The sequence below is a fragment of the Aeromonas sp. QDB25 genome, from assembly GCF_027707725.1.
In the GTDB taxonomy this organism is placed as follows: domain Bacteria; phylum Pseudomonadota; class Gammaproteobacteria; order Enterobacterales; family Aeromonadaceae; genus Aeromonas; species Aeromonas caviae.
Map to the genome: position 1 here is coordinate 1 of NZ_JAPCIZ010000003.1, position 57,671 is coordinate 57,671.

The 57,671-nt window shown below is 63.5% G+C and carries 50 protein-coding genes, 1 tRNA gene and 1 riboswitch (1 of these 52 running past the window's edge); of the genes, 15 read left to right on the forward strand and 36 right to left on the reverse strand.

All coding sequences use genetic code 11. The features are described from left to right. The 7 genes from PG883_RS01555 to PG883_RS01585 all read right to left on the reverse strand — a co-directional run. A partial coding sequence (locus tag PG883_RS01555) for a helix-turn-helix domain-containing protein (protein WP_270806885.1) occupies positions 1-327 on the reverse strand: 327 nt, incomplete at its 3' end. A gap of 240 nt (positions 328-567) precedes the next feature. Further along, complete coding sequence (locus PG883_RS01560) at positions 568-1,125, reverse strand: hypothetical protein (RefSeq protein ID WP_270806886.1); 558 nt, start codon at positions 1,123-1,125, stop codon at positions 568-570. A 133-nt stretch (positions 1,126-1,258) separates the two neighbouring features. Further along, entirely contained in the window at positions 1,259-4,051 is a 2,793-nt protein-coding gene (locus PG883_RS01565; RefSeq protein ID WP_270806887.1) for an FAD-binding and (Fe-S)-binding domain-containing protein, read from the reverse strand. Beyond that, complete coding sequence (locus PG883_RS01570; protein ID WP_270806888.1) at positions 4,051-4,695, reverse strand: LutC/YkgG family protein; 645 nt, start codon at positions 4,693-4,695, stop codon at positions 4,051-4,053. Before PG883_RS01570 ends, PG883_RS01565 begins: the two co-directional genes overlap by 1 nt. A 1-nt stretch (position 4,696) precedes the next feature. Further along, a complete protein-coding gene (locus tag PG883_RS01575; RefSeq protein ID WP_270806889.1) occupies positions 4,697-6,133 on the reverse strand; it encodes a LutB/LldF family L-lactate oxidation iron-sulfur protein in 1,437 nt (478 codons plus the stop codon). Next, positions 6,126-6,947: a (Fe-S)-binding protein gene (locus PG883_RS01580; RefSeq protein ID WP_201927089.1), complete on the reverse strand. Its 822-nt coding sequence runs from the start codon at positions 6,945-6,947 to the stop codon at positions 6,126-6,128. Before PG883_RS01580 ends, PG883_RS01575 begins: the two co-directional genes overlap by 8 nt. Before the next feature lie 12 nt (positions 6,948-6,959). After that, complete coding sequence (locus PG883_RS01585; protein ID WP_270806916.1) at positions 6,960-8,657, reverse strand: L-lactate permease; 1,698 nt, start codon at positions 8,655-8,657, stop codon at positions 6,960-6,962. Between the two features lie 61 nt (positions 8,658-8,718). Here PG883_RS01585 and PG883_RS01590 point away from each other — a divergent pair, with 61 nt between their 5' ends. Next, positions 8,719-9,696 (forward strand): LysR family transcriptional regulator, encoded by a 978-nt coding sequence (locus PG883_RS01590; RefSeq protein ID WP_270806890.1) that lies wholly within the window; start codon positions 8,719-8,721, stop codon positions 9,694-9,696. Positions 9,697-9,711: 15 nt separating this feature from the next. On the opposite strand, the gene PG883_RS01595 is transcribed toward PG883_RS01590, so the two are convergent. Continuing rightward, positions 9,712-10,506 (reverse strand): alpha/beta fold hydrolase, encoded by a 795-nt coding sequence (locus PG883_RS01595; RefSeq protein WP_010674369.1) that lies wholly within the window; start codon positions 10,504-10,506, stop codon positions 9,712-9,714. 106 nt (positions 10,507-10,612) lie between these two features. Between PG883_RS01595 and PG883_RS01600 the strand changes: the two genes are divergently transcribed. Genes PG883_RS01600 through PG883_RS01610 form a run of 3 tightly spaced genes read left to right on the forward strand, consistent with a single transcriptional unit; the run spans position 10,613 to position 11,863 of the window. Further along, a complete protein-coding gene (locus tag PG883_RS01600) occupies positions 10,613-10,984 on the forward strand; it encodes an MmcQ/YjbR family DNA-binding protein (protein ID WP_039038958.1) in 372 nt (123 codons plus the stop codon). A gap of 3 nt (positions 10,985-10,987) precedes the next feature. Next, complete coding sequence (locus PG883_RS01605) at positions 10,988-11,467, forward strand: GNAT family N-acetyltransferase (RefSeq protein ID WP_029314371.1); 480 nt, start codon at positions 10,988-10,990, stop codon at positions 11,465-11,467. Between the two features lie 60 nt (positions 11,468-11,527). Then, positions 11,528-11,863, forward strand: a complete 336-nt coding sequence (locus tag PG883_RS01610) for a DUF3802 family protein (protein WP_010674366.1) — start codon at positions 11,528-11,530, stop codon at positions 11,861-11,863. 302 nt (positions 11,864-12,165) lie between these two features. Here the strand turns inward: PG883_RS01610 and msrA are convergent, their stop codons facing one another. Beyond that, a complete protein-coding gene (msrA, locus tag PG883_RS01615) occupies positions 12,166-12,798 on the reverse strand; it encodes a peptide-methionine (S)-S-oxide reductase MsrA (protein ID WP_270806891.1) in 633 nt (210 codons plus the stop codon). A 253-nt stretch (positions 12,799-13,051) separates the two neighbouring features. On the opposite strand from msrA, the gene argA reads away from it, so the two are divergent. Then, positions 13,052-14,380 carry an amino-acid N-acetyltransferase gene (gene argA / locus PG883_RS01620; RefSeq protein WP_041215931.1) on the forward strand — a complete coding sequence of 443 codons (1,329 nt, stop codon included), beginning with the start codon at positions 13,052-13,054 and terminating at the stop codon, positions 14,378-14,380. Between the two features lie 109 nt (positions 14,381-14,489). Beyond that, positions 14,490-14,715, forward strand: a riboswitch (Lysine riboswitch). An 87-nt stretch (positions 14,716-14,802) separates the two neighbouring features. After that, complete coding sequence (gene lysC, locus PG883_RS01625; RefSeq protein ID WP_010674363.1) at positions 14,803-16,155, forward strand: lysine-sensitive aspartokinase 3; 1,353 nt, start codon at positions 14,803-14,805, stop codon at positions 16,153-16,155. Between the two features lie 116 nt (positions 16,156-16,271). Here lysC and PG883_RS01630 read toward each other — a convergent pair whose 3' ends face one another. Continuing rightward, the gene (locus PG883_RS01630) at positions 16,272-17,366 is read right to left on the reverse strand and encodes a hypothetical protein (RefSeq protein ID WP_270806892.1); all 1,095 of its coding nucleotides are present in this window, start codon (positions 17,364-17,366) and stop codon (positions 16,272-16,274) included. Positions 17,367-17,617: 251 nt separating this feature from the next. Between PG883_RS01630 and PG883_RS01635 the strand changes: the two genes are divergently transcribed. After that, complete coding sequence (locus tag PG883_RS01635; RefSeq protein WP_270806893.1) at positions 17,618-19,888, forward strand: LTA synthase family protein; 2,271 nt, start codon at positions 17,618-17,620, stop codon at positions 19,886-19,888. 480 nt (positions 19,889-20,368) lie between these two features. Here PG883_RS01635 and PG883_RS01640 read toward each other — a convergent pair whose 3' ends face one another. From PG883_RS01640 to PG883_RS01665, 6 genes are all read right to left on the reverse strand, one after another. Next, a complete protein-coding gene (locus PG883_RS01640) occupies positions 20,369-20,686 on the reverse strand; it encodes a heavy metal-binding domain-containing protein (protein WP_010674360.1) in 318 nt (105 codons plus the stop codon). 378 nt (positions 20,687-21,064) lie between these two features. After that, a complete protein-coding gene (locus tag PG883_RS01645) occupies positions 21,065-22,357 on the reverse strand; it encodes an NAD(P)/FAD-dependent oxidoreductase (RefSeq protein WP_041212859.1) in 1,293 nt (430 codons plus the stop codon). 74 nt (positions 22,358-22,431) lie between these two features. Continuing rightward, positions 22,432-22,971 (reverse strand): alpha/beta hydrolase YcfP, encoded by a 540-nt coding sequence (ycfP, locus tag PG883_RS01650; RefSeq protein WP_005331594.1) that lies wholly within the window; start codon positions 22,969-22,971, stop codon positions 22,432-22,434. Between the two features lie 184 nt (positions 22,972-23,155). Further along, positions 23,156-24,964, reverse strand: a complete 1,809-nt coding sequence (locus tag PG883_RS01655) for a M3 family oligoendopeptidase (RefSeq protein WP_270806894.1) — start codon at positions 24,962-24,964, stop codon at positions 23,156-23,158. Positions 24,965-25,042: 78 nt separating this feature from the next. After that, positions 25,043-26,833 carry a M3 family oligoendopeptidase gene (locus tag PG883_RS01660; protein WP_270806895.1) on the reverse strand — a complete coding sequence of 597 codons (1,791 nt, stop codon included), beginning with the start codon at positions 26,831-26,833 and terminating at the stop codon, positions 25,043-25,045. 169 nt (positions 26,834-27,002) lie between these two features. Beyond that, positions 27,003-27,914 carry a DUF808 domain-containing protein gene (locus tag PG883_RS01665; RefSeq protein WP_041212856.1) on the reverse strand — a complete coding sequence of 304 codons (912 nt, stop codon included), beginning with the start codon at positions 27,912-27,914 and terminating at the stop codon, positions 27,003-27,005. Positions 27,915-28,120: 206 nt separating this feature from the next. Here PG883_RS01665 and PG883_RS01670 point away from each other — a divergent pair, with 206 nt between their 5' ends. Further along, the gene (locus PG883_RS01670; protein WP_210556716.1) at positions 28,121-28,723 is read left to right on the forward strand and encodes a DUF924 family protein; all 603 of its coding nucleotides are present in this window, start codon (positions 28,121-28,123) and stop codon (positions 28,721-28,723) included. 54 nt (positions 28,724-28,777) lie between these two features. On the opposite strand, the gene PG883_RS01675 is transcribed toward PG883_RS01670, so the two are convergent. From PG883_RS01675 to hinT, 10 genes are all read right to left on the reverse strand, one after another. Beyond that, positions 28,778-30,397: a methyl-accepting chemotaxis protein gene (locus tag PG883_RS01675; protein WP_134996571.1), complete on the reverse strand. Its 1,620-nt coding sequence runs from the start codon at positions 30,395-30,397 to the stop codon at positions 28,778-28,780. Between the two features lie 249 nt (positions 30,398-30,646). Further along, positions 30,647-31,561, reverse strand: coding sequence for a protein translocase subunit SecF (gene secF / locus PG883_RS01680; RefSeq protein WP_029314368.1), 915 nt, complete (start codon positions 31,559-31,561; stop codon positions 30,647-30,649). Positions 31,562-31,670: 109 nt separating this feature from the next. Beyond that, entirely contained in the window at positions 31,671-33,473 is a 1,803-nt protein-coding gene (gene secD / locus PG883_RS01685) for a protein translocase subunit SecD (RefSeq protein WP_029314367.1), read from the reverse strand. Positions 33,474-33,621: 148 nt separating this feature from the next. Beyond that, entirely contained in the window at positions 33,622-34,089 is a 468-nt protein-coding gene (locus PG883_RS01690; RefSeq protein ID WP_041212852.1) for a hypothetical protein, read from the reverse strand. A 106-nt stretch (positions 34,090-34,195) separates the two neighbouring features. Beyond that, positions 34,196-35,056 carry a DUF6279 family lipoprotein gene (locus tag PG883_RS01695; protein ID WP_113070433.1) on the reverse strand — a complete coding sequence of 287 codons (861 nt, stop codon included), beginning with the start codon at positions 35,054-35,056 and terminating at the stop codon, positions 34,196-34,198. Positions 35,057-35,107: 51 nt separating this feature from the next. After that, positions 35,108-35,971, reverse strand: a complete 864-nt coding sequence (locus PG883_RS01700) for a phosphotransferase (RefSeq protein ID WP_270806896.1) — start codon at positions 35,969-35,971, stop codon at positions 35,108-35,110. Then, positions 35,961-36,557 (reverse strand): penicillin-binding protein activator LpoB, encoded by a 597-nt coding sequence (gene lpoB / locus PG883_RS01705; RefSeq protein ID WP_010674346.1) that lies wholly within the window; start codon positions 36,555-36,557, stop codon positions 35,961-35,963. Before lpoB ends, PG883_RS01700 begins: the two co-directional genes overlap by 11 nt. Next, the gene (locus PG883_RS01710) at positions 36,557-36,955 is read right to left on the reverse strand and encodes a YcfL family protein (protein WP_270806897.1); all 399 of its coding nucleotides are present in this window, start codon (positions 36,953-36,955) and stop codon (positions 36,557-36,559) included. Before PG883_RS01710 ends, lpoB begins: the two co-directional genes overlap by 1 nt. Positions 36,956-37,023: 68 nt before the next feature. Beyond that, the gene (locus tag PG883_RS01715) at positions 37,024-38,445 is read right to left on the reverse strand and encodes a COG3014 family protein (RefSeq protein ID WP_270806898.1); all 1,422 of its coding nucleotides are present in this window, start codon (positions 38,443-38,445) and stop codon (positions 37,024-37,026) included. After that, on the reverse strand, positions 38,445-38,795 hold the full coding sequence (gene hinT, locus PG883_RS01720; protein ID WP_010674343.1) for a purine nucleoside phosphoramidase: 351 nt from the start codon (positions 38,793-38,795) through the stop codon (positions 38,445-38,447). The genes PG883_RS01715 and hinT overlap by 1 nt, the downstream gene beginning before the upstream one ends. Positions 38,796-39,051: 256 nt before the next feature. Here hinT and PG883_RS01725 point away from each other — a divergent pair, with 256 nt between their 5' ends. Next, the gene (locus PG883_RS01725; protein WP_041215416.1) at positions 39,052-41,064 is read left to right on the forward strand and encodes a methyl-accepting chemotaxis protein; all 2,013 of its coding nucleotides are present in this window, start codon (positions 39,052-39,054) and stop codon (positions 41,062-41,064) included. A gap of 70 nt (positions 41,065-41,134) precedes the next feature. Here the strand turns inward: PG883_RS01725 and PG883_RS01730 are convergent, their stop codons facing one another. Continuing rightward, the gene (locus PG883_RS01730; RefSeq protein WP_162540564.1) at positions 41,135-42,019 is read right to left on the reverse strand and encodes a 6-carboxytetrahydropterin synthase; all 885 of its coding nucleotides are present in this window, start codon (positions 42,017-42,019) and stop codon (positions 41,135-41,137) included. A gap of 79 nt (positions 42,020-42,098) precedes the next feature. On the opposite strand from PG883_RS01730, the gene PG883_RS01735 reads away from it, so the two are divergent. Then, the gene (locus PG883_RS01735; RefSeq protein ID WP_102948302.1) at positions 42,099-43,442 is read left to right on the forward strand and encodes a dihydroorotase; all 1,344 of its coding nucleotides are present in this window, start codon (positions 42,099-42,101) and stop codon (positions 43,440-43,442) included. Here PG883_RS01735 and PG883_RS01740 read toward each other — a convergent pair. Beyond that, on the reverse strand, positions 43,432-43,746 hold the full coding sequence (locus PG883_RS01740) for a hypothetical protein (RefSeq protein WP_103858525.1): 315 nt from the start codon (positions 43,744-43,746) through the stop codon (positions 43,432-43,434). The genes PG883_RS01735 and PG883_RS01740 overlap by 11 nt on opposite strands. A gap of 33 nt (positions 43,747-43,779) precedes the next feature. Between PG883_RS01740 and PG883_RS01745 the strand changes: the two genes are divergently transcribed. The 3 genes from PG883_RS01745 to PG883_RS01755 all read left to right on the forward strand — a co-directional run bounded on the left by PG883_RS01745 (position 43,780) and on the right by PG883_RS01755 (position 45,916). Further along, a tRNA-Pro gene (locus PG883_RS01745) sits at positions 43,780-43,856 on the forward strand. Between the two features lie 120 nt (positions 43,857-43,976). Then, the gene (locus tag PG883_RS01750) at positions 43,977-44,453 is read left to right on the forward strand and encodes a CC0125/CC1285 family lipoprotein (RefSeq protein ID WP_223919521.1); all 477 of its coding nucleotides are present in this window, start codon (positions 43,977-43,979) and stop codon (positions 44,451-44,453) included. 203 nt (positions 44,454-44,656) lie between these two features. Beyond that, on the forward strand, positions 44,657-45,916 hold the full coding sequence (locus PG883_RS01755) for a dicarboxylate/amino acid:cation symporter (protein ID WP_045525467.1): 1,260 nt from the start codon (positions 44,657-44,659) through the stop codon (positions 45,914-45,916). Positions 45,917-45,987: 71 nt separating this feature from the next. Here the strand turns inward: PG883_RS01755 and PG883_RS01760 are convergent, their stop codons facing one another. Next, complete coding sequence (locus PG883_RS01760; RefSeq protein ID WP_223919523.1) at positions 45,988-46,434, reverse strand: methyltransferase family protein; 447 nt, start codon at positions 46,432-46,434, stop codon at positions 45,988-45,990. Positions 46,435-46,613: 179 nt separating this feature from the next. Between PG883_RS01760 and alr the strand changes: the two genes are divergently transcribed. Then, positions 46,614-47,840, forward strand: coding sequence for an alanine racemase (gene alr / locus PG883_RS01765; RefSeq protein WP_244081905.1), 1,227 nt, complete (start codon positions 46,614-46,616; stop codon positions 47,838-47,840). A 53-nt stretch (positions 47,841-47,893) separates the two neighbouring features. On the opposite strand, the gene PG883_RS01770 is transcribed toward alr, so the two are convergent. From PG883_RS01770 to PG883_RS01800, 7 genes are all read right to left on the reverse strand, one after another. Next, positions 47,894-48,838, reverse strand: a complete 945-nt coding sequence (locus PG883_RS01770) for a TerC family protein (protein ID WP_029314355.1) — start codon at positions 48,836-48,838, stop codon at positions 47,894-47,896. A 292-nt stretch (positions 48,839-49,130) separates the two neighbouring features. Then, entirely contained in the window at positions 49,131-50,126 is a 996-nt protein-coding gene (oppF, locus tag PG883_RS01775) for a murein tripeptide/oligopeptide ABC transporter ATP binding protein OppF (RefSeq protein WP_010674333.1), read from the reverse strand. Next, a complete protein-coding gene (locus PG883_RS01780) occupies positions 50,127-51,107 on the reverse strand; it encodes an ABC transporter ATP-binding protein (RefSeq protein WP_039038983.1) in 981 nt (326 codons plus the stop codon). 108 nt (positions 51,108-51,215) lie between these two features. Continuing rightward, positions 51,216-52,127, reverse strand: coding sequence for an oligopeptide ABC transporter permease OppC (gene oppC / locus PG883_RS01785; protein ID WP_010674331.1), 912 nt, complete (start codon positions 52,125-52,127; stop codon positions 51,216-51,218). 14 nt (positions 52,128-52,141) lie between these two features. Beyond that, a complete protein-coding gene (gene oppB, locus PG883_RS01790) occupies positions 52,142-53,062 on the reverse strand; it encodes an oligopeptide ABC transporter permease OppB (protein ID WP_010674330.1) in 921 nt (306 codons plus the stop codon). A 97-nt stretch (positions 53,063-53,159) separates the two neighbouring features. Further along, positions 53,160-54,779 carry an ABC transporter substrate-binding protein gene (locus tag PG883_RS01795; RefSeq protein WP_270806899.1) on the reverse strand — a complete coding sequence of 540 codons (1,620 nt, stop codon included), beginning with the start codon at positions 54,777-54,779 and terminating at the stop codon, positions 53,160-53,162. A gap of 280 nt (positions 54,780-55,059) precedes the next feature. Continuing rightward, positions 55,060-55,695 carry a YchE family NAAT transporter gene (locus tag PG883_RS01800; protein WP_010674328.1) on the reverse strand — a complete coding sequence of 212 codons (636 nt, stop codon included), beginning with the start codon at positions 55,693-55,695 and terminating at the stop codon, positions 55,060-55,062. A gap of 832 nt (positions 55,696-56,527) precedes the next feature. Between PG883_RS01800 and adhE the strand changes: the two genes are divergently transcribed. Then, positions 56,528-57,671, forward strand: partial view of a bifunctional acetaldehyde-CoA/alcohol dehydrogenase gene (adhE, locus tag PG883_RS01805; protein WP_244081935.1) — the start only. The gene runs 1,532 nt beyond the window's last position; the window shows 1,144 of its 2,676 coding nt (coding positions 1-1,144); it begins with the start codon at positions 56,528-56,530; the stop codon falls past the right edge of the window.

Below are 57,671 nucleotides of genomic sequence, written 5' to 3' on the forward strand. Positions count from 1 at the left end.
GATCCACTCATGACTGACAGGGCAACCAATGCGCCTGCAGACCGAGCTTATCTGCTCCGGACTCCAGTCTGCGGCCAACGCCATGGTCACGAAAATAAGGGTATCTTCCGGGACACGATATTTGCTGCTGGAACATCGTCGCAGGGTGGCCGATTGATGAGCCTCTGCTGGTTGATAACCTTGCGCACACCGGTTGCGACGGAGTTCGCGACTAATGGTGGATGGATGCACACCCACCTTGCGGGCAATCATTGCTTGGCTCAAGCCATGGTCATGAAGGCAGGCGATCTGGTATCGTTGTCCTTCGGTCAACTGATGGTATCTCATGGTGTTCCGCTTTGTTTCTTTGGCGAGAAGAAGCGTACCAGAACCGGCAGTTGGCCTCTTCTCTCCTATGCACCATGGGTGTTGCAGTTATTATCTGAATTCGCGGCCCCATTTCGCAGGTACGGCTGTTGCTGATTCCATGGTGGCAAGCACGGCAGCATGGAACTCAGGCGTCATTAATCCCTCATCTTCTGTTTGGGCCAAAAAGTGAAAGTACAGGTGAATGCTCCGACATAACGACTACAACCTCCTTTCACTCTCTGCATTGATGGCGCCCAGAATCCGGCGCCGGATCAGGCCGCTGACGGGGCGGATCAGATACCAGTAAGGTGCGAATTTGAGGCGGCAGGCCAGATCCGGGCAGAACACCCTTGTCTGGGTGGTCAACCGGGTGGTGCCGTTTGGCTGGCGGCTGGCCGAAAACCCCAGGGCGAGCTTGGCAACGCCTGGCGCCGCAAAGTCCAGATACGCCTGACTGTCTGCCATGGTCACCAGACCAAAGTCCGGCCGCCAGAACCGGCCGACAAGGCCGTAGAGCAGCGTGTTGTCGTCCTGGCTGTCGAGCGGCACGAATCTGTCCAAGCCAAAGGGAGGCGGGCTGGCGCTCTGTTGGCGGCCAAGAAGATGCCCGAGGCGCATCGGCACTTCCCGCAAGCCGATCAGGTGGCGAAAGGCCGGATCCGCTTCCGGTCGATAGTTGGCCGCCGCCTGGATGACGGTGTGCGGGTCGGCGGCAATGTCGCGAGCGTGCTCTTCACAGAAGTGATAGGCAGGCAGATAGTGGTTCAGCGGCGTCATCCATTCTTCCTTGCCATCGTTCGTATCAGCATCGGCCCCTTTCATAGCACGTAGCACCAGACAAGTCCCGTTTTTAAGCCACCTTGTTCACCCCATTGAAAACGGCAGGATAGTTATCCTGCCGTTTTTTTCCCTATCTCGCCGCCTGATCCACCAGATAGAGGATGCTGTGATAGGGAATACCGGCGTGCTGGCTGAGCCCCATTTCGCAGGTGCGGCTGTTGCTGAATCCCTGTCGACAATCCCTGGGTACCTGGGCTGGTAGGCTGGCGAGGGCGGCGGCGTTGAGCTCAGGGGTCATCAATCCCTTGTCGCCGGCAAAGCCGCAGCACTGGATATGCTCAGGCACGATCACCTCCCGGGCGCAGGCGCGGGCCACCGCCAGCATGCTCTCCCCCAACCCCATACGCCGGCTGCTGCAAGTGATATGGAGCATGACGGTCTCATCAATGGGGGTCAGCTCAAGGTGGGGCAGCAGGTATTCGAGCACAAAGGTAGCGGGCTCGAACACCCGAAGGCCCTTGCCGAGCGCCCCCGAGAGCAGTCGCTGCACACAGGGGCTGGTGTCGAGCAGCACGGGCCAGCGGCCCTGCTCGCTTGCCTGCCACAGCGCATCGGCCAGCTCAGTACGCTTGGCTGCTGCCACCTCGGCCATCCCCTTGCTGTCATAGGGCATGCCGCAGCAAAGCCCCTCAACTCTCGCCGGCACTATGACCCGGCAGCCCGCTTTATTGAGCAGGGATAACACCACGTCCGGCAGTGACGGGGCATCCTCCTGCTGGCCGAATACCCGGCTGGCGCAGGATGGCAGATAAACCAGGGCGCGCTCGCGTGAACCGTCATTGTGCCCCTTCCCTGGCGGCCATTGGTAGCGGCTCGGCCCCGGCAGGGTCGGCAGCCAGGCGGGCGTGCGCTGGCCGCTCAGATGGCGAACCCCGTTCACCAGCCCTGCCAGCGCTTTCTCCCCCAACAGCTTACCGGCAATTCCTTTGAGACCCAGCGCACTGCGGGCCGTGCGGGTGACGCCGGCGAAATGATCGGCGCTCCAGCGGGCAATGGGCACGAAGCGCCGGTACTTGTCAGTGCGCAGCTTCTTGATGAGCGCGCCGGTGTTGATGCCGACCGGGCAGCGATCGGCACAGAGCCCGGTGGCGGCGCAGGTCTCAATCCCCTGATAGTCAAACAGCCGGGCAAGATCCCCTGCCACTTCACCGCTGCGACCACGGCGTGACAGCTCCCGATAGAGCACGATGCGCTGCCGTGGCGACAGTGACAGGGTGCGCGAGGGGCAGACCGCCTCGCAAAAGCCGCACTCGATACACGGATCCACGATGGCATCGCTCGCCGGCATGGGCTTGAGGTGGGCCAGGTGGGCGTTGGGGTCATCGTTGATGATGACGCCGGGATTGAGCAGGCTATCGGGGTCCAGCAGCGCCTTGATGCGGCGCATCAGCGCCATCCCCTCCGGCCCCCATTCCAGCTCCACATAGGGGGCCATGTTGCGGCCGGTGCCGTGTTCGGCCTTGAGGGACCCGCCAAAGCGCACCGCGACGAGTTCGGCCACCGCATCCATAAAGGCGCCGTAGCGGGCCACCTGCGCCGGAGCATCGAACCCCTGGGTAAAGACGAAGTGCAGGTTCCCCTCCAGCGCGTGGCCGAAGATGATGGCTTCACCGTATTCGAAGCGATCGAACAGGGCTTGCAGCCCCGCCACCCCTTCGGCCAGGCGCTCGATGGGAAAGGCGACATCCTCGATGATGACGGTGGTGCCGGTGGTGCGCACCGCCCCCACCGCCGGGAAGAGCCCCTTGCGAATGGCCCAGAGCCCTGCGCTGTCGCTGGTAAAAGGCACAGAGGCGACCTGAACGAACTCGGCGGCCATGACCGTCACCTGCTCGCAGTGATCCACCAACTCCTCTTTCGATTCCCCATGCACTTCGATCAGCAAGGCGCAGGCGGCCAGGTCCAGGGTCTTGATAAAGTCCGGCAGGCCGGGTTTGCCCGCCACCGAGCGCAGGGATCGCCCATCCATCAGCTCCACCGCCGCCACCGGGGCAGCTTTGAGCCGCGAGGTGGCCAGACAGGCCTGCTCGGCGTCCCGAAACACCAGCAGGGCCGAGGCCTTGTGGGGGTATTCCGGCACGGTGTCGAGCACCACCTCGGCAATAAAGCCGAGAGTCCCCTCCGAGCCGATCATCAGGTGGGTGAGGATATCGACGGGGTCCTCATGGTCGAGCAGGGCATTGATGGCGTAACCGGTGGTGTTCTTGAGCCGGTACTTGTGGCGAATTTTGGCGGCAAGCTCGGCATTCGCCAGCACCTCGGCACGCAGGGCCGCGAGCCCGGCCAGCAGCTCCGGGCGCCTGGCCGCAAAGGCGGCGCGGCTGTGGGGATCGCCGCTCTCCAGCACGGTGCCATCGGCCAGCAGCAGGGTCATGGCGTGCAATGTGTGATAGCTGTTGTGGGCGGTGCCGCAGCACATGCCGCTCGCGTTGTTGGCGGCGATGCCGCCGAGCTTGCAAGCGTTGATGGAGGCCGGATCCGGTCCAATCTTGCGCCCCAGAGGCGCCAGATAACGGTTGGCATCGGCGCCGATCACCCCGGGTTGCAGGGCGATGCGCTCGCCCTCGTCCAGAATGCGGTGGCCGCGCCAGCTGTCGGTCAGGGTGATGAGCACCGAATCGCTCAGGGCCTGGCCCGAGAGGCTGGTGCCGGCGGCGCGAAAGGTGCACGGCAGGCCCAATTCGCGGCACACCCCCAGCACGAAGCGCACTTCATCCAAAGAGTCGAGGCGCACGATGCGCTCGGGCACCAGGCGGTAGAAGCTCGCGTCCGTGCCATGGGCCAATCGCAAGTCCGGGTCGCTCACCAGCCGCTCCGGCGCAATGCGCGAGAGCACGGCAGCGTCAAATTCATTCCAGCGCATCAGCAATCCTCCACCAGCACGACCAAGAGGCGGCTCGGGCCATGGGCGCCGTAGGCCAGGGTCTGCTGGATGTCGGCGGTCTTGGAGGGGCCGGAGACCAGCAGCAGATTGGTGGGCATGGCCTGCTGCCAGCGCCCGGCCGCCACCAGCCCCGCCAGGTTGTCGGCGATGGTGGAAGCCGCCAGCAGGGCGATATGGCAGGGGGGCACCAAGGACAAGGTGCGCGGCTCACTGCCATCGGGCAGCAATACGAGCGTGCCGGTATCGGCGATGGCCCCCGCGCAGTGGGTGATGCCCGCCTGACAGACGTCAAACAGATCGTCTTTCCAGCTCGCGAACTCGCCAGAGGGGGTCAACACAGATCGCCCGGCGCAAGCCGCCGCGACCGCCGCCTGCCAGCGACCGCCCTGGCCACAGGCCAGATGCGTCACGCCTTCTTGATCCAGCCAGGCGGCCAGATCCCGGGCCAGGGTTGCCTGTTGGACTGTGAGGATCTCGGCGTGGCTGGCGCTGATCCCGGCAACAAAGCGCTCACGCCGCGCGCTGTCGTCTGCCCCGCGCCAAGGCTGCCAGCCATGGGGGGCATGTGCCATGGGGGTGGCGGCGCCGCGCAGGCGGCTTAATATGGCCTCTTTGCTCGACATCTCAGGACTCCTTCTTCTTCTGGCGCAGCAGGGCGTGCAGGCTCTGGGGGGCGGGTTGGGGGGCTTCGCGGCACTGGGTCCAGGGGCCCAGGTGTTTGGGCATCAAGCCCCGCAAGCGACCGGCGACACCGGTTGCGGCGTGATAGAGGCGCGGGTGGGTGGCGGCAAAGGCAAAGCCCTGCATGGCAAGGGTCTCGAGTCGGCTCCTGGCCGCCCCCTGCCCCGCCAGCGGTTCGTGACCGGGCTGTGCGTCGTGCTTGGCCTCCCGGCGCAGGCGCTGCAACATGTCGGGAATGGGGATGCGCACCGGGCACACCTCGCCGCAGGCACCGCACAGGCTCGAGGCCGTCACCAGATCCTGCGTGCTCTCCAACCCCAGCAGATGGGGGGAGATGATTTTGCCGATGGGGCCCGGGTAGATGGTGCCGTAGGCGTGGCCGCCGATGCGGGTGTAGACCGGGCAGTGGTTCATGCAGGCGCCGCAGCGGATGCACTGCAATGTCTTGCGCAGCTCCTCATCCCGGTAAGCCTGGCTGCGGCCGTTGTCGAGCAATACCAGGTGCACCTCGTCCGGGCCGTCCAGCTCCCCTGCCCGGCGCGGGCCGCTGATGACGTTGAAGTAGGTGGTGATGGCCTGACCGGTGGCCGAGCGGGTCAGGGCGCTGTAAAGGGGCGGCACGTCGGAGAAGAACTCCACCACCTTCTCGATGCCGGTGATGGCCACGTGGACCTTGGGCACAGTGGTGCACATGCGCCCGTTGCCCTCGTTCTCGACGAGGCACAGGCTGCCGGTCTCGGCCACCGCAAAGTTGACGCCGGAGAGCCCCATGCCGGCGCGGCGAAACTCTTCACGCAGGGCCCGCCGCCCGGTCTGGATCAGGGCGTCCACGTCCGTGGTGGGGGTGAAGCCTTCCAGGTTGCCGGCGAAGGTGTCGCTCACCTCCTGCTTGTTCTTGTGGATGGCGGGCATGATGATGTGGGACGGGGTGTCGCCGTCGAGCTGGACGATAAACTCCCCCATGTCGCTCTCAAGGCAGCGGATGCCGTGGCGCGCCATCTCGTGGTTGAACCCCACCTCCTCGCTCACCATGGACTTGCCCTTGACGATGCTGCTCACCCCGTGTTGTTGGGCGATCCCAAGGATGATGGCGTTGGCCTCGGCCGGTGTCTGGGCCCAGTGCACCTTTATGCCGTTGCGCTCGCAGTTGGCTTCGAGCTGCACCAAAAGGTCCGGCAGACGCGAGAGACAGCGCTGGCGAATTTGCTCCGCCGCATCGCGCACCGCCGCTTCTTCCTGCGGGTCGGCGAAGGCATCCCGGCGCTTGGCGCGCAGGTAATCCATGGCGCCGCGAAAATTCTGGCGCAGCACGGGGTCGGCCAGGGCCGCCTCGGCCTGGGGATGGAAGCGGCGCGGCGAATACTTGGCGTGATCAGACATGGGGCAGGGCCTCTTTGGTATGAGCCAAATCGCTAACAGCGGCGCCGTTATGAGCTATTTCGTCACTGTCGGGGCGGCTGTGGGCGAGCAGGAAGCTCGCCAGGTGGGTGGCAGGCAAGATCCTGCCCTGATAGGCCAGGGATCCCTTGATGTTCAAGAGGCACCCCCAGTCGGCGCTCACCAGGGTGTCGGCGCCGGTGGCCAGCAGGTGGCGGGTCTTGTCCTCCACCATGGCCTGGCTGATGTGGGGGTGGCGCACCGAGAAGGTGCCGCCAAAGCCGCAGCACTCGCTCTCGTAGGCCTGTTCATGCAAGGTGACGCCATCGAGCTGCCCCAGCAGGCTGCGGGCCGTGGTGTGTACCTGCATCTCGCGCCGGGCCGAGCAGGAGGTGTGCATGACGATGCTCGCCTCCCCCACCCCGTGCCAGCGCACCCGGCAGATCCGAGCCAGAAACTCGGTGAGCTCGAACACCCGATCGCAAAAATCGGCCACCTCAGGGCTCTCGGGGAAGAGTCGGCGGTAGTGGTGGTGCATCATGCCGCCGCAGGAGCCCGACAGCACCACCACCGGCCAGGGCTCGGGGAAGAGCGCCATCTGGCTTTGCGCCACCTTGCGCGCCTCCTCCTCGTGACCCGAGGTGTAGGCCGGCTGCCCGCAGCAGGTCTGTTTCTCGACAAAGTGCACCCTTATCCCTTCCCGCTCGATCAGGGCGATGGCATCGAGCCCCGCCACCGGGTCGAACAGGTCCACCAGGCAGGTGGCGTAGAGATAGACATCGGCCGGCTTGGCCGGGTAGACCCGCATTACCTTCATCGCTTGCTCTCCTTACTTGAGCTGCAGCAGTGCGTCCGAGATGTGGAAGCTGTACATGAGCGCCAGCCCGATAAGGCCGGTGACCAGCAGGTAGTAGAGGGTCGGCAGCGCCGTCTTGCGCAGCGTCGCCCCCTCACGGCCGAGCAGCCCCACGGTGGCCGAGGCCGCCACCACGTTGTGAATGGCGATCATGTTGCCCGCGGCGGCGCCGACTGCCTGCAGGGCCAGCATGGCGGCGGTGGAGACCCCCAGGGTCTGGGCCACTTCAAACTGGAACTGGCTGAACATCATGTTCGATACCGTGTTGGATCCGGCGATGAAGGCCCCCAGCGCGCCGATGGTGGCGCTGAGGGCCGGGAAGAACTCCCCCACCAGCCCGGCGGCAAAATTGGCGGTGGTCACCGGCATGCTGGCGAGATCCGCCCCGTTGACCCCGGAGTTGATGAAGATGCGCACCATGGGCACGGTGAAAATCAGCACGAAGCCGGCGCCGATCAGGGTGCGGCTGGACTCCCCCAGCGCCCGACCGAAGGGGGCGAGGGAGCGCGATTGCAGCCAGGTGGCGAGCAGGGCGCAGAGCACCAGCAGGCCACCCGGCAGGTAGAGCGGCTCAATGGAGGAGCTGACCCCCTTCTCACCCAGCAGATCCGTGAAGGCGAGGCTCACCGACAGGAGGCTTGCCTTGAACTCCGGGCTCACCCGGCTCGCCACCAGCAGGAGCGCCAGCGCCACATAGGGGAGCCAGGCCAGCATGAGCGACATGGGGCGACCGGCGGCCTCTTTGAGATCGAGCTTCAAGGAGCCCAGCCACTCGGCGGGCCACTCGTTCTCGGAGGCGAAATCCCAGGAGTTCTTGGGCACCAGAAAACCGGCTCGCGCCGCCGTCACCACCAGGGCCAGCCCCACCAGGCCGCCGATGAGGGACGGGAACTCGGGGCCGAGCAGCATGCCGGTGAGGGCATAGGGGACGGTGAAGGCGAGCCCGGCGAAAATCGCGAAGGGCAGGATGGAGAGCCCCTCTGTCCAGCTGCGGTTGCGGCCGAAGAAGCGGGTCAGCATCATCACCATCAGTACCGGCATCAGGGTGCCGACGGTGGCGTGAATGAGGGCCACGTTGGTGGTCACCTGTTGCAGGTAGATGTCCCAGCTGCTGCCACCGGCGCTCAGGGTCTGGCCGATGGCCTGGTTATCCAGCCCCTTGTTGATGCCCACCAGGATGGGGGTGCCCACCGCGCCAAACGACACCGGGGTGGACTGGATCATCATGCCGAGCAGCACGGCGGCGAGCGCCGGAAAGCCGATGGCCACCAGCAGCGGCGCGGCGATGGCGGCCGGAGTGCCAAAGCCCGAGGCCCCTTCGATAAAGGCGCCGAAGCACCAGGCGATGATGATGGCCTGGATGCGCCTGTCCGGCGAGATGTTGGTGAAACCGCCACGAATGGCGGTGATGGCACCGGTGTGTTTGAGGGTGTTGAGCATCAGGATGGCGCCGAACACGATCCAGAGCACGGTCACCGTGATCACCAGCCCCTGCAGGGTGGAGGCGAAGACCCGGGTTGGGCTCATCTGCCAGCCCCAGAGGGCGATGAACACGGTCAACAGGAAGGCGACGGGCATGGCGCGCTTGGCGGGCCAGTTGAGGCCGACCAGCAGCACGGCGGCCACCAGGATCGGCGAGAAGGCCACCAGGGCCAGCAGGGTGTCTGTCATCATTGCGTCCTTGTCCAGAGGGGTGCAGAGGCGCACCTTGTTGTTGTTTTGTTAAGCGGACGTGACCTTACTCTGTTCCTTTTTCGCGATATATGGAAATAATGAACAACATTCGTTCCAAAAGTTGATCAATATGGCCAGTACCGACGACCTCATCCTCTTCGCCCAGGTGGTGGAGGCCGGATCCTTCAGCAAGGTAGCGGAACAAAATTCCCTGACAAATTCAGTGGTTAGCAAGCGGATCGGGCGTCTTGAAGAGGAGCTCGGGGTCCAGCTCCTCTATCGCACCACCCGCCGGCTCACCCTGAGCGAGGCGGGCAAGGCGCTCTATCAAGGTGCCAAAAATGTGAAGGCCGCCGCACTGGACGCCTTCGACGCGGTGGCGGGATTTGGTGAAAAGGTGAGCGGTCATGTGCGGATGTCGGTGCCCACCATCTCGGGGGAGCTCTTGCTCGCCGATGCGGTGGCCGATTTTTGCCAGCAGCACCCGGGGCTCACGGTGGAGATGTCCCTGGACAACCGCTTCGTCAACCTGGTGGAAGAGGGGTTCGATCTGGTCATTCGCACCGGCTATCTGGATGACTCGAGCCTGATTGCCCGCCACATTCTCGACTCCCAGTGGGTCATCTGCGCCGCCCCCGCCTATGTGCGCCGCTTCGGGGCGCCGCGGGAGCCGTCAGACTTGCTCGCCCACAACTGCCTGCGCTACGCCTACCAGAGCACGGGGGCCTCGGAGTGGGCCTTCAAGGGGGAAGAGGGCAACTATCTGGTGTCGGTGTCGGGGAGCTTTTCAACCGACAACGCCGGCGCCCTGCGCAAGGCGGCGCTGGGGGGGCGCGGCATCGTCTATGTGCCGCGCTGTCTGGTCTATCACGACCTGATGCAGGGGGATCTGGTGGACTTGTTTCCCGACCGGGTGGGCAAGAAGCTCGGCATCTACGCCGTCTACCCCTTCACCCGCCAGCCGCCGCGCAAGATAAGGCTGCTCATCGAGCACATCCGCCAGCGCTATCTGGAGATTGGCCACTACTTCCTCTGAGGCCCTTGTCGGGCCTCAGAGGGCGGATGACGCCGCCTGACGGGAGAGAAACGCCAGGGACTGGCGGTTGAAGTGATCCGGCTGCTCCACGTTGCAGACGTGGCCGCACTTTTCGATGATTTCGAGGCGGCTGTAAGGGTCGCGGGCCACCTGCTCGCGCACCGGGGCGAGGAACATGTGATCCTCCTCCCCCATCACGTAGAGGGTGGGAATGGGCAGGGCCCGCTCGCGAAAGTAGCGCATCAGGGGGTTCACCTCGGTGGCGAGACGGAACCAGCGCTTGAACTCCTTCTGGCACAGCTTTCTGGCCTCGCGCACGAAGAGGTTGCGGGACTCCTGATGGTGCTGGCGCGGCATGATGATGAAGGCGAACAGGCGGTAGAGCCACATGTAGGGCAGGAAGTGCTGGCCGAGGCGACCAAGCTGCACCAGCACCCGGGAGCGGATGTCGAGACGCAGGATGGCGCCGCCGAGCACCATGCTCTTGACCCGCTCGGGGCGAAGCTCCGCCAGGTGGCGGATGAGGATGGTGCCAAGAGAGATGCCGACAAAATGGGCGTGGGGGATGCGCAGGTGATCCAGCAGGCGCAGGATATCCTCGGTCACGGCCCGAAAGCTGTAGTGCCCCTTTACCACCTGCTGCAGCTGGTTGGACTGGCCGTGACCGCGAAGGTCCAGCAGCAGCACGTTGAAGTGCTCCCGGTAGGCCCGCAACTGCTTGAACCAGATGGAGGAGCTGCCGCCCGCACCGTGCACGAACACCACCCAATCCCGATCGGGACCCAGTTCAAAGGTCTTGTGGTACAACATCTCATGGGCTCCCGGGGTGATGGGGGGTATACTCGGCGCGCATATTAACAGAAGGCTCACCCCGGTGAACATGCTTCCACCATGATCGGACCAGCCTGGAGTCCCCATGACCCTCGTTCAATTGCGTGAATTTTTGCTCAGCCAGCCCGGCGCCACCGAGGACACCCCCTTCGGCCCGGAGATCCTGGTCTACCGCATCGCCGGCAAGATGTTTGCCCTGGTGGACTGGCAGGCGGAGCCCCTCTCCATCAACCTGAAGTGCGAACCCGAGCTCGCCCTGCTGCTGCGGGAGATCCACCCCGAGGTGAAACCGGGCTGGCACATGAACAAGCAGCACTGGAACACGGTGACCCTGAGTGAAGGCCTGTCTGACGATCTCTGGCAGGGCTGGATAGTCCACTCCTATGAGCGGGTGGTGGCGGGTCTGCCCAGGGCGAAGCGGCCCCAGGCCCCCCGCGCGACCATCAGGGAGGGTTGATCCATGCCGTCTCTTTCTTCTCCTCGCATCGTCCCCCTCGAGGAGGCGCACATACCAAGGCTTTTGGATCTGTTCGAGCAGTCGGTACGCCGCCTGGGGCCTGCACACTATAGCCCGGAGCAGGTGGAGCAGTGGGCCAGGGGCGCCCATCACCCGGGGCTTGCCAGCCAGTTGCGCGAGCACCATGGCTGGGTCATCGAGCAAGACGATGTGCCCCTTGGCTTTGCCACCCTGAGCGATGACGGTCATCTCAGCCTGCTCTACGTGAGCGCGGATCATCCGCGCCAGGGGCTCGGCACCCTGCTGCTGGAGCGGGTGCTGGCAGCCGCCAGCCAGATGGGACTTGGCAGCCTCACCACGGAGGCGAGCGCCTTCAGCCTCGCTCTCTTCCTGCGTCACGGCTTCCTGCTGACCGGATTGGAGACGGTGGAGCGCGGCGGTGTCCAATTTATCCGCCATCGGCTCCACTGCCGCTTGCCATGACGGGTTCAGCCACTAAAATACGCACCATTTCCCCAAGGCAATGAAGAAAGGGCAGCCATCATGGTGGTAGAGAGCGACGGTTACATTGCGCTGATCGAGTATCTGGTAGAGAGTCTGGGTCTGTTCGAGAGCCAGCAACAAGGCGGCGGCGCCCAGACCATCGAGGATCTGGTGAGCAGCCGGGTGGCCGACAACCTGATGGCCATCTGCGAGCAGAACCCCCAGCTCGACCCCAAGGTGCGCTTCCTGATCATGCAGGAGGCCGATGCCGTGGTCGCCGACCTGGAAGAGGTGCTCTCCGCCGTCTGGTTGTCCGCCCCCAGCGAAGCCCAGCAAGCCTTCCTCATCGAGTTCATCGACCTCATCAAGAACCTGTTCGACAGCACCATCAGCTGACCCCCCCCTGCCGTGACGGCAAGGGGACGAGATGCAATGAGGCGAGGAGTGAGGCGGGACGCCCAATGAAAAGGGCCGCCTCATCGGGCAGCCCTGCTTGCTAGCATTGTCAATTCATCGCGCTTGTCAGAGTAATGAATTTCGGGGCAAAAAAATGAGTCTGGTCTTGGCAACCGTCCGTGGTCGCTACCCTGTTGGTCAGCCAGGGTTCAGTTTAGTTCCCCACCTGACGCATTTTTTTCAATTATTTTTCATCACAATAACACGGGGGCCTGATGGCCCCCGTGGTATGCAATGACGCCTCAGCGATTCAGGCTGGGAGGCAGGCAGACGCCAATGCCCCCCAGGCCGCAATACCCCTCGGGATTCTTCTCCAGATATTGCTGGTGATAATCCTCGGCATAGTAGAAGGGGGCCAGCGGCAGGATGCGGGTGGTGATGGTGCGCCCGTCACCGCTCGCCGTCATGGCCTGCTGGTAGGCGGCCAGGCTCTGCTGGGCAATCGCCTCCTGGGTGTCGTCCCCGACGAAGATGACGGAGCGATACTGGGTGCCGATGTCGCCACCCTGGCGCATCCCCTGGGCCGGATCATGGTGTTCCCAGAACAGCTTGACGAGATCCCCATAGCTGATGACCTTGGGATCGAACACCACCTGCACCGTCTCGGCGTGGCCGGTCAGGCCGCTGCACACCTCCTTGTAGGTGGGATTGGGGGTCAGCCCCCCCTGATACCCGGCGGCGGTGGAATAGACCCCGGGCTGCTGCCAGAACAGACGCTCCACACCCCAGAAACAGCCCATGCCGAACCAGGCAAGCGCCATCCCCTCGGGCCAGGGCCCCTGGGTCGGGTGGCCGTTTACTGCATGCACCAGGCCAATCTCCAGCGCTTCCCGCCGTCCCGGCAGCGCCTCTGCCGGTGAAATAATCTGCTCCATATGCCCTGTCCTTGTATAAAACCCCGCGCAATGCGGCTGACGAAAAGGAACACCGAAGATATCAGGTTATTAGCCCGGATCAACCAGGGAGCGGCCCCCGGGGCGCCCCTCCCGCCCTCGCCTGCGTCTTCCCCTCCCCGCCCGCACTGGTCAAAATGGCGACAAAAAAAACACCAAGTCGATATTTAGTCTTGATTTGTGAATTTATTTTCATATATTGGGCGAATTGCTGCTTTTTTATGGAATGAAATACGTGCGTGAACGCGAACCCAGCCTGGTCCATGCCTTTCGGCAATCCACCCCCTATGTCAATGTGCACCGGGGTGCCACCTTCGTCCTGATGATCGGCGGGGAAGCCATTTGTCACCCCAATTTCGCCAACATCGTCAGCGACATCGCCCTGCTGCAGACCTTGGGGATCCGCCTGGTACTGGTGTTTGGTTCGCGTCCGCAAAATGACGAGGCCCTGGCCCGTGCCGGCATCCAGGCCCAGTATCACAAGCGGATCCGGGTCACCGACGATGCCAGTTTCGCCATCATCAAGCAGGTGTGCGGCGGTCTGCAATACGACATCACCGCCCAACTCTCCATGGGCCTCGCCAACACCCCCATGCAGGGGGCCCGCATCAGTGTGGTGAGCGGCAACTTCGTCACAGCCCAGCCGCTGGGTGTGGATGACGGCATCGACTTCTGCCACAGCGGCCGGGTGCGTCGCATCGATGTGGAGGGGATCACCCGCCAGCTGGATCAGCACGGCCTGGTGCTCATCTCCCCCATCGGCTGCTCGGTCACCGGCGAGAGTTTCAACCTGAGCTCGGAAGAGGTGGCCCGCCGGGTGGCGGTGGATCTCAAAGCCGACAAGCTCATCTGCTTCAGCAGCACCCAGGGGGTCATGGACAGGCACGGGGAAGCCATCTCCGAGCTCTTCCCCGAGCAGGCCGAAGAGCTGCTGGTGGCGCTGGAGCAGGCGGGGGAAGAGATGTCAGGCACCGCCCGCTACCTGCGCGCGGCCATCGCCTCCTGCCGGGGTGGCGTGCCCCGCTCCCACCTGGTGAGCTATCAGGACGACGGCGCCATGCTGCAGGAGCTGTTCAGCCGCGAGGGGCTGGGAACCCAGATCGTGCGCGAAAGCGCCGAGCGGGCCCGGGCCGCCACCATTGAGGACATCGGCGGCATCCTGGATCTCATCCGTCCGCTGGAGGAGGAAGGGATCCTGGTGCGCCGCTCCCGGGAGCAGCTGGAGATGGAGATAGACAAGTTCACCATCATCGAGCGGGACGGCCTCATCATCGGCTGCGCAGCGCTCTACTGCTTCATGGAAGAAGCCATGGCCGAGATGGCCTGCGTCGCCATCCACCCGGAGTATCGCAACTCCAACCGGGGGGACACCCTGATCGCCAAGGTGGCCGAGCGGGCCAAGCGGCTCGGCATCCGTCGCCTGTTCGTGCTCACCACCCGCTCCATCCACTGGTTCCGGGAGCGGGGCTTCGATCCCCTGGAAGTCGAAGATCTGCCGGTGGAGCGCCAGCGCTTCTACAACTGGCAGCGTCGCTCCAAGGTTTTGTCCAAGACCATTTCGTAACTGATTGATCTTGTGCCTGGTTACCGTCAATTTTGTTCTTTTTTACGAACTCGATTGACAGTGCAATCCAGACCAAGGTATTTGTACATGCACGCCACCTGTCACAGGTGGCACCAGAAGAGGAGCGCTGCCCAGGCAGCCCAGGGGAGGACACCAGTGTCCGGTGAACTTGGGTCAGGGGGAGCAGCGCCGAGACGAGGCGAGTGACTGGACACCGCCACGTCGGCTGCGGGGGCTGAATCCCCCGGGTTGTCATCGGTAGTGGTCATCCCACACCGCGCCCCACCTTGGGGCCGGTACGGGATGGGCTCTGCAGGTGGAGTGCTTCTGGCCGGGATCCTCGCGTTTTCCTGCCATTTTTTGCCTCCTCCTCTCTATTTGCCCGATGAAACCGGATTTTCACCTTGAGACAGGAGTATGCAATGAACCCGATCAATGTCGCCAAGTTTGGCGGAACCAGCGTCGCCAATGCCGCGGCCATGAACCACTGCGCCGACGTGGTGCTGGCCAATCCGGCGACCCGGGTGGTGGTGCTGAGCGCCAGCGCCGGCGTCACCAACCTGCTGGTGAGCCTGGCTCAGGGTGAACTGGACGAAGCCGGACAGGATGCCCAGCTTGCCAGGCTTGCCGACATCCAGCTGGCCATTCTGGCCGCCCTTGGCAACCCGAGCGACGTGAGCGCCCTCATCCATGCCCAGCTCGGCGACATTCGCACCATGGCCCGTCAGGCCAGTCAGCACACCGACGCCGAACTCGCCGATCGCCTCATCGCCTGCGGCGAGCTGATGTCCACCCGTCTCTTCACCGAACTCCTGCACCAGCGCGGGGTCAAGGCCCAGTGGCAGGATGCGCGCCAACTGCTGCGCACCGACAGCCGCTTTGGCAAGGCCACCGTGGATCTCGCGGCGACCCGCGCCCTCTGCCAGCAGGCGGTGGGCCCGTTGCTGGGTGACAGCCTGGTCATCACCCAGGGCTTCATCGGTGCCGACGGCGATGGTCGCACCACCACCCTCGGCCGTGGCGGCTCCGACTACAGCGCGGCCCTCCTGGCCGAGGCACTGGACGCAGGCAGCATCGAGATCTGGACCGACGTGCCCGGCATCTACACCACGGATCCCCGCCTGGTTACCCGCGCCCGCCCCATCCCCGAAATCAGCTTCGTGGAGGCGGCGGAGATGGCCACCTTCGGCGCCAAGGTGCTGCACCCGGCCACCCTGCAACCCGCGCTGCGCCAGGACATCCCGGTGTTCGTGGGCTCCGCCAAGGACCCCGCCGCCGGTGGCACCTGGATCCGCGCCACCACCCGCAGCAACCCGCTGTTCCGGGCCGTGGCCCTGCGCCGCCAGCAGGTGCTGGTGACCCTGCACAGCCTCAACATGTTCCACGCCTACGGCTTCCTGGCCGAGGTGTTCGGCATCCTGGCCCGTCACCGCATCTCGGTGGATCTCATCACCACCTCCGAGGTGAGCGTCTCCCTGACCCTGGATCACACCGGCAGCCAGAGCAACGGCGAACCCATCCTGAACGACAAGGTGCTGGCGGAGCTCGGCCAGCTGTGCAAGGTGGAAGTTGAGACCGGTTTCGCCCTGGTGGCGCTCATCGGCAACCGCATGAGCGAGGCGGCCGGGGTGGGCAGCCAGGTGTTCGACGCCATCCGCGAGCACAACATCCGGATGATCTGCTACGGCGCCAGCGCCCACAACCTCTGCTTCCTGGTCAAAGAGGACGAGGCGGGCCACATCGTCAACTGCCTGCACCGGGAACTGCTCGACTGAGTCGCCCCGGCGCTGGCACACAACGAGCCTCCTCCGCCCCATCACACCCGGGGCGGCCTTCCCCACTCAGCAAAGAGGGGCGCCGCGGCGCCCCTCTTGTCACTCTTCTTCCACCATCAGCTGGTGACCAGGGTGGCCCGGGTGGGCAGCAGATTGGCCCGGATCTGCTCGCGCAACCCTCCCAGCCGTTGCAGCAACCCGGCCTGACCGAGCCCCGCTTCGTCAGGGGCCAGATTGTCCACCAGGGCCGGGAAGTGCTCCCGTACCGCCTGCTCCAGCCAGTCGAGGCGGCGCAAGGTGAGCGGGCCGCAGCTCTTGCCGCTGAGGTCGTCCAGGATGTCGAGCCGATGGCTGCGGTACATGTCGCGCCACCAGTTGGCCGCCAGCGCCTCGTCGCTTGCCAGCGCCGCACTCCACTCCCCCACCAGTCCCTGCATCCGCGCCAGCACGGGGGCGCTCGCCCCCTCCCGCGACAGGTATTGCAGCTCTCCCCTGGCCCAGGCGAGGCAGAGCTCGCGCCAGCGGCGAAACAGCGGCAAGGGATCCGCCTCGTCCAGCCAGAGCCCGGAGAGAGTGCGGGTTTCCAGCCGCTCAGGCACATGGAAGTCGGGATCGGTGAGGCCGTTGGAATTGAACTCGTGCAGGGGATCGAAGGGCCACATGTAGCCAAAATCGAACACCGAGATATGCTGGCCGTCATCCAGCAGGTTGCCCGGGCTCGGATCCCAGTCAAACCAGCCCCAGCGGGCCAGCTCCGCCTCCACCGCCAGCATCTGCGCCAGGTTGCGCTCGCAGAGCGTGCGCACCGGCTCCCCCCGCAGCCAGGGGGAGACCAGCACCCCGGCCCGGGCGGAGCCGAAACTGGTGCAGACCACGTTGGAGAGGATGGTGGGGTGCAGCTCCCGCAGGCTCTCTATCTCCCGACGCCGCTCCAGCTCGTTGAGAAAGGCGGTCTTGCCGTCCACATTGGCCACCAGAGAGTCCTGGCGGCAGCGTTTCAGGCACCAGTGGTGCCCCTCCACCTTGAGATGGAACACCTCGGCGGTGAGCCCGTGACCGTAGACCTTGACGACGTCCGGGTGATCCTCGGTCAGCCGGACGAGCTGGGGCAGCGGCAGCGGGCAGTCCCGCTCCCGCCCGATCCGGATCTCTTCTTTGCTCTCCAGCATCTGGAGCAATCTGGCCTGACGCGCCGCAACTTTGGGATTCATACATGTACCTCCAACCGTTACTGAGAGACTAAACAGCGCCCCCCTCCCAGACCAGCGGCAAAGGCTCATGATGACGCTTTCATCACAGAATGAGTGCCCCTGGCGGATCGGGATCACAAATTGCTTCACTGTGCTCATCACGGAATATTCATCTTGTTGTCATTAAATTGACATCAAGGAACAAGCCACGCACCATCGGGTCAAAATAGAGGCAGTTGTCGCTGCCATGACAGCTCCAAGGATGAGCCCTTATGAATGCCCCCGTCACCGGCCACCGCCCCGCCTCCCAGCCCCTGGCCGGGCTGTTGCTGGGTCTGCTGACCGCCCTGCTGCTGCTGACCCTCGCCCTGCCGCTGCTCAACCCCGTCAGCTGGCTCGGGCGTGCCGCCCCCCTCATTCTGGGCCCGGCGGATCAGCCCATCGCGACCCTCAATCGCTACAGCCTGCTCTACAAAAGTGACAACCGGGGCTTCTATCTGGTGGTGCGCAGCCAGTGGCAACTGCTTAAACCCCTGCAGGAGGGGGACAAGGTGCGGGTGGAGCTGCTCAACGACAAAGGGGTGCGCATCGATCAGCTGAGCCAGGCGGTGGACAAGCGCCAGAAGTGCCGCAAGGAGCGCTGCACCCTGAGCCTCAACAGCGCCCTGCGCGCCCCCGACGACGCCCTGGACAGCCGCTACCAGCTGCGCATCGGGTTGCTGCTGGCAGACAGGCCGGAGAGCACCGAATACAGCCAGATCCTCCAGACCCTGCCGGAGCGCGGTTTCAACCTCCTCTACCTGATGACCAGCCTGCTGCTGGTGCTGCTGGTGAGCGCCGCAGTGCTCAAGGCCCTGCTGCCGCGGCTTCGCCGAAGCTACCGCGCCCGGGTGGCAGGCAGCCTGCTGCTCGGCAACCTCACCTTCGTGCTGCTCCACGGCTTCGTGGTGTTCAAGCTGGGGGAATTCCTGTTCTGGTCGGGCTTTCGGCCCGAGCACTACTACCTCGCCTGGGGCAGCATGGTGCTGGGCTGGAGCCTCTGTGCCCTCGCAGGCTTCAGCCTCTATATGGGGCTGCTCTTCACCGCCCTCTCGGGCATCGGGCTGCTCGCCAACTTCATGAAGATCGCCATCTACGGGGTGCCGCTGGGGGGGGACGATCTGGGCAACCTGCTGGCCCTGCTGCACATCCTGCTCGATCAGCACCCGGTGCTGCCGGTGCTCGTCGTGCTGGGGCTCCTCTTTCTGGTGTGGCGCTTCGCCCTCTCCCGCTGGATCCTGCGGGGCTTGCTGCGCACCGCCGCCGCCACCGCCGCCTTCTTCGCCCTCTGCGTGTTCGCCACCCAAACCGGCAACAAGCTGCTCGGGGCCAACATCCGCTATGTGGACAGGGCGGTGAACTACCACAGGGACATCATCCGCGCCGGCCCCGGCCTCTACCTGTTCAACCTGGTGGACGAGATGCTGCAAAGCGGCAACGTGTTTCGCTACCCCTTGCAGATCAACGAGCGCACCCCGGAGCTGAGCCTGCCCGCCCAGCCCAGGGCTCCCCGCTTCGATCTGGTGATCGTGCTGCAATACGAGTCGCTCTGGCTTGACTGGCAGGGCCGTCTCTGCGCCCCCGCCCCCACCTTGAGCCTGCCCGCCAGCGTGGCCCAATGGCGCAAGACCATCCACTCTCCCACCACGGGCGGCATGACGGTACTGGCGGAGTTCGAGATGAACACCGGCCTGCCGGTGGGCCTGCTCAAACAGGGGGTGGTGCCCTACTACTACCTCTCGGACAAGGTGCCCGGCCTTGCGCGCAGCGCAGCCGAGAGCGGCTACCAGACCCTGTTCGCCCACCCCTATGTGGAGAAGTTCTGGGGCCGCGCCAAGGCGATCCCGGCCCTCGGCTATCAGGAGCGCTGGTTCGATACCCGCTTCACCGCCCTCGAGCACAAGGGGCTCTACATCTCCGACGATGCCCTCATCGATCACCTGCTCAAACGCAGCAACCAGGACGATCAGCCCCTGTTCGCCTACGCGGTCACCATGCAGGGGCACGGCCCCTTCGACGGGGATCGCTACCGGGCCCAGCAGCGCAGCGGCGCCTGCCCGGATCAGAGCCCGGCGGATACCCAGTTGCTCAACACCTACTACACCGGGGTGGTGGATGCCATGGCCTCCCTGGAGCGGCTGCTCAAGACCCTGGACAGCTCCGGCAAGCGCTACCTGGTGGTGGCCTTCGGGGACCACCAGCCCTTCCTGATGTCGGCGGGCAAGGGTATCCACGGCGCCAAACCGCCACGGGATGCCAGCTACCAGATCCCCATGATGGCCTTCACCCGGGCCGGGGACGGGCTGGATCTCGCCCGCCAGTTCGACCCGGTGCGCCAGCTCTACCAGATGGGCCAGGCCACAAGGCAACTGCTGGCGGGGGACCTCACCCCCATCCGGGACCAACCCCTGCTCCACCCGGTGCTCGGGGAGGAGAAAGGCTTCGACCCCTCTCCCCTGGTGCCGCAGATCCGCGCCAGCTTCCGGCCCGATGCATTGCCCTGATCGATTGAGACACGAGGGACACAGATCCTTGCAACACCTTCCGGCCCGATGCCCTGCCCTGATCCGCAGCGAAGTTGCAGACGACAAAGAGGTCGCCCGGGCGACCTCTTTTTATGGGCGGGATGCGAGTACAGTGCCGCCTGCACCTCGCCATGTTCGTCCCGACCTGGGCTCTACGACCCCTGACAGGTCATTTTTTGTTTAGACATATCAAACGATAACTCATTATCGAATAGTAAAATTGAACAACTTTGCCGACCTTCAGGCCCTGTGCCCCCCCCATGTTCCCGCACCTTCTCCGGGCCGGGCCGCTTTTTCTCTCATTCCCGGCCAGCCCAGAACCATCGGGGCATTCGATACGTTCAGGCCTTGAGCCCCACTCACTTGCACCCACCTTTGCGCGTCACACCCAACAAAAAGCCGACCTCGGGGTCGGCTTGTGACGGGGCGTTTGGCCATGCAGGGCCGGGCACTGGCGGGCTAGATCACCACGGCGGTGCCGCTGATGCTGACCATCAGCATGCTGCCGTTCTGGCCCACCACCTCGTAGTCGATGTCGATGCCCACCACGGCGTTGGCCCCCAGCGCCTGGGCACGCTCCTTGAGCTCCTCGAAGGCGATCTCCCGGGCCCGGGCCAGCTCTTTTTCGTAGGCGCCGGAGCGACCGCCGATGATGTCGCGGATGCCGGCGAACAGATCCTTGAAGATGTTGGCGCCGAGGATGGCTTCGCCCACGACGATGCCGCGGTACTCGCGAATGGTCTTGCCTTCCAGGGTGGGGGTGGTTGAGAGGATCATGAGGTCTCCTGTGAGTTGGGCTGGGTGCGCGAAGCACCGTTGCCGTCATGGTAGCAAGGCGCTGGCCAAAGCATAAGCCCGGCGTGGTCAGGGGCTTCAAGCACAGCGCCCGCCAGGTTCATCAAGGAGCCATCCATAGGGCCTGTGTCATGCCACTTTCCCCCGCACAGCGACCTTGGGCACCGGTGCTGGGGAGAGGGCTTCCGGCCACGATGAAAGCGGGGCCTTGATGATGCAGACACGACGGCAGCTGCACCGGCCCTCTGCGTCTTCGCCCTGAACGGCGGCAGGCGCTGCCAGGAGCGACCCGCGTCGGCCATAAAAAAAGGAGAGGCAAGCCTCTCCTTTCTGATGTTCGCAACGGCAGCCGCCATGCACTCAGTGCAGCTTCATGCTCGGGCGCAGCACCCGGTTGATGCGGCCCACCAGCATGATGAGGCCGGTCTTGATGTAGCCGTGCAGGGCCACCTGGTGCATCCGGTAGAGGGAGATGTAGACGATGCGGGCGATGTAACCCTCCACCATCATGGAGCCCCGCATCAGGTTGCCCATCAGGCTGCCCACGGTGGAGAAGCGGCTCAAGGAGACCAGGGAGCCGTGATCGTGATAGCGGTAGGGCTTCATCTCGCCGCCGTTCATCTTGGCCAGGATGTTCTTGAACGCCTGGGTCGCCATCTGGTGGGCGGACTGGGCGCGGGGCGGCACGAACTTGCCGTCCGGCTGCGGGCAGGCGGCGCAGTCACCGATGACGAAGATGTTCTCGTCCCGGGTGGTCTGCAGGGTCTCGTGGACCACCAGCTGGTTGATGCGGTTGGTTTCCAGGCCCGCGATCTCCTTCATGAAGTCCGGCGCCTTGATGCCCGCGGCCCACACCATGAGGTCTGCTTCAATCAGCTCCCCATCCTTGGTGTGCAGGCCCTCGGCGGTGGCCTCGGTGATCATGGTGGCGGTGCGCACGTCCACGCCCAGCTTCACCAGCTCCTGATGGGCGGAGCCGCTGATGCGCTCCGGCAGGGCCGGCAGGATGCGGGGGCCCGCTTCCACCAGGGTCACCTTGAGGCTGTCGGTGGTGAGGTTCTTGAAGCCGTAGGCGTAGAGCTGCTCCACCGCGTTGTAGAGCTCGGCGGAGAGCTCGACGCCGGTGGCGCCGCCGCCGACGATGGCGATCTTCACCTTGTCACCGGGCTGGTATTCGGTGGCGAACTGCAGGAAGCGGTTCATCATGCTGTTGTAGAAGCGGTGCGCCTGAGAGGGGCTGTCCAGGAAGATGCAGTGATCCTTGATGCCCTTGGTGTTGAAGTCGTTGGAGACCGAGCCGATGGCCATCACCAGAATGTCGTAAGCCACTTCCCGCTCGTTGACCACCAGGGCGCCGCTCTCGTCGTGGATGGGGGCCAGCACGATGCGTTTCTCGTCGCGCTTGATGTCGGTCAGGCTGCCGAGCTGGAATTCGAAGCCGTGGTTCTTGGCGTGGGACTGGTAGCTCAGGGCATCGATGCCCGCATCCATGGAGCCGGTGGCCACTTCGTGCAGCAGGGGCTTCCACAGGTGGGTGCGATTGCGATCCACCAGGGTGATCCTGGCCTTGTTCTTCTTGCCCAGCTTGCGGCCCAGGCTGGTCGCAAGCTCGAGACCACCGGCGCCACCGCCTACAACGACAATATTCATCATGATGATTTTCCTTGGTTCCTCAAAACGAAAGGGAGCCATTGGCTCCCTAAAACGAAATCGGTTGACGTGATGGCTCAGGCTTCTTTGAAGGCCTTCATCCGTTGCAGATGGTGCGAGATGTTCTTGAACTTATGGGTCTCGCGCTCATCCCATACGATGTCGTAATAGTTCTTCAATTCACGTTCAGTGTCCCGATTATCGCGGATTTCATCCTGAACGGAAAGGATGCACAGGCAGTTTCCTGAATTTTTATTACGAAATTCGGTTACACACTTGGTGCCGATGTCCTCGTACTCTTCCGGCCTGTCGATCTTGCCCTGCATGTTCTCTTCCGGGTGCAGGTTGGGGTTGAAGACCACCTGCTTGATACCGCACAGAAACCCGATCCGCTCGCTCCAGTAGCCACCCAGGCCCACGCCGCAGATGAGGGGTTTGGGATCGGTGCTCATGTCGAGCTGCTTCTTCACTTCCTTGAGCAGGTGGCTCATGTCGTGGCGGGGGTGAACCGTGCTGTAGTGCACGAAACGCACATCATCATCGATAAACTGCAACTGCAGCACTTTTTCATGATTGCCGGGGCTGGTGGCATCAAAGCCATGCAGATAGATGATCATGGACAAGACCTCAAAAACTGTGTCGGTTCTATCGAAACTACCCCAGCGACAGGGCCTTGCGCCACCAAAACATCCCACTTTCTTGCTTTGGATCACGCCCCTTCGGGCAACCAAACCGCGCGTCGGGGCGGCTGTGGCAGCGCCATGCCCCGGCGGGACATGGCGCAAACCGGGTCTGGCGAGGTTACCCGCCGCACTGGGCGAAGCGCGCCACCGCCGCTTCCACCAGGGCCAGGCTCCCCTGCCAGAAGGCGGGTTTTCGAATGTCCTGCCCCAAATGCCGTTCGACCAGCTCTTCGGCGCTCATGCGACCTGTGTCTCGCAGCAGGGCGCGGTAGGCCTTCGCCACCCCCTCCTCCCCTGCGGCCTGGCGGCTCATCAGCTGCTGATAGACCCCGAGGCTGAACAGATAGCCAAAGAGGTAGGGGTAGTTGTAAAAACCGAAGCCCGCGATGGAGAAGTGCGCCTTGGCGGCCCAGAACAGGGGGTGATAGCGGTCGAGGCTCTGCTCGTACCAGCGTCCCCAGGCCTCGTCGGTGAGCCCCTTGAGCCGGGCCGACGACACATAGCCCTGCTCGCGCTCGGCCACCAGGGCCCGCTCGAAGTCGAAGCGGGCCGGGATGTTGACCAGGAAGGTGGCGGCGCCATCGGCATCCGCCCAGGCGATGGCCAGACGCTCCTCGGCGCTTCGGGCCTGCTCGTAGAGGGCGCTACGCACCAGGGTCTCCGCGAAGATGGAGGCGGTCTCCGCGAGGGTCATGGGGTAGCTGCGCTGGCTCATGGGCAAGTCTCGGATGAGCCAGTTGTGCCAGGCGTGACCGAGCTCGTGGGCCAGCGTGATGACGTTGTCCATGGTGCCCGCATAGGTGATGAAGACCCGCGGCTCCACCGGCTCGGCAAACTTGGTGCAATAGGCCCCGGTGCGCCGGTTGGGGGTGGGGGCGGCATCAATCCAGCCGCGCTCGGCCATCATGCGGGCAAAGTCCCCCATCTCGGGGTCAAAGCGCGCGAAGGCCTGGGCGATGATGTCGACCGCTTCCTCGAAGGGGATCTCCCGGCGGCTGGCGGCAGGGGGCGGCGCAAAGAGATCCTCCGGCCCCAGCACCTCGAGGCCGAGGTGACCGGCCATCAGCCCCAGGGCCCGCTGGCCCAGATGACGGGCCTGCCAGGTCTCCGCCATCAGAGTATCCAGGGTCGCCCGCTCGATGTGGCTCTGGTGGCAGGAGAGATCCAGGGCATCGAGGCGCCGGTGTTTGCCGCGCTGGCGCGAGAGCTCCAGGCGCCAGCCGTTGAGGGCGTTGAGGATGGCCGCCACCGTCTCCTGCTCCCCTTCCCAGCCGGCGCTGATGGCATCGAAGGCCTCTTTGCGCAGGGCCCGATCCGGGCTGGAGAGCAGGTTGCTCGCCTCCGCCAGCCCCATCTCGCGACCCGCGATCACCAGCCTTATCTTGCCCACCAGATCGTTGTAGAGGTTGCCCCAGGCGTGCAGGCCGTCGGTGCCAAGGCCGATGACCAGCTGCTCCGCCTCCACCGGCAGCCGCTGATCCTGCAGGCGGCGCTCGTGGCGCAGCCGGTACCCCTCCTCCCCGAGCAGGGGGTCGGCCATCAGTTGCTCAAACTCGGGCGCAGGCAGCCCCAGCATCAGATCTTCGATGGGGGCAAGCGTCTTGAACAGATCCGCATTGAGGGCACGGGCCCGGGAGGCAACCTGCTTGGCGAGGGGATCCCGGGCGTCCTGGCTCCCCTTGCAGGCGGCCAGCACGGCGATGTTCCAGCCGATGTCGCGAATGCGCCGGGCCCGCAGGCGTACCTCCCTGAGGAAGTCCAGCAAAGCGCCTGGGGTGCGAGGAACCAGGGCCAGTCTCTCGATGAAACCGCTCAGCTCGGCCAGGCTGGCGCGGGCCAGGCTCATGTCCGCCTCGAGGACACTGCTGTCGAGGGAGGGGTAGATGTGATCATTTTGCCACTGCTGTGGATAGACTCGTTGTTGCATCGAACGCTCATCGTCAGGGACGGGCCTGGCCCGTCGTGAAATCCAGGTGGCCAGAGCCACCACCTTCGCGGGCAGGCATCACACCAGCCGCTCGAGGCGCACCACCGCCTCTTCCACATAGCGCAGGCTCTCCTGCCAGAACCCGGGTTCGCGGATGTCGACCCCCAGGTGCTTCTCCACCAGCGCCTCGGCGCTCATGCGGCCGGTATCTCGCAGCAGGGCGCGATAGGCGGGCACAAACTCGCCCCCGGCCCGCGCATGCTGGGCATAGAGCCCCAGGCTGAAGAGATAGCCAAACAGATAGGGGTAGTTGTAGAACCCGGACTCGGCGATGGAGAAGTGACCCTTGCTGGCCCAGAACAGCTCGTCATACTGGCTGAGGGCGTCACCATAGCACTGCTGCTGCGCCGATTTCATCATCTCCCGCATCTGGCTCGTCCCCACGTAACCCGCCTCCCGCGCCGTCACCAGGGCGCGCTCGAAGGCAAAGCGGGCGGGGATGTCGAGGAGCAGGCTCGCGGCCCGCTCCCCGTCCAGCCAGGCGATGGCCCGGCGCTGCTCCACCTTGTCGGTGGCGGCCAGCAGGGCATCACGCACCAGGATCTCGGCAAAGAGGGAGGCGGTCTCCGCCAGCGTCTTGGGGTAGCCCCGCTGCTCGAAGGGAAGATCCCGCAGCAACCAGCTGTGCCAGGCGTGGCCGAGCTCATGGGCCAGGGTGATGACGTTGTCCATGGTCCCCTCGAAGGTGAGGAAGACCCTTGGCTCGGGCGGATCGGCATACTCGGTGCAATAGGCGCCGCTTCGCCTGTGCTCGCTCGGGGCGGCATCGATCCACCCCTTGTCGGCCATCATGCGGACAAACGCCCCCATCTCGGGATCGAAGGCGGCAAAGGCCTCCATCACCAGATTCAGCGCCTGCTCGAAGCCGAACTTGCCGTGTACGGCCTGAGGCGCCGGAGCAAAGAGATCCCAGGGGGCGAAGTCGGTGATCTGCTGGGCACAGGCCATGGCCCGCAAGGCGCGGCGCCCGAGCTCCCTGTGCTCCCCGGCCGCCGCCATCAGGGTCTCCAGGGTCGCGCCCGTGATGTGCTCCTGATGGCAGGTGACCTCGAGGGCATCCAGCCTGCGCCCCTTGCCACGCTGGTGGCCGAGCTCGTTGCGCCAGCCGTTGATGGCGTTGAGAATGGCGGTCACCGTCTCCTGCTCCGCCTCCCAGGCGCCCTGGATGGCGTGCCAGGCACTGGCGCGCCGCGCCCTGTCCGGGTGGGCGAGCAGGTTGTCCGCCTGGGCAAGCCCCATGGGCACCCCCTCCACCACCGGCAGCAGCCGCCCCACCAGGTTGTCGTAGAGATCCCCCCACCCCTGCAGGCCGTCTACCGCCAACCCCTCGATGAGCTGCTCGCTCTCGAGCGAAAGCCACTGATCCTGCTGCGCTCTGTCGTGATGGATGTGGTAGGCCAGCTCGAAGAGTTCGGGATCTTGCAGCAGGGTGCGCACCAGTGACTTGGGGGCGCGAACCCAGAACAGGTCCACCGGCTTGCTGCGCTGGGCCAGGGTCGCCTCCAGCTGCTGGCCCCGGGAGAGCAGTACCCGGGCCTCCTCGTCGCGCCCGTTCTGGCTCAGCCGGTTGTAACCATAGACCTGACTGTTCCAGGCCAGGCTCTTCACCCCGTTGGCCTCGCGGCGGATGGCCCGCAGCAGGTGGCGCAGGGCATTGGCATCCGCAACGGGATGGGCGGGATCCGGCAGGTCCGCCAGGAGGGCGTCAAGCCGGGTGAGGGCGCGGGCAGCCTCCTGGAAGGCGGCCTCGATGGCAGGATCGTCGGGGGCGGCATAGATGTGATCATCTCGCCAAACGGGTGGTTTCATGGTTGTCCTTGTCTGTTTGCGTCCATATCGGGTCACCCCGCCTCTGCGGGCGGGTGAAACCGGATAGTACGAAGGGGGCCAGGCACTTGCCTAGCCCCCATTCGAGGCAACCGGCAGAAGAGCGCCCCCGGGTGCGACGGCCCCTGTCGGCCCTCCCCCGACAAGCGACCTATTTGGCGGGCTGAAGCTTGCTCACCAGGGTCATGGCCACCACCAGCACCAGCCCTGCCACCACGCCGGCCAAGGCGCTCAGCAGGGTGGGCGTCACCACGGCCAGTACCCCGCCGACCCCGGGCAGGGCGGCCACCGTGTCCGCCGTCCCTTCGATGAGATGATGGAGGAAGGGCCAGCCATGGACCAGAATGCCGCCGCCGACCATGAACATGGCGATGGTGCCCACCAGGGCAAGCAGGTGCATCAGACGGGGCGCCGTCACCAGCAGCCCCTGCCCCACCGCCCGGCGCACGGCGCCGCCATCGGGCTTTTGCAGCAGGTGCAGACCGATGTCGTCGAGCTTGACGATGAGCCCCACCAGGCCATAGACCCCGACGGTCATCAGCAGGGCGATGCCCGCCACCACGGCGATCTGCAGGCCCAGGCTCGACCCCTGCACGGTGCCGAGGGCGATGACGATGATCTCCGCCGAGAGGATGAAATCGGTGCGAATGGCCCCCTTTACCTTCTGGCGCTCATAGGCCGCCAGATCCTCGGGCACCGGCGCCGCCTGATGCGCCTCTTCCTCGTGGGGCAGGAACTTGTGGACCAGCTTCTCCGCCCCCTCGAAACAGAGGTAGGCCCCCCCCAGCATCAGGAGCGGGGTGATGAGCCAGGGGATAAGAGCACTGATGGCGATGGCGGCAGGCACCAGGATGAGCTTGTTGCGAAACGACCCCTTGGCCACCGCCCACACCACCGGCAGCTCACGCTCGGCCCGCACCCCGGAGACTTGCTCTGCATTGAGGGCGAGATCGTCCCCCAGCACCCCGGCCGTCTTCTTCGCCGCCACCTTGGTCATCAGGGCGACATCATCGAGCACGCTGGCAATATCATCGAGCAGGGTCAACAAACTGGCTCCGGCCATATCTGGCATTCCTTCTATTGAGTGGGACACATCCGGGCTGCCCCGGTCAGGGTGATGAGGGGGTCAGGGGACCACGGGCCCATCCGGGGATCACCCTTTGGGGCAAAAGATGGCACAGTGTAACGGGAAGCCGCCACGGCGGCAGCCCCCCATGGCAGATCCCCTGCTCCGTTTTCACCTCACGGCCACCGGCCCAAGGAGTTCCCATGCAACCCTGGCAACCTCTGCTCGATTTCTGGTTTGGCGATGACGCAGACGACGCTCCCCGTGCCGCCCGTCAGGCCCCCCTCTGGTGGGGCAAGAGCAGCGAGACCGATGCCCTGCTGGCCTCACGCTTCGGCGAACTGGCGGCCCGTGCCGCAGCGGGCGAGCTCGCCCGTTGGGAGGGCGATCCCGCAGGGCGCCTGGCCCTCATCCTGCTGCTGGACCAGCTGCCGCGAAACCTTCACCGCCACACCCCCGCCGCCTTCGCCCAGGACGACAAGGCCAGGGCGCTGTGCCTCAAGGGGCTCACCCTCGGGGTCGACAAGGGGCTCTCGCCGCTGGCCCGGGTCTTCTTCTATCTGCCCCTCGAGCACGCGGAGTCCAGAGAGCAGCAGGCCAGAAGCGTCGCCCTGTTCGAGGCCCTGGCCGACGAGCAGGCCACAGGCCCGGCCCGGGCCACCTTCGAAGGCTTTGCCGACTTTGCCCGGCGCCACCAGGTGATCGTCGAGCGCTTTGGCCGCTTCCCCCACCGCAACGCCATCCTGGGCAGGGCGAGCACGGAGGAAGAGGCCGCCTTCCTGCAACAACCCGGTTCGGGATTCTGACATAAAAAAATCCCCGCCATGGGCATGGCGGGGAGAGAACAACCGATCCGCACCTCACTGGATGCGATAGCGGGAGATCTGCTGATGGATATTCTCCGTGGTCACGTTCAGCTCCTCTGCGGCGGCGGAGGTCTCCTCCGCCGTGCTGCTGGTCTGCTGCACCACCTGGGCTATCTGCTCGACCTGGAGGGCGATGGATTCCGCCGCCGAGGTCTGCTCGCGGATGGCCAGGGTGATCTCGCCGACCTGATCCATGACGCGATGGGAGGCCTGGCGGATCTGGGTGATGATGGCCCCGCTTTCCGTCGCCATGGCCACCCCTTGCGCCACCTTCTCCTCCACCAGGACCATTCTGGCCACCGTGGCCTCGGACCCTTGCTGGATAGCCTCCACCGTCCTTGAGATCTCCTGGGTCGACTGGGCCGTCCGCTCCGCCAGCTTGCGCACCTCGTCGGCGACCACCGCAAAGCCGCGTCCCTGCTCACCGGCCCGCGCCGCCTCGATGGCGGCGTTGAGCGCCAGCAGGTTGGTCTGCCCCGCCACATCGTTGATGACGTTCACCACCCCACCGATGCGGGAGATCCCCTCCCCCAACGCCGTCACATCGCGGGAGGCCTGACGAATGGCGTCGGCGATGTCGTTGATGGCGAGCACAGTGCGCTCTATGGTGGCCCCGCCGTCACTGGCGAGCTTGCCGGATTCATTGGTGATGCGGCTGGTCTCCTGGGTGCGCTGGGAGATGTCCGTGATGCTCACGCTCATCTCCTCCACCCCGGCGGCGATAAGGCTGGTGGCGTCATTGGCCTGACTCGCCGACTCCGCCATGTGCTGGGCCGCCTGGGAAAGGGACTCTGCCGTGCTCTTGATCTGCAGGCTGCCCACTGAGAACTCGGTGAAGGTCTGCTGCAAGGTGTCCAGCAGGCGGTTGACCGCCGTCAGCGTCTGGCCGATCTCGTCCTGCTGGCTCACATTGGCCCGCAGGGTGAAGTTCAGGTCGCGCTGGATCTCGGACAGGGTCGCCATGGCCAGACGGAGGGGATTGGCGACCTGCCTGAACAGCCAGAGAAAGAGCACCAGCGTGAGGGCCCCCGCGCCCACCGAGATGAACAACAGGGCCTGCATGCTGCTATCGGCATTCTGCTCGCCTCGCAGCTTGACGGCGTCACCTTGCTGGATGTTGAAGTGGACGTGCTTGTCGATGGCCTGGGAAAGCTGCTCAAACAAGGGGGCAAGCTCCGTGTCGATCGCCTCTCTGGCCTCCACATTCTTGTTCTCGCGGGACAGGCGCAGGACGTCTTCAGAGGCCTTGCCGTACTGGGCAACCAGGCGCCGATCATCGGCGACGAGCTGCCTGTCCTCCTCATTGGAGATCATCCCGCTTTCATACTGGCTCAGCAGGGCGTCCATCTTGGTGTGAAGGGATGCAATGCTCTGCTCTATCTGACTCATCTTGCCGTCGTCGGTGTTGAGCACGTGCGCCTGGATCAATGAATGCAGGGCGTAGAAGTCTGTTTGTATCTCCTTGATCGTGGAAATGCTGGGGACTGTGTTGTCTGTTACATAGCTGAGATCCGCATTGGCGGAGGAGAGTCTGCTGATACTGAACCAGCTGAGACACCCCAGGGCCAGCATGACCAGCAGGGCAATGAGTTGAAGCCGACGAGCGATATTCATGAGTGCTTACTCCATCCATAGACTCCCTGCCAGGGTAGCCGATGCGGGCCCCGAAAATAGCGCCTAAAACATGCATTTCATTACACTTTTCAACTTCTGCTCGGCCGCGTCACACCCGCCGCCCCAACCCGGCCTTCGGGACCGCCGCCCCCCTCTGGCAGAATGGAAAAAGGAAGGCATTCGCCTTCCTTTTTTGCCCGGGGCGGCCGCACTGGCCGCCCATGAGCCCCGTGACAGGGCGCTCGCCGGTCACGCCGCCTCGGCCAGCTCCTCCTCTTTTTTCTGGTAGGCCTGGGGGGAGAGCCCCAGCAGCTCCTGCACGGTGGAGGCCACCGTGATGGAGGAGAGCGTCCCCACCAGGATGCCGGCGAACAGGGTGAAGGAGAAGCCGTAGAGGGCGTCGCCGCCGAACAGGAGCAGGGCCCCCACGGTGAAGAGGGTGGTGCCCGAGGTGATCATGGTGCGGCTGAAGGTGGCCTTGATGGCCACGTCCGAGCACTCGTGGATCCCCATGCGGGTACGAGACCCCAGCAAGTCCCGCAACCGGTCCGAGATGACGATGCTGTCGTTGAGGGAGTAGCCTATCACCGCCATCAGGCCCGCGATGACGTTGAGGTCGAACTCGATGTCAAAGAGCGCGAGCAGCCCGATGGCCACCAGACCATCGTGCAACACCGACACCAGGATGCCGATGGCCTGGCGCCACTCGAAGCGCACCGCCAGGTAGGCGGAGATGGCGAGCGAGGCCACCAGCACCGCCAGCATCCCCTGCTGGAACAGCTCCGCGCCCACCTGGGGCCCGACGATGGTGGTGCGCAAGAGCTCCACCGGCAGGGCGAGTTGCTGCCCCAGCATGGTCGCCAGATCCTCCGCCGCCCAGGGCAGCGCGTGGGGGGGCAGCTTGATGAGCCACTCGCCGGGCACACCGGCGCCGTGCAGCTCCACCACCCCCGCCAGGGGCGCCGTCAGCAGAGCGTTGAGCTCATGGGCCTCCTTCAGGGTCTGGATGCGAAACTCCAGCAGGATCCCGCCGGTGAAATCGAGCCCGAGGGCGAGCCCTTTTGTCGCAAGGACGGCCACGCAGGCCAGGGTCAGCAGCACGGAGGCCCACAGCCCGATATAGCGCCAGCGGGTCAGCCCCATGGCCAGGATCATTCTCAGCATTGTTCTTCCCTCGACGTCAGGTGGTTCAGGCTTCCCGGCAGGAAGCGGTCGGTGCGCAGGTCATGCAGACTCACGGGCGCGGCGTCATGGTGATGAAGTCGGTTCATGGTCATACCCTCAGCAGCTTGGCGCGGCTGTTGCCCCACAGGGGGTTGATGATGGCGCGGGTGCCCCAGATGCCGGTCACCATGCTGGAGATGAGCCCCAGGATCAGGGTGATGGAGAAGCCCTGCAGCGGCCCGGAACCGATGGCATAGAGCACCACGGCGCAGATGAGGGTGGTGATGTTGGCATCGAAGATGGTGCGAAACGCCGAGCGATAACCAAAGTCGATGGCGTTGGCCAACGAACCCCCTTCCCGCAGCCGGTCCTTGATCCGCTCAAAAATCAGCACATGGGTATCCACCGCCATGCCGACGGTGAGCACCAGACCGGCGATCCCCGGCAGGGTCAGCACGGCCCCCGGCAATACCGCCAGCATCCCCACCTGCATCAGCAGGTTGGCAACCAGCGCCGTGATGGCGACCCAGCCGAACTTGCGATACCAGGCCATCATGAACAGCATCATGCCCGCCATGCCGAACGCCAGGGCGGTGAAGCCCGCCTCGATGTTCTGCAGACCCAGGGTCGGGCCTATGCTGCGCTCCTCCAGGATCTTCAGCGGCGCGGTGAGGGCCCCGGCCCGCAGCAGCATGGCAAGCTCCTGGGCCTCGGGCAGGCTGCCAATCCCGGTGATGCGGAACTGGTTGCCAAGGGCGGTCTGGATGGTGGCGACGTTGATCACCTCGCTTCGGGCGCGCAGCTTGCCTTCGGCGTTGGTCTTGTACTCGGTGAAGACGGTGGCCATGGGCTTGCCCACGTGCTGGCGGCTGAACTGGTTCATCTTGCTCCCCCCCAGGGTGTCGAGCACGATGTTGACCTGGGGCTGCCCCATCTCCCCCATGTTGGCGCGGGCATCGACGATGTGCTCGCCGCTCAGCACCGGCTGGCGGGCCAGCCCCACTGCCTGGCCGCTGCGATCCGCCATGAAGAAGCGGCTGTCGGCCTTGGCTTCATAGAAGGCCAGGGACGCGGTGGCGCCGATCACCTCTTTCGCCTGCTTGGGGTTGTGCACCCCCGGCAGCTCGATGCGGATGCCGTCCTGCCCCTGACGCACCACCGAGGCCTCGACGATGCCGAGCTCGTTGATCCGCTTTTTCAGGATCGACAGGTTCTGGGTCACGGCGTTGTTCACCAGCAAGGTGCGCTCGGCGTCGCTCAGCACCAGGGTCAGTGCATTGCCGGAGCGGCTCAGTGTCCACTGATCCTGGCGGGTACCGGCACTCTCCTTGATGATGGAGAGCCAGGCCTCCTGCCCCGCCACGTCGGGCAGGGTGACGGCCACGCTCCCCTGGGCGGTGCGCATCACGCTGGCGCCGCGCAGGTTGGCCTCGCGAAAACGGGTGCGCAGGGTATCCACCAGGTTCTTGGTCTGGTTGTCGATGACAAAATCCACGTCCACCCCGATCAGCAGCTGGGAGCCACCGCGCAGGTCCAGCCCGAGCTTGATGGGATCGGCGCCGAGCCGGCTGATCCAGGCCGGGGCGTTGGAGTAGAACTCCAGGGTCAGGGCGGCGCTGTCCAGCCCCTGCTGCTCCAGCAACTGCTTGGCCAGTTGCTGCTCCCCCTGGCTGGCGAACACCAGCGCCATCCGGCCACCCTGGGCGATCTGCTTGAGGGGGTCGATGTGGTTCTCGGCCAGCAGGGTGCGCTGCGCGTCGCTCAGGCGCGACTGGCCGTGCAGACCGAGGGAGGGCTGCTCACCGAAGAAGGTGGGCAGGGAATAGAACGCGAACGTGACCAGCATCAGCAGCAACAGGGCGTACTGCCACAGGCTCATGCGGTTCAACACGGTATGACTCTTTTTTCTCATGAAATCGGCCTCTGTCAGGCGATGGCAAGGGGCGACACCGGGGTCGCGCCGTGCAAAAAAATGAAACAAGACAGCCTAACCGTTCACTAAAAGTGAACAGCAACAGAGAGAAGATGAGGCAACAGGTGGCAAGCTGACCCCATCGGGGTCAGGCGAGGAAGCTCTGGGCGAAGCGGTACTGCAGATGCCGGCGCTGCAGGCGGCGCCTGTGAATGCCGGCGAAGTGATCGCGAAAGCTCGTCCCCGGGTAGAAGAGGGCGGCATAGAACAGCAGGCCGCACAGCAGCAGCAGGATCGCCTGCTGGGACCAGCTCATCACCAGCTCGTAGACCACGCTGCCGGGCTGATGATCGCGGCTCAGGGAGTGCTCGAGGCGCAGCAGGTGATTCTGGTGGGAGCCGACGAACTTGACGATGCCATCGTCACTGCCGCTGACGCCGTGGGCCGCCGGGCTTGCGTCGGCAGGTGCCGCCCCCTCCGCCAGCGAGTGGGCCTGCTGGGCCGAGGGCTGGAACGCGGGTACCTTGACCCCCTCCACCGAGAGGGTAGAGAACAACAGTGCGAGGGTAATGAGCAGGGTCATCGCCGCCAGTTTCACGTTGTCGGTCAGGTTCAAAAGTTAATTCCCACACAATAGAAAGGGCAAGCTACCACAGCCTGCCCCACAAGAACAAGGGCGGCAGGCCCGGGGCCCGCCGCCCTTGTGTTGTCTCACCGCGTCCTCAACGGCTGCGGGTCATGCCCTCGAAGTCCTCGGCATAGTCCTTGAGCAGGGTGTAGAGGTGGGCCCGCTGGGATAGATCCATGGAGTGGCTGAGATCGCTCAGCCACTGGATGGTGCGCTGGCGGGACTGGTCCGTGTAGCCGGTGAAGCGGCCATCCATCAGGCCGTCCCCCTGCTGGAGCAAGCGGGTCAGCTCCTGGCCGAAATCCGGGCTCTGGCGCTGCTTCATCAGCCGCTCCAGCTCCTTGGTCCAGGCCTCCTGAAAGTCGAGCCAGGGGGCCATCATCTCGTATTGCCACTCGGCCCACTGCGTGATGAGAGGCTCCTGGGCCGGCTTCACCTTGCCAATCCAGAACACCAGGCGCTCGTTCATCTTCTCCCGAAATCCCTTGATCATCTCGGCCTTCGACTGGGTGGCAAAATCGTGCTGGCGCTCCTGCTGGCGCTTCACCCGATCGGCCATGAAGCGAGCCACCTGATCGTCGGTCAGGGTCTTGGCGAGGCGCACCGTGCGGGGAATGGCGTTCTCCAGGGTGCGGGTCAGGCTCGCCTGGGTTCTGTCCAGATGCAGGGTCACCTGGGCCGGGCTCATGGGGCTGGCCACCGCCTTGGCCAGGGCATCGAGATCCCGGGCATAGATGGGCAGCTCATGCTGCCGGTGCCAGGCCATCAGCCCCTTCACCTCCTGGTCCAGCAGCTTCTTCTGGCTGCGATCCAGGGAGAAGTAGTCGTCCAGTTGCCAGACGATGGCCGAGTCGAGCCAGTAGTAGATCACCCGGGTGGCGCAACCCGTCAGCAGCAGGCAGAGCAGCAGCAGGCTCCAGCTACGCGGTTGACGCCATGAGAATGTGGTCACCATGCATGCCTCCCATTCATTGAATACACGCGTCGCGCGAGCCGTTGCCGGGCATCACTCCAGGCGCTGGCGGTTGATGTCGATCAGGGCCTGATACTCGGGCCCGGGTTGCTGTTCGGCCATCAGCAGCGCCCACAGCAGGCCGATGTAATCGACCCAGGGCAGGAAGGCATCGGCCTGGAATCCCCGGGGCCCCAGCCCCGTCGGTGCCCCGTCCATGGCTTCAAGATAGCAGCTCTCCAACTGGCACCGCTGCTCTTCGCTCCAGCCGTGGGTGCGCTGAATGCTGGCGGCCTCGAACCCTGGATGGCCGGCGGCGCCGTACTCCCAGTCGATGACCCAGGGTCGCGACCCCAACAAGTTAGCCGGATTGAGATCGTGATGGCAAGGGAGCCAGCAGTCGTCCGGCTCCCGGCTCGCGAGCAGGGCCCGCTCCAGCGCGGGCAGCCAGGGAGGGATATGGGCCAGACGCTGCCGATAACCGCCGCTGTGGGCCCGCACCGCCATCACCACGGTCGGCACCGGCAGGCGGTGCAGCCGCACCAGCACATCCGCCATCAGGCGGGGTTGCGCGGCGAGAGGCGGCGCCTGCTCGGCCCAGTTGGGTTCGTCGCACCACGCCAGCAGCATCAGGCCGGTGGCGGGATCGCCGTGATGACAGGGCAACGCCAGCCCCTGCCCCACCGCCCCCTGGTAGAGCTGCCACTCGGTGGCCCGGTCGATGCCAAGGCGCACCGGATCCGGATGACCGCGGCGCAGGAAGGCCTGCTCGCCAGTGGGGAGGCAGAGCCGGTAGTTGCCGTTGGTCAGGCCCTGGCCCAGCGGCTCAAGGCGCCCCTGATCCCAGGGCGCCGGCAGACTGGCGAGGAGTGCCAGCTCCGCCAGATCCCCCTGCCCCCGCGGGTCCTCACCAGCCAAAGGTGGACTTCTTGGCCTGTTTGCGGATCTCTTTCTGATCGGCCCACAGCAGTTCGCCGTTCTCCACATCCATCAGGTTCATGGTCATCTGGTAGTAGACGTCCTTCACCTTGCCGTTGTCCTTGACGATGCTGGCGAGGTTGCCATAGACCATGTAGCGGGCACCGGTCTGCTTGCCGAGCCGCACCATGGTGGCGGGATCCACCATGCCGCTGCCCTGCTGGTATTCGAGCTGCTGCTTGACCGCCGCCACCTTGCTCATGTCCACGAAGCGGAACTTGCCCGAGCGCAGCAGCTTGGTGCGGATAGTGTCGGTGATGGCCTCGGTGTCGATGTGCTCCGAGGTCTTGTTGCGGATGGAGTCCATGAACATCACCGGGCGGCCCCCGGCGGTGATCTCGCTGGTGGCCGGGGACGCCAGCATGGAATCCGCCATCTTGTCGGCGATGGCCTGCAAGTCGGAGGAGCCGTAATCGACGGTCACCGTCTCGGTCTCGGTGGGATCGCCATAGCTGACGGTGGTGCTGGAACAGCCGCCCAGCAGCAGGGCGCCGGTCAGGATCAGCAGGGCATGATTCATTTTCATCAGTAGGATTCCTCCATCACTTCGCGAACGTAAATCCGGTAACCCCGTGCAGCCGGGCTCGGCGCCAGGGCGGACAGGGTACGGGTCTGGTAGCCATGCAACTTGAGGGGGGCCCAGCCGCGGCCATCGCTGGCCACCTCCTGCCCCGCGTCGTCATACCAGTAGAAGAGATATTGCAGCGTGTTGTCACCACGCTGGGTGCTGGCCGCCGCCACGTTGACCTGCAACAGGCCGTTCTGCTGGCGCCGGCTGAGCTCGGTCAGGGTGACGTTGACGTTTTGATGCTGCTCGGCCACCGCCGCCGCACCAGCCGCGCCATAGAGCGCCACGCCGGAAGTATTGGTGGCACAGCCCGTCAGCAGCAGAACCAGGCCCAGGGCCAACCCTTGTGCTTTCATCTTGCTCTCCTTGCCGGTGGCCGTCGGCCTGACCGGTCATTCATCTGAGTTGCCATATCCGGTTCCCCCTAGAGGGGCATCACCCGGGTCGTGAGCCCGCTCCCAAGGCGCTGTACCCACACCAGGGTGGTGCGCCCGGCGTGGACGCTGAGTGGCAGGGTGCGCATGGCGCTGCCCGCCCCCAGGGTCAGGGTGACGTTCCCGGCCGGGACCATCCCCTGCCAGCTCGAGGCCTTGGCGGGCAGCGTCAGCCAGCTGCGGGTATCCGCCCGCTCCGAGAGGGTGTTGAAGATCCCCACCAGGATGTTGCCCACATCCCCCCCCTCCTTGGCGGCAGTGCGCCGCACATGCTCCTTGGCCACCAGCCGCAGGGCCTGTCGGGTCAGCATGCCGGGCAGCCGCTCCTGCAGATCCTTGGCCGCCAGCGCCTCCAGCCTCACCAGCTCGCTGGTCTGCGCCACCCCCTTGCCCACCGACAGGGTAAGCGGGGCGCCGTCGCTGGCCCGATTGTCGTAATAGGGCACCGCCACGGTAAAGGTACGAAAATCGCCGCTGGAGGTGGAGATGGGCAGCGGCAGGAAGAGCTCCCGGCGCGCCGGAATGAGGCCATCTTCAAACAGCACCACAAGCTGTCCTTCATCCTTGACCGGCTGCGGCGCCTTGCGGCCCATCCGTTGCTCGGTCTCCTTGAGCTCCTCGGGAGAGCCGCGAAGCCGGGCCAGGCGCAGCAAGGCATCCTGCAGACTCTGGTTGTCCGGCGCTATCTGGTAGCCGCGCTGGTAATCGACCCAGGCATCGTTGAGATCCCCGGCCGCCTCGTAGAGCACGCCGGAGAAATAGAAGGTGTAGGCGTTCTGGAAACCGTTTTTCACCTGGCCTATCAGGCGATCGAGCTCGGGGGCGCCGCGCGACATCAGCTGGCGCATCTCCCCGGCTTCGTCCTCCTGCGCCCCCTCCTGCGCGGCCTTGCGCACCTCGTCGGCCCGCCGTTTAAGGGCCTGCTCCTGCACCTGGTTGGCACGGCGCACCTCTACCAGGGCGCCGTCGGCATCCCCGCGCTGCAAGTAGTTGAGCGCCAGATAGTGGTGCAGCATGGTGCGCTCGTAATCGGGCGCCTGGTAAGCCAGGGTCTGATCGTTGGTGAGCAGGCTGCCCGCCTGGGCCAGTCCCTGGCTCAGGCGGTACTCGGCCTGACTGTCTTCCCACACAAGCCGGCTGTCGGCGGCGGCAAAGGCCTGCTTGCTGGGGCCGTCCTGACCCGCCAGCCAGGCGATGCGCCCCTTCTCCAGCTGGTCGAGCACGAAGGTGTCGTCCCCCGGGGTCGATTCGCGCACCTCGGGCAGGGCCTCGGCGGCATGGCCCAGCAGCAGCTGGTTGCGCAGGGGCACCATCTGATCCGAGTAGGAGACGAACATGTCTTTCCACTGGGAGGCACAGCCCCCCAGCAGCAGACCGGCCAACAGCAGGCCGGTCGACGTGACGAGGCGCATCACAGGCTCAGCAGGGGTCCCAGGGGCTCGCCACCGACCAGGTGCAAGTGGATGTGATAGACCTCCTGCCCGCCGTGGCGGTTGCAGTTCATGATGAGGCGGTAGCCGTCCTCGGCGATGCCCGCGTCGCTGGCGAGCTTGCGGGCCACGGTGAACATCCGGCCCAGCGCCAGCTCGTGATCCGGCTCCACGTCGTTGACGGTGGGGATGAGCACGTTGGGAATGATCAGGATATGGGTCTTGGCCTTGGGCTGGATGTCGCGAAACGCGGTCACCAGATCGTCTTGATAAAGGATGTCGGCGGGGATCTCCTTGCGGATGATTTTGCTGAAAATGGTTTCTTGCGCCATGGGTAACTCCTTTATAGGAAAAAGAAAATTCAATACAAAGCTCAAGCGGCTCCCAAACAGGCCGCCGCAACGCGCCAAGTGTGACACAAGCCGACATTTGGCACAGCCGTTGTCCCAATCGCTTCAGTTATTGTGAAGAATACCGATAGCGAGGAGACGTCCCGCGAACCACAACGGCATCCCCTTCGGGGCATGCAGGGTATCAAAGGGACGGGGTACTCAGGCAAGGGACTTTTGCACAGACAGCGGGACAATAATGAAACAAACAATGTCAGACCTCTCGATCCTACAGAGAGTCTATCTGGGCTTTGCCATCCTGGTCGCCGTCATGGTCGCCAGTGCGGTACTGACCTTTCGCGGCCAGAGCGAACTCAGCGGCGCCCTGGATCAGGTGACCCAGGAGTCCATGCCGCTGGTACTCGCCAGCAGCCAGACCCAGATAAGCCTGCTCAGCGCCAACAAATGGCTCACCGACGTGCTGACCGAGCAGGATCTCAAGCAACTGCCGGCGGAAGTGGCCGAGTTGCAACAGGCCAAGGGCCAGGTCGACAAGATGGTCGCCAGCCTCAAGCAGCAGGTGGCGGTTCATCCCCAGTTGCAGGCGGACATGACTGCCCTCGTCAAGCTGGTGGATGACTACCTGCAACTGACCCAGACCCTGCCCGGCGAACACGAGGCCCTGCTCACCCGGCTGCACAAGGTCAATCAGGCCAAGGGCCAGTTCCAGGTCAGCCTGCCCCAGTTCAAGAAGAACCTGGGGGACATGATGGTCACCATCGACGACAGCTTCATCAAGATGCTCTCCGAGACCCTGACCACCAAGCTCTCCGCCATCGAGCTCTCCACCATGGATGCCCTCAACCAGAGCATCCCCGCCCCCATCGAGGCGGCGCTCAAGCGCAACAAGATGCAGATCGAGGGCTTCAACAGCACCATCAAGGATCTCCAGGGGGAGCTCAAGGACTTCGACAACAACATGGGCCACTACGTCCATGGCTTCGTGCGCGACACCACGGGCAATGACGGCGTGCTCTCCCAATACCTGGCCCTGATGAAGCAGCAGCAGGCCATGCGCGAGCAGAGCAAGCAGGCGAGCCAGCTCATCCTCAGCATCCAGAACAAGCTGGAGGGGATCACCGCCCAGAGCCAGCAGCTGATGAACGCCAGCATCCAGGCCTCCGATCGGGTGCAGACCCAGAGTACCCTGACCCAGGGGATCAGCATCGCCATCGCCATCTTCGTCGCCATCCTGGTGGCCTTCACCCTGGGCAAGGCCATCCGCCGCCCCCTGAAAGAGCTGCTGCGGGTGCTGACCGAGGTGACCCAAGGCGACATGACCCAGCGGGTCGGCTTCAAGAGCCAGAACGAATTCGGCCAGCTCGCCAGCCAGATCAACCTGCTGATCCACCAGATGGGGGATGTGCTCAAGCAGCTCTCCCAGGCTTCGACCCAGCTCAACAGCGCCGCCCACGACAACCGCCACACCACCGAATCGGTGCGGGCGGATCTGGAGAAACAGCGTCAGGAGACCGCCTCGGTCGCCGCCGCCATGACCCAGATGGAGGCCTCGGTGCGGGAGGTGGCCCAGGCCGCCAACCAGACCCTGGAGCGGGTGCAGGATGTGGAGAAAGCCTCCGAGATGGGGCGCAAGGTGATGGCAGGCAACATCACCACCACCCACCAGCTCGCGGGCAAGCTGCAGCAGACCGGCAAGGTGATTGGCGACGTGAGCGCCATGAGCGGCCAGATTGGCAACATCCTCGACGTCATCCGCGGCATCGCCGAGCAGACCAACCTGCTGGCCCTCAACGCCGCCATCGAGGCGGCCCGTGCCGGCGAGCAGGGACGCGGGTTTGCGGTGGTGGCCGACGAGGTGCGCAACCTGGCCGGGCGCACCGCCCAGTCCACCAGCGAAATCCAGACCATGATCGAGAACCTGCAGCAAGGCGTCGCCCGGGCGGTCAACGTGATGCAGGAGTGCTCCCGCGAGATGGACAGTTGCGTGGATCAGAGCTCCCAGGCCAACAACGCCATGGAAGAGGTGCAGGGCATCGTGGTGCTCATCAGCGACATGTCAAGCCAGATAGCCTCCGCCGCCGAGCAGCAGCAGGCCACCAGCGCCGACATCGCCACCAACCTCAACCGCATCTCCGACATCTCGGATCTCAACTATCAGGGCATAGAGCGGGTCGCCGAGACCAGCCAGCAGCTCGACTCCCTTGCCGAGCAGCAGGAGGGGCTGGTCCAGCGCTTCCGCCTCAGTGCCTGATGGCCACGACCCGATACGACAAGGCCCCGCATTGGCGGGGCCTTGTTTTTTACTGGCATGCGGCGCGGGATCAGGCGTAGGCGATGGCGCCCTTGCCGACCCCTTCATAGGCGACAATCTTGACGAACTTGTCCCCTACCTGCTTCTTCACCTCGCGGGCGATGTAGTGGGCCAGCAGCTCGATGGTGGTGTCGGTGTCGATCATCTCCACCTCCGCCGCTGGCATGGCGAGCTGGAACAGCCCCTGGGGCGCCACATACTTGAAGCCGATGTAGTGAGCGTCCCCTTCTTTCAGTGACGCCTCGGCCCGCTCGCTCAGGGCGAGTTCGCCAAGGGCCACCCTGTCCTCTTCAGTGCCCAGGTAGATGTCGGCCCAGCGCTCGGCCCAGTTGAACTCCAGCTCCTCGTCACGCTCCCCGTCCACCAGGATCTCGACGGGAGAACGGTGGCCGTGGGCGATGCGCTGGCAGTTGCCGTCGTGCTTCTTGAGGCCGTGGCTGTAGTGGTAGAAGGCCCCCTCGATGCGCTCCTGGCGCAACGTCAGGGAGAGATCCTTGATGTTGCCCGGCAGCCGCTTGGCCAGTACCCCCAGCAGATAGCGGGTCACCGACTCTTTATCCACCTGGGGGGCGGGAATGAAGGCGAAGCCCTGGGTCGGGCAACGCAGGTGAATGGCGCGACCCGGACGCAGCAGATCCACGGTGCTCTCGTCGTTCTCCAGCGCGTGGACATGGACCAGGGGACATTCCGTCGGCACCAGCAGCTTGTGATCCACCTCTTCATCGATGATCGACTTGATGAGCTTCTTCACCCGACCGAAGTCCAGCAGCATGCTCATCTCGTTGAGCTCGCCACTCATCTCGATGTCCACCAGCCAGCTCTCGCCCACCATGCCGCGGCGCTCGCATAAATAGCTGGAATCGATCACAGTCAAATCTCTAACAAATAACTTCATTACTCAGGCCTTGCTACAGAGAAAGTGCAGTTTGCGATATTATGACCCCGGATTATCGGCAAAGGAACTGGAACCCCCCATGAACAAATTGCTTATCAAGAATGCCACCCTGGTCAACGAAGGCCGCATCTATGCCTCCGACGTCCTGATCGAGGGTGAGCGGATCGCCCGCGTCGCCCCGGACATCAGTGCCCCCGATGCCATGGTGATCGATGCAACGGGCCGTCATCTCATCCCCGGGATGATCGATGACCAGGTCCACTTCCGGGAGCCCGGCCTGACCCACAAGGGAACCATCGCCAGTGAATCCCGGGCCGCCGTGGCCGGTGGCACCACCAGCTTCATGGAAATGCCCAACGTCAATCCCCAGACCACCACCATCGACGCCCTCGAAGCCAAATACCAGATCGCCGCCAACTCCGCCGCCGCCAACTACAGCTTCTACCTGGGTGCCACCAACGACAATCTGGAAGAGATCAAGAAGCTCGATCCCAAGCAGTCCTGCGGCATCAAGATCTTCATGGGGGCCTCCACCGGCAACATGCTGGTGGACAACCAGGAGACCCTGGCAGCCATCTTCCGCGAAAGCCCGGTGATGATCGTCACCCACTGCGAGGACACCCCGTCCATCAAGGTGCTGGAAGACGAAGCTCGCGCCAAGTGGGGCGAAGACGTGCCCATGCGCGAGCACGGCCGCATCCGCAGCGCGGACGCCTGCTACAAATCCTCCAGCATGGCGGTCTCCCTGGCCAAGCAGTACGGCGCCAAGCTGCACGTGCTGCACCTGACCACGGCGAAAGAGCTCTCGCTCTTTACCGCCACCCCGGATCTGAAGGATCTCAAGGACAAGAACATCACCGCCGAAGTGTGCGTCCACCACCTCTTCTTCAACGAGGCGGACTACGACACCCTGGGCAGCCAGATCAAGTGCAACCCGGCGGTGAAGAGCGCTGCCGACCAGCACGCCCTGCTGGATGCGGTACGCAACGATGTGCTCGACATCATCGCCACCGACCACGCCCCCCACACCTGGGAAGAGAAGCAGAACAGCTACTTCAAGGCGCCGTCCGGCGTGCCCCTGGTGCAGCACTCCCTGCAGGCGCTGCTGGAGCTCTACCACAACGGGGTCTTCAGCCTGGAAACCATCGTCAAGAAGACCTCCCACGCGGTGGCCGAACGCTTCCAGGTGCAGGATCGCGGCTACATCCGGGAAGGCTACTTCGCCGACCTGGTGCTGCTGGATCTCGGCAAGCCCTACGTGGTCACCGACAGCAACCTGCTCTACCTGTGCGGCTGGTCCCCGTTCAACGGCTACCGCTTCCAGAGCACCATCGAGATGACCCTGGTGAACGGCCAGATTGCCTGGCAGAACGGCCAAGTCACCGACAAGGTATTGGGCAAGCGTCTCACCTTCAACCGCTGATCTGGATGATGACCGCTTCCAGCGCGCCCTGCTTGAGATGACCCTGGTCAACGGGCAAATAGCCTGGCAGCACGGTCAGGTCACCGGCAAGGTATTGGGCAAGCGCTTGACCTTCAACCGCTGATCTCGGCTTGAGAGCATCACGCCAAACGGCCGCCTCCGGGCGGCCGTTTTTCATACAAGACAGCGGTGAGGTGCCGACAAAATGCACCACTGGTCGCACTTTGATCCGAAGTTGCTCGCAAAGCAGGCAAACGATCTCGAACCTGGATTTCCCCTGTTGACAGGGTCGGGGCATCTCCATAAACTCCCTCCCCGTCAGCCGAGCTGACTCCGTCGGTGTGTAGCGCAGCCAGGTAGCGCATCTGCATGGGGTGTAGAGGGTCGGAGGTTCGAATCCTCTCACACCGACCAAATTCCCCGAGAAAGGCCTTGTCAGACGACAAGGCCTTTTCTTTTATGGTCTTCCGCCGCGATTGTCTCTCCAACCCCTTTATGCTGTAGTAAAACCCCCTTTGCCAAGCGGCCCGCATCATGTTGCCTTCCTTTCGTACTTTCTGCACCCTTGCCCTCAGCGCCCTGCTGGTCGGCCAGCTCGCGGGCTGCGCCACCGCCTATGACAGTGAAAAATCGTTCTGGAATGGCCAGACCGGTTTTTCACAGACCCAGCTTGGCCCGGCCCGCTGGCAACTGGAGTTTGTGGGCAACGATCTGGTGGACAGGGAAACGGCGCGCAAATACGTGCTCAAGCGGGCCGGTGAGGTGGCACTGGCAAAGGGATACCCCTGGATTCGGGTCGAGACGCTGACCCTGTCGCGGGATGCCGTCAGGGTCACCCCGACCCGCCCCCAATTCGGGTTCGACGAGTACGAGCCAGACACCTTCATGGACGGCATGCAGGTGGAACATCGCACCTCGGCCCTGCTCGTCTTCACCCTGGAGGCCAGCCCCCGGGACGCACAGAGCATGGAAGCCGTTTATCTCGCAAAAATTAAAATAAACAGCGATTAATACAAATAAATCACAAGATGCATATCAAATGCAGCTAACAACAGCGCAAAACTCCGAAACAAGTCACTGGATTTCCCCTTCGCGATTAGGCATGCTCCAGCACACCGGCTGTCTGGATTCCACCGCCCGGATCACAAAAAAGGACTGAGGCGGCCCCTCGCCGCCTGCACAGGCATTGCACCTATCGAAACCGGAACTCCCCCATGAAAATGAACAAGTTGACCGTTGCCATCCTCATTGCGATGTTGCTTGGCATCGTGACCGGGCAGGGTTATCGCCTGCTCGCGCCCGCACAGGCCGCAGGCTTTGCCGATGACATCACCCTGCTGACCGACATCTTCCTGCGCCTCATCAAGATGATCATCGCCCCCCTGGTGTTCACCACGCTCGTGGTCGGTATCGCCAAGATGGGTGACACCCGCACCGTGGGCCGCATCGGCGTCAAGACCCTGGGTTGGTTCATGCTCGCCTCCCTGATGTCCCTGACCCTGGGGCTGGTCATGGTCCACCTGATGCAACCCGGGGTGGGGCTCTCCCTCTCCCTGCCCGATGACGGCACCAGCTCCGGCGTGGTTGCCACCGCCATCTCCCTCAAGGATTTCGTGACCCACGCCATCCCGAAAAGCGTGGTCGAGGCGATGGCCACCAACGAGATCCTGCAGATCGTGGTCTTCTCCCTCTTCTTCGGGCTGGCCGCCGCCGCCCTGGGGGACGACGCCAAGCCCGTGGTCAAGCTGATGGCCAGCGGCGCCGAGATCATGCTCAAGGTGACCGGCTACGTGATGAACTTCGCCCCGTTCGCGGTGTTTGGCGCCATCGCCGCCATGGTCGCCAAGGAGGGGCTCGGCATCCTCGCCACCTATGGCACCTTCATGGCCCAGTTCTATCTGGCGCTCGGCTGCCTCTGGCTGCTGCTCATCGCCATGGGCAGCCTCTTCATCCGCCGCCGCATCCTGACCCTGCTCGCCCTCATCCGCGAGCCCATCCTGCTGGCCTTCTCCACCGCCAGCTCCGAGGCTGCCTACCCCAAGACACTGGACAGGCTGGAGAAATTTGGCTGTGACAAGCGCATCGCCAGCTTCGTGCTCCCCATGGGCTACTCCTTCAACCTGGACGGCTCCATGATGTACTGCACCTTCGCGGTGATGTTCATCGCCCAGGCCTATGGCATCGAGCTCTCCACAGCCCAGCAGATCACCATGCTGCTGCTGCTGATGGTTACTTCCAAGGGAATGGCCGGGGTGCCCCGCGCCTCCCTGGTGGTGATTGCCGCCACCCTCAACCAGTTCCACATCCCGGAAGCGGGCATCCTGCTGCTGCTCGGTATCGACCACTTCCTCGACATGGGGCGCTCCGCCACCAACGTGCTGGGCAACGCCATCGCCGCGAGCGTGGTGGCCAAGAGCGAAGACAGCCTGGGGGAGACCGCCCCCCTCGGCGAGGTGGATACCGCCAAGGCGTGATCCCCTGACCCCCATGGCAACGGCCCGCCTATGCGGGCCGTTGCCATATGCCTGATGGGGCACACCGCGCCTCAGCACCAGCGCCTGACCTGCCGGCAATAGTCGTCATAAGCATCGCCGAATTGCCGCCGCAGCGCCTGCTCCTCCGCCAGGATCTGGAAGCGGGTAAGCCAGCCCCAGAGCAGCAGCGGCCCGAGCCACACTGCCATGCCTCCCAGATAGCACGCCAGCGCCAGGGCCCAGCAGAGCAGCCCCAGGTACATGGGATTGCGGCTGATGCGATAGACGCCCCGGGTCACCAGCACCCGGCTGCTCTCCAGCCGCTGGGGGTGCACGGTGGTGCGCTGCTGCCAGAAATGCAGAAGCGCACCGCCTCCCAGCAGGGCTCCCGCCAGCCACAGCGTGGCGACCAGCACCAGCCACAGGGGCGCTGCCCTCCCCTCGCCCCGCCCCAGCCACATGGCGAGCACGATGACGACGAACAGCAGCAACGGTGGAATCCGCAACGTCAGCTTCATATTTTCTTCCTGCAACACGTGCCACGATTGACGCCGTTGAGATACACTCCCAGAGTCGGCATCTGGATAAAAAGTGAAATATATCATTAGCATAGCAACATGCTATGACCAGACCTGCCGCAGCTCGCCTCAGCGATGAGCCCAGCCTCAACTCAAGACAATAAGAAAGGACTTGCCCCATGCACAAGAAAACACTGCTCGCGACCCTGATCTTCGGGCTGCTCGCCGGTCAGGCGGTCGCCGCCCCCTATCTGCCGCTCGCCAGCGACACCCGCAACGGCCAGGAGCAGACCGCCACCAACGCCTGGCTGGAAGTGGACCTGACCGCCTTCGAGCACAACATCCAGACCCTCAAGGATCGCCTCGGTGACAAGGGGCCGCAGATCTGCGCCATCATGAAGGCGGACGCCTACGGCCACGGCATCGACCTGCTGGTCCCCTCCGTGGTCAAGGCCGGCATCCCCTGCATCGGCATCGCCAGCAACGAAGAGGCCCGGGTGGCCCGCGAGAAGGGCTTCGAAGGCCGGCTGATGCGGGTCCGTGCCGCCACCCCGGCCGAGGTGGAGCAGGCCCTGCCCTACAAGCTGGAAGAGCTGGTGGGCAGCCTGGCCAGCGCCCAGGGGATCGCCGACATCGCCCAGCGCCACCACACCACCATCCCGGTGCACATCGGTCTGAACTCCGCCGGCATGAGCCGCAACGGCATCGATCTGCGCCTGGCGGACTCCAAGGAAGATGCCCTGGCCATGCTCAAGCTCAAGGGGATCACCCCGGTCGGCATCATGACCCACTTCCCGGTGGAGGAGAAAGAGGACGTCAAGCTGGGGCTGGCCCAGTTCAAGCTGGACTACCAGTGGCTCATCGACGCGGGCAAGCTGGATCGCAGCAAGCTCACCATCCATGCCGCCAACTCCTTCGCCACCCTGGAAGTGCCGGAAGCCTACTTCGACATGGTGCGCCCGGGCGGCATCATCTATGGCGATACCATCCCCTCCTACACCGAGTACAAGAAGGTGATGGCGTTCAAGACCCAGGTTGCCTCGGTGAACCACTACCCGGCGGGCAACACCGTCGGCTATGACCGCACCTTCACCCTCAAGCGCGACTCCCTGCTCGCCAACCTGCCGATGGGCTACTCCGACGGCTACCGCCGCGCCATGAGCAACAAGGCCTATGTGCTGATCCATGGCCAGAAGGCCCCCGTCGTGGGCAAGACCTCCATGAACACCACCATGGTGGACGTCACAGAGATCAAGGGGATCAAACCCGGTGACGAGGTGGTCCTGTTCGGACGCCAGGGTGATGCCGAAGTGAAACAATCCGATCTGGAGGAGTACAACGGTGCCCTCTTGGCGGACATGTACACCGTCTGGGGCTACACCAACCCCAAGAAGATCAAGCGCTAAGCAAATTGCTGACATGAAAAGGGCTCCCGAGGGAGCCCTTTTTATTGCACCGTTCACGCCGCCTTTTTGCGGGTCATCAGCAGACTCAGCCCCATGGAGGCCAGCAGGATCAGCGCCACCACGCCAAGGGCGATGCCGGTCGGTATCTTGAAGATATCGAGCAGCAACATCTTGACCCCGATGAACATCAGGATCAGCGCCAGGCCGTATTTGAGAAGAGCGAAGCGATCGGCCACCCCTGCCAGCAGGAAGTACATGGCGCGCAGCCCCATGATGGCGAAGATGTTGGAGGTGAGCACGATGAAGGGATCCGTGGTCACCGCGAAGATGGCCGGGATACTGTCCACCGCGAAGATGAGGTCGCTCACCTCCACCAGCACCAGGATGAGCAGCAGCGGGGTCGCGTAGCGCACACCGTCACGCCAGACGAAGAACTTCTCCCCCTCCAGCGTCTCGGTCACCTTGAAGCGACGACGCATCCAGCCGAGCAGGGCATTGTTCTCGAGATCCGGCTCCTTGTCGGCCGCCCACAGCATCTTGGCACCGGTCAGCAGCAGGAAGGCCCCGAACAGGTAGAGGATCCAGTGGAACTGCTCGATGAGCCAGCTGCCCGCGAACACCATGCCGGCGCGCATCACGATGGCCCCCAGCACCCCGTAGAGCAGGACCCGGCGCTGCAGCTCCGCCGGGATGGCGAAGTAGCCGAACAGCATCAGCCAGACGAAGACGTTGTCCACCGCCAGTGCCTTTTCGATGAGGTAGCCGGTGAGAAACTCCAGCCCCTTCTGGTTCGCGATTTCGCGCCCGGCACTGTGATCCAGCCAGAGCCAGATGGCCAGGTTGAACAGGAGCGCCACGCTGACCCAGATGAGAGACCAGATGCCCGCCTCTTTCAGGGACACCTTGTGCGCCTTGCCGCCACCGACAAAGCGGATATCAATCCACAACAGGACCAGCACTATGCTGAAGAAACCGGTCCACATCCACCATTCACCCATTTTCACTTCTCCCAAAACGACAAAACCCACGGCCGGGAGGCAGTGGGTTCGCGTTTGGAGCAGATACACCTTGCCTCTCGGCAAGGTCTCACTTACAGCCGACTTGCGTCAACTGCCCGGCTGCCGGGTGCACTGCAGGATATGGGTGCACCGTAATGACGACAAACCGGCGAGAAGTTACTCCCCTTGTAAGGCGGATAGTAGCAGCGACAACCGCTGGCGCCAAGAGAGGATTTGATGGGCAGGCAAAAAAGAGGGGCGCCACCCGGGCGCCCCTGTCACGCTCCCATCCTCAGAGCGGGTCCACCTTGAGACAGGAAACCGCGTGGTCGAAGTTGCCCTCGAGCTGGGGCCGGGTCTTGGCGCACTCCGGACCTGCCACCGGGCAGCGGGTGCGAAACACGCAGCCGGAGGGCGGATTCATGGGGGATGGCAGGTCCCCTTCCAGGATCTGGATGACCTTGCTGCGCTCCAGATCCGGATCCGGGATGGGGACCGCCGACATCAGCGCCTTGGTATAGGGGTGCAGGGGATTGGCGAAGATCTCCTTGCCGGTCCCCAGCTCCACCGCGTTGCCCAGGTACATCACCAGCACCCGATCGGAGATGTGTTTGACCACTGAGAGGTCGTGGGCGATGAAGATGAGGGAGAGACCCATCTCCTTTTGCAGGGATTTGAGCAGGTTCACCACCTGAGCCTGGATGGAGACATCCAGCGCCGAGACCGGCTCGTCACAGATGATCATCTTGGGCTCGAGGATGAGCGCCCGGGCAATGCCGATGCGCTGGCACTGGCCGCCGGAGAACTCATGGGGGTAACGGTTCACCAGGTTCGGCAACAGACCCACCTTGGTCATCATGGCGCGCACCTTCTCCTTCACCTCTTCCCTTGGCAGGGTCGGGTAGAAGGTGATGAGGGGCTCGGCGATGATGTCCCCTATGGTCATGCGGGGGTTCAGGGAGGCCAGCGGATCCTGGAAGATCATCTGGATCTCCTTGCGCTTCTCCCGCAGGGCGTTCTGCTCGAGCTTGGTCAAGTCCTGCCCAAGCCACACCACCTTGCCGTCGGTGGCCGGTACCAGGCCGATGAGGGCACGGGCGAAGGTGGATTTGCCGCAACCGGACTCCCCCACTACGCCCAGGGTCTCCCCTTCGTAGAGGCGCAGGGTCACCCCGTCCACCGCCTTCAGGGCGGAGGGCTTGGCCCAGGGCCAGGCCTTGTCACTCTTGATATGGAAGTGAACCTTGAGGTCGGACACTTCCAGCAGCAGTTTCTTGTCAGTACCCATTTAGTTCACTCCCTTGATCATGGCATCCGATACCCAGTGGCACGCCCGCTCCCGACCGTCGTTGAACGGTGTCAGGATCGGCGATTGCTGGCCACAAATCTCGCTCACCCGGTGGCAACGCTCCTGGAAGGGACAGCCGGTGGGCAAACGCAGCAGGTTGGGCGGATTGCCCGGAATGGTGGGCAGCTCTTCCCCTTCGGTGTCGAGGCGGGGAATGGCGCGCAGCAAGCCTTCGGTATAGGGGTGGCTCGGGCGATAGAAGATATCGTTGACCCGGCCGTACTCCATGGTCCGGCCTGCGTACATCACCAGCACCTTGTCGCAGATGCCGGCCACGACGCCAAGATCGTGGGTGATCATGATGATGGCGGTGTTGAACTCGCGCTTGAGCTCGTTCATCAGGGTCATGATCTGGGCCTGTACCGTCACGTCCAGCGCCGTGGTCGGCTCGTCGGCGATGAGCAGCTGCGGCCGGCACAGGAGCGCCATGGCGATCATCACCCGCTGACGCATGCCGCCGGAGAACTCGTGGGGGTACATGTTCATCCGCTTGCGCGACTCGGGGATCTTCACCGCGTCCAGCATGCGCACCGACTCCTCGAAGGCGGCAGCCTTGGTCATCCCCTTGTGCAGCATCAGCACTTCCATCAGCTGATCCTTGACCTTCATGTAGGGGTTGAGCGACGTCATGGGGTCCTGGAAGATCATGGCGATCTTCTCGGAGCGGATCTTGTTGAGCTTGTGCTCCGGCAGATTCAGGATCTCGTCCCCCTGAAATTTGGCCGAGCCGGTGATGACACCGTTCTTGGCGAGTAGCCCCATGATGGCAAAGGCAGTCTGGGACTTGCCTGAGCCCGACTCCCCGACGATCCCCAGGGTTTCGCCGGCAGAAAGAGAAAAGTTGAGGTCGTTGACGGCCACCACATTGCCGTCCGGGGTCTTGAACTCGACCCGCAGATCTTTCACATCCAGTAATTTCATCTCAGTACTCCTTATCGCGCTGTCGTGATGGGGGCCTGCCCGTGGTGAACGCGGTGCGTTCCCTGAACGGGTCTGATGGCCCCTTGGCGTCTTGCCGGTCCCTGGGTATCAGCGATCCTTGGGATCCAGGGCATCACGCAGACCATCCCCGAGGAAGTTGAAGCAGAACAGGGTCACCACCATGAAACCGGCGGGGAACAGGAGTTGCCAGATGGCCACTTCCATCGACTTGGAGCCTTCATCCAGCAGGGCGCCCCAGCTGGTCATGGGCTCTTGCACGCCCAGACCCAGGAAGCTCAGGAAGGATTCGAACATGATCATCCCCGGCACCAGCAGGGTGGCGTAAACCGCCACTATGCCGAGCACGTTGGGCACGATATGACGGGTGATGATCTTCCACTTGGAGACGCCGCAGACGTGGGCCGCCTCGATGAACTCCTTGCTCTTGAGACTCAGGGTCTGGCCGCGCACGATCCGCGCCATGTCGAGCCAGCTCACCGCGCCGATGGCGAGGAAGATGAGGGCCAGATTGCGACCGAAGAAGGTCACCAGCATGATCACGAAGAACATGAAGGGGAAGGCGTTGAGGATCTCAAGCACGCGCATCATCAGGCTGTCGACGCGACCGCCGATGAAGCCGGACGCGGCGCCGTAGAGGGTGCCGATGATGACAGCCACCAGGGCCCCCATGATGCCGACCATCAGGGAGATGCGTCCGCCGAGCAGGGTACGCACGAACAGGTCGCGCCCCAGGCTGTCGGTGCCGAACCAGTGGCCGGTCTCCATGTCCGGGGCACTCTGCATGGCCCCCCAGTCCGGGTCATCGAACGTGTACTGGGACAGGTGGGGCCCCACGATCACCGCCAGACCGATGATGGTCAGGATGATGAGGCTGGTCAGGGCCGCCTTGTTGCGCAGGAAACGGCGACGGGCATCCTTCCACAGGGAGCGTCCTTCCACCACTTCCACTTTCTGGGCGAACGCCTCGACGGCTTCGCGCTTTTCAGTTGTGACTACCATGATGAACTCCCGGCTTAGTAACGGATCTTGGGATCGATGACGGCATAGAGAATATCGACCACGGCGTTAAAGGTGATGGTGAGGGCGCCGACCAGAATGGTCAGACCGAGCACCATGGAGTAATCACGGTTGAGGGCACCGTTGACGAACAGCTGGCCGATCCCCGGCAGGCCGAAGATGGTCTCGATGACCACGGAGCCGGTGATGATGCCCACGAAGGCCGGTCCCAGGTAGGAGACCACCGGCAGCATGGCCGGGCGCAGCGCGTGCTTGAGGATGATGTGACGCAGGGGCAGCCCCTTGGCGCGGGCGGTACGGATGAAGTTGGAGTTCATGGTCTCGATCATGCTGCCGCGCATGATGCGGGAGATGGCGGAGATGTAGTACATCATCATGCCGAACACCGGCAGTACCATGAACTGGGCGCCGCCCCCCTGCCAGCCTCCCGCCGGGAACCAGCCCAGATAGATACTGAAGAAGAGCACCAGCAGCGGTGCCAGCACGAAGCCGGGTATCACCACCCCGGCCATGGCCGACGACATCAACAGGTAGTCGATGAGGGTGTTCTGTTTCAGGGCCGCAATGGTGCCGAAGGTGACCCCCAGGGTCACTGCCAGCAGGAAGGCGACCGAGCCTATCTTGGCGGAGACAGGCAGGGCCTGGCTCACCAGATCATTGACGGTGAAGTCCTTGTATTTGAAGGAGGGCCCCAGATCCCCCTGGACCAGGTTGCCGAGGTAAGTGAGGTATTGCATGCCGATGGGCTTGTCCAGGCCATATTTGGCTTCGATGTTGGCCAGGACTTCCGGCGGCAGGGCGCGTTCGCTGGTGAAGGGGTTACCCGGGGCGAAGCGCATCATGAAGAAGGAGACGGTGATCAAGACCAGCAGAGTCGGGATCGCTTCCAGTAGACGTTTAAGGATGAATTTCAACATAGACATTTCCTGTCCTGTACTGCTTCCAAAGGGTCGCGGTTGTAATAAAGGCCCGCCGTCTGGCGGGCCCTGCTTGTTATGCGACTTGTTTCTTTACTCAGTGAGCAACGATGTACATGTCTTTGCTGTAGATGTTGTCCAGCGGGTTGGCCGGGTAGCCGCCCACGTAGGGCTTGACCATGCGGGAGGTCACGTACTGATAGATGGGGGCGATCGGCATGTCCTTGGCCAGGATCTCTTCGGCCTGGACATAGAGCTTGTTGCGCGCCTCGGCATCCACCTGGTTGCGGGACTCGCTCATCAGCTTGTCGAACGTCGGGTTGGAGTATTTGCCGTCGTTGTTGCCGTGAGTGGTCTGCATCAGATCCAGCATGGAGGAGGCTTCGTTGTAGTCCGCAATCCAGCCGGCGCGGCCCACGTCGAAGTTACCCTGCTTCTTGGTCTCCAGGTAGGTCTTCCACTCCTGGTTCACCAGGCTCACCTGCACGCCGAGCTTCTTCCACATGGAGGCGACGGCCACGGCCACCTTTTTGTGGTTGTCGTCGGTGTTGTAGAGCAGCTCGAACTTGAGCGGCTTGCCCGGGCCGTAACCGGCTTCGGTCAGCAGCTCTTTCGCCTTGGCATCGCGCTCTGCCTGGGTCAGCTTGGACCAGGCCGGCGCCACCGGCTTGAAGCCATCTACAAAGTCAGGCACGAGCGTGTAGCCCGGGGTTTCGCCCTTGCCCATCACCTTGTCGGCGATCACGTTGCGATCGATGGCATAGGAGAGGGCGGTACGCACCCGCACGTCGTCAAACGGCTTGTGCTTGAAGTTGTACTGGTAGTAGTAGGTGCCCACATAGCCGCTGACCTTTACTTCGTCCGGCAGCTCTTTCTTCATCTGCTTGAAGCGTTCGATGGGCATGTTGTAGGTCAGATCCACTTCGCCAGCCAGATAGCGGTTCAGCTCGGCGTTGGTGGACTGGATGGGCAGGTAGGTCACCTTGTTGATGACGGTCTTGCCGTTGTTCCAGTAGTTGGGGTTGCGCTCGACGTCGACGCGCTCGTTGACCACCCAGTCCTTCAGCACGTAGGCGCCGTTGGATACCATGTTGCCGGGCTGGGTCCACTTGTCACCGAACTTCTCGATCACCTTCTTCGGGACCGGATAGGTGGTGGTGTGGAAGAGCATGCTGACGAAGTAAGGCACCGCCTTCTCCAGCTGCACCTCGAAGGTATGATCGTCCACCGCCTTCACACCCAGAGTGTCGGCCGGCTTCTTGCCCGCGATGATGTCGGAGGCATTGATGATGGTCGGGATCTCCATGTACCAGGAGTAGGGAGAGGCCGTCTTGGGATCCACCGCGCGCTGGAAGGCAAAGACGAAGTCATGAGCGGTGACGGGATCCCCGTTGGACCACTTGGCATCCTTGCGCAGGTGGAACACGTAATGTTTGTTGTCCTTGGTTTCCCAGGACTCGGCGACGCCGGGCAGGGTCTCACCCTTGGGGCCGGAGGAGACGAGACCTTCGAACAGGTCACGCAATACGTTGGATTCGGGGGTACCTTCCACTTTCTGGGGATCCAGGGTGGCGGGTTCGGAACCATTGCCTTTCACCAGGGTTTGCTCGGGAGCAAGCTTGGTACCGGCGGGGACATCGGCGGCGTGAGCCAGGGTGGCGCCACCGAAAAGTGCAGTCAATAAAAGGGTATTAATAATTGTTTTTCTATGAGTCATTTCCATACTCCAACAAGAACATTCCATGCATTTGTTATCCACGAGACAAACACCTCGCTGCCCGCATAATTCCCTGACAATTCTGATAATGCAATAGATATCATCAGGAACAGGCCGCTTTCATGGTCAAAAAAACAACTTAAAACCATTTATTCAGCATTTAAATATCCCGCAGCGGTCATTTTTCGTACAAGGCCGCTCGATTCTAGGAAATGACCAACAAAAAAGAAACAATAAAAAGCCGGTCACAAGGACCGGCTCCGACAAAAACGGACCTGGCTCACACCAGACCGGGGAAGACTCCCTTGATGCCCGCCACGATGATCTCGATGCCAAGGGACATCATGATGAGACCCATGATACGGGTCACCACGTTGATGCCGGTGTTGCCCATCAGCTTGAACAGCAGGGGAGCGGCGCGGAAGATGAGCCAGGAGCAGCAGGCAAACGCCACCACCACCACGAACATGCCGGCCATCTGGGGCAGGGTCTTCTGGCTGGCATAGACGATGGAAGAGGAGATGGCACCGGGTCCGGCCATCAGCGGCAGAGCCAGGGGCACCACGGCAATGGATTCACGCGCAGCCAGTTCACCCTTCTCCTGCTTGTTGTGCTTCACCTCCCCCAGCTTGCCCTGCAGCATGGACCAGGCGATCAGGGTGATCAGCGAGCCACCGGCAATGCGAAACGATGCCAGGGAGATGCCGAAACTGTCGAGGATGAGCTGTCCCATGCACATGGAGACCATCAGGATGATCATCACGGCAATGTGGGCGGTGGTGTTGGTCTTGCGTCGCTCCTCCGGCGACATGTGGCCCGTCAGGCTCACAAAAACCGGCAACAGACCCAGCGGGTTGATGATCGCAAACAGGCCGACGAAAAATTTCAGGTATAAAGAGAAGTCTATTGCTGCCATAGGCGCCATCCAGAACCAATACGAGCCACAAGGGGCCAGCCCCCAAACTACGCGTAAATTTACACCATGGCTTTTCCCTTCTCCAATCAAATAATCTCACCCTTACCGGGGCTTTTTAGTTAGTTCCGCTAATGTATCGACAAAATTCAACATATCGGGTTGTTAAGGGAGAGTGGCCACCATTAACATCGCCGGGTGCCATGACAGCGCGTTATATCAACCCTCAGCCAAGAAACGATATTTTCGGCAAATGGCACCCTTGCTTCTCACCACACCTGCTTGCCGCCCCCACCCGCTCCTGTGACCCCGATTTTGGCCTTTCTCACCCTGGTGCGGTGCCAGTGGGGCCGGCTGTGCAGAGGTGACAAGCTCCCTGCCACCGCCAGATGTGCTGTTTCGCCAGGGCGACTGGATGAAAACAACAACCCCTTTCTCAACATAAATGAAACGTCAGGGGGCTAGGCGTTCTGCCGCCATCACGGCGATACCGCCTCCCCCCATCCCGGTCAAGGCGAGCATTCATCGGATCCCCTTCCCTGAGCAGATATTTCAAGGGCGCGTGACAGCAGCTCGTGATGCCAAGAAAGGATGACACACTCCCGTAACATAGTGGTGCGATAAGGGGTGAAACAAAATTTCTTTTGTTCTTTTGTTACATATGATCCAGATCAATCTTTTCTGACACATCCCGACCCTATAATCGAGTCAGAAAACAGTTTACTAAGGCATGTAAATACCCCGTTATGGTGATTCTCGCCTTGACAAGGTGGCTATAATTGCCGGGCATTGCCAAGGTCTTACTAAACAGTTTTCAAATCATCAGGAGATAAACATGGCAGTAACCAATTTGGCTGAACTGGATGCACTGGTTGCCCGCGTCAAAGAAGCACAGCGTCAATTCGCCAGCTTCTCGCAAGAGCAGGTAGACAAGGTCTTCCGCGCCGCCGCTCTGGCCGCCAGCAACGCCCGTATCCCCCTGGCCCAGATGGCCGTGGCTGAATCCGGCATGGGTATCATCGAAGACAAGGTTATCAAGAACCACTTCGCCTCCGAATACATCTACAACGCCTACAAAGATGAGAAGACCTGCGGCATCCTCAGTGAAGATGACGAGATGGGCACCATCACCATCGCCGAGCCGGTCGGCATCATCTGCGGTATCGTACCGACCACCAACCCGACTTCCACCGCGATCTTCAAGGCCCTCATCTCCCTGAAGACCCGCAATGCCATCATCTTCTCCCCGCACCCCCGCGCCAAGAACTCCACCAATACCGCTGCCAAGCTGGTACTGGATGCTGCCGTGGCTGCCGGTGCGCCGAAAGACATCATCGGCTGGATTGATCAACCCTCCGTCGAACTCTCCAACGCCCTGATGCGTCACGACGACATCAACCTGATCCTGGCCACCGGTGGCCCGGGCATGGTGAAGGCCGCCTACTCCTCCGGCAAACCCGCCATCGGCGTGGGTGCGGGCAACGTGCCCATCGTAATCGACGAAACCGCCGACGTGAAGCGTGCCGTCGCCTCCATCCTGATGTCCAAGACCTTCGACAACGGCGTGGTCTGTGCCTCCGAGCAGGCTGTCATCGTGGTCGACTCCATCTACAACCAGGTCAAGGAGCGTTTCGCGACCCACGCCGGCTACATCCTCTCCAAGGACGAAGCGGACAAGGTGCGTAAAGTGCTGCTGATCAACGGCGCCCTGAACGCCGACATCGTGGGCCAGCCTGCCACCAAGATCGCCGCCATGGCCGGTGTGACCGTGCCTGCCACCACCAAGATCCTCATCGGTGAAGGTCTGGAACTCTGCGCGGAAGACGAGTTCGCTCACGAGAAACTCTCTCCAACGCTGGGTATGTTCCGTGCCAAGAACTTCGAAGAAGCCGTCGAAATGGCCTGCGACATGGTCAACATCGGTGGTATCGGCCACACCTCCGGTCTCTATACCGACCAGGATCGCAATGCCGACCGCA

Coding starts and splice junctions, on each gene's coding strand:
- PG883_RS01600 (WP_039038958.1), top strand. CDS start 10,613: ATGACCCTCGTTCAATTGCGTGAATTTTTGCTCAGCCAGCCCGGCGCC.
- PG883_RS01665 (WP_041212856.1), bottom strand. CDS start 27,914: ATGGCCGGAGCCAGTTTGTTGACCCTGCTCGATGATATTGCCAGCGTG.
- alr (WP_244081905.1), top strand. CDS start 46,614: ATGCACAAGAAAACACTGCTCGCGACCCTGATCTTCGGGCTGCTCGCC.
- PG883_RS01755 (WP_045525467.1), top strand. CDS start 44,657: ATGAAAATGAACAAGTTGACCGTTGCCATCCTCATTGCGATGTTGCTT.
- PG883_RS01780 (WP_039038983.1), bottom strand. CDS start 51,107: ATGAAATTACTGGATGTGAAAGATCTGCGGGTCGAGTTCAAGACCCCG.
- PG883_RS01795 (WP_270806899.1), bottom strand. CDS start 54,779: ATGACTCATAGAAAAACAATTATTAATACCCTTTTATTGACTGCACTT.
- PG883_RS01740 (WP_103858525.1), bottom strand. CDS start 43,746: ATGGAGATGCCCCGACCCTGTCAACAGGGGAAATCCAGGTTCGAGATC.
- ycfP (WP_005331594.1), bottom strand. CDS start 22,971: ATGATCATCTATCTGCATGGCTTTGATGCCACCAGCCCCGGCAATCAT.
- PG883_RS01560 (WP_270806886.1), bottom strand. CDS start 1,125: ATGACGCCGCTGAACCACTATCTGCCTGCCTATCACTTCTGTGAAGAG.
- PG883_RS01760 (WP_223919523.1), bottom strand. CDS start 46,434: ATGAAGCTGACGTTGCGGATTCCACCGTTGCTGCTGTTCGTCGTCATC.
- PG883_RS01715 (WP_270806898.1), bottom strand. CDS start 38,445: ATGCGCCTCGTCACGTCGACCGGCCTGCTGTTGGCCGGTCTGCTGCTG.
- PG883_RS01565 (WP_270806887.1), bottom strand. CDS start 4,051: ATGCGCTGGAATGAATTTGACGCTGCCGTGCTCTCGCGCATTGCGCCG.
- PG883_RS01585 (WP_270806916.1), bottom strand. CDS start 8,657: ATGACAGACACCCTGCTGGCCCTGGTGGCCTTCTCGCCGATCCTGGTG.
- PG883_RS01660 (WP_270806895.1), bottom strand. CDS start 26,833: ATGAAACCACCCGTTTGGCGAGATGATCACATCTATGCCGCCCCCGAC.
- lysC (WP_010674363.1), top strand. CDS start 14,803: ATGAACCCGATCAATGTCGCCAAGTTTGGCGGAACCAGCGTCGCCAAT.
- PG883_RS01635 (WP_270806893.1), top strand. CDS start 17,618: ATGAATGCCCCCGTCACCGGCCACCGCCCCGCCTCCCAGCCCCTGGCC.
- PG883_RS01595 (WP_010674369.1), bottom strand. CDS start 10,506: ATGTTGTACCACAAGACCTTTGAACTGGGTCCCGATCGGGATTGGGTG.
- PG883_RS01725 (WP_041215416.1), top strand. CDS start 39,052: ATGAAACAAACAATGTCAGACCTCTCGATCCTACAGAGAGTCTATCTG.
- PG883_RS01640 (WP_010674360.1), bottom strand. CDS start 20,686: ATGATCCTCTCAACCACCCCCACCCTGGAAGGCAAGACCATTCGCGAG.
- PG883_RS01605 (WP_029314371.1), top strand. CDS start 10,988: ATGCCGTCTCTTTCTTCTCCTCGCATCGTCCCCCTCGAGGAGGCGCAC.
- PG883_RS01730 (WP_162540564.1), bottom strand. CDS start 42,019: ATGAAGTTATTTGTTAGAGATTTGACTGTGATCGATTCCAGCTATTTA.
- PG883_RS01710 (WP_270806897.1), bottom strand. CDS start 36,955: ATGAAAGCACAAGGGTTGGCCCTGGGCCTGGTTCTGCTGCTGACGGGC.
- secD (WP_029314367.1), bottom strand. CDS start 33,473: ATGAGAAAAAAGAGTCATACCGTGTTGAACCGCATGAGCCTGTGGCAG.
- PG883_RS01770 (WP_029314355.1), bottom strand. CDS start 48,838: ATGGGTGAATGGTGGATGTGGACCGGTTTCTTCAGCATAGTGCTGGTC.
- msrA (WP_270806891.1), bottom strand. CDS start 12,798: ATGGAGCAGATTATTTCACCGGCAGAGGCGCTGCCGGGACGGCGGGAA.
- oppC (WP_010674331.1), bottom strand. CDS start 52,127: ATGGTAGTCACAACTGAAAAGCGCGAAGCCGTCGAGGCGTTCGCCCAG.
- PG883_RS01655 (WP_270806894.1), bottom strand. CDS start 24,964: ATGCAACAACGAGTCTATCCACAGCAGTGGCAAAATGATCACATCTAC.
- PG883_RS01750 (WP_223919521.1), top strand. CDS start 43,977: ATGTTGCCTTCCTTTCGTACTTTCTGCACCCTTGCCCTCAGCGCCCTG.
- PG883_RS01580 (WP_201927089.1), bottom strand. CDS start 6,947: ATGAAGGTAATGCGGGTCTACCCGGCCAAGCCGGCCGATGTCTATCTC.
- PG883_RS01575 (WP_270806889.1), bottom strand. CDS start 6,133: ATGTCTGATCACGCCAAGTATTCGCCGCGCCGCTTCCATCCCCAGGCC.
- PG883_RS01645 (WP_041212859.1), bottom strand. CDS start 22,357: ATGATGAATATTGTCGTTGTAGGCGGTGGCGCCGGTGGTCTCGAGCTT.
- PG883_RS01675 (WP_134996571.1), bottom strand. CDS start 30,397: ATGAATATCGCTCGTCGGCTTCAACTCATTGCCCTGCTGGTCATGCTG.
- oppB (WP_010674330.1), bottom strand. CDS start 53,062: ATGTTGAAATTCATCCTTAAACGTCTACTGGAAGCGATCCCGACTCTG.
- oppF (WP_010674333.1), bottom strand. CDS start 50,126: ATGGGTACTGACAAGAAACTGCTGCTGGAAGTGTCCGACCTCAAGGTT.
- PG883_RS01670 (WP_210556716.1), top strand. CDS start 28,121: ATGCAACCCTGGCAACCTCTGCTCGATTTCTGGTTTGGCGATGACGCA.
- secF (WP_029314368.1), bottom strand. CDS start 31,561: ATGCTGAGAATGATCCTGGCCATGGGGCTGACCCGCTGGCGCTATATC.
- PG883_RS01630 (WP_270806892.1), bottom strand. CDS start 17,366: ATGAATCCCAAAGTTGCGGCGCGTCAGGCCAGATTGCTCCAGATGCTG.
- PG883_RS01735 (WP_102948302.1), top strand. CDS start 42,099: ATGAACAAATTGCTTATCAAGAATGCCACCCTGGTCAACGAAGGCCGC.
- PG883_RS01610 (WP_010674366.1), top strand. CDS start 11,528: ATGGTGGTAGAGAGCGACGGTTACATTGCGCTGATCGAGTATCTGGTA.
- PG883_RS01570 (WP_270806888.1), bottom strand. CDS start 4,695: ATGTCGAGCAAAGAGGCCATATTAAGCCGCCTGCGCGGCGCCGCCACC.
- hinT (WP_010674343.1), bottom strand. CDS start 38,795: ATGGCGCAAGAAACCATTTTCAGCAAAATCATCCGCAAGGAGATCCCC.
- PG883_RS01695 (WP_113070433.1), bottom strand. CDS start 35,056: ATGGTGACCACATTCTCATGGCGTCAACCGCGTAGCTGGAGCCTGCTG.
- PG883_RS01800 (WP_010674328.1), bottom strand. CDS start 55,695: ATGGCAGCAATAGACTTCTCTTTATACCTGAAATTTTTCGTCGGCCTG.
- lpoB (WP_010674346.1), bottom strand. CDS start 36,557: ATGAAAATGAATCATGCCCTGCTGATCCTGACCGGCGCCCTGCTGCTG.